Source organism: Brooklawnia sp. (genome assembly GCF_032229645.1).
Lineage (GTDB): Bacteria > Actinomycetota > Actinomycetes > Propionibacteriales > Propionibacteriaceae > Brooklawnia.
Map to the genome: position 1 here is coordinate 36295 of NZ_JAVTWX010000136.1, position 57474 is coordinate 93768.

General features: G+C 64.2%; 54 protein-coding genes, 1 tRNA gene and 2 pseudogenes. 16 read left to right on the forward strand and 41 right to left on the reverse strand.

The window, feature by feature from the left end; all coding sequences use genetic code 11:
• Both AAFP05_RS10905 and AAFP05_RS10910 read left to right on the forward strand, forming a co-directional pair.
• A partial coding sequence (locus AAFP05_RS10905; protein WP_341729890.1) for a hypothetical protein occupies nucleotides 1–195 on the forward strand: 195 nt, incomplete at its 5' end.
• A 12-nt stretch (nucleotides 196–207) separates the two neighbouring features.
• Complete coding sequence (locus AAFP05_RS10910) at nucleotides 208–1944, forward strand: alpha-glucosidase (RefSeq protein WP_341729891.1); 1737 nt, start codon at nucleotides 208–210, stop codon at nucleotides 1942–1944.
• A 72-nt stretch (nucleotides 1945–2016) separates the two neighbouring features.
• Here the strand turns inward: AAFP05_RS10910 and rlmN are convergent, their stop codons facing one another.
• From rlmN to rpsB, 6 genes are all read right to left on the reverse strand, one after another.
• Nucleotides 2017–3084, reverse strand: coding sequence for a 23S rRNA (adenine(2503)-C(2))-methyltransferase RlmN (gene rlmN / locus AAFP05_RS10915; protein WP_341729980.1), 1068 nt, complete (start codon nucleotides 3082–3084; stop codon nucleotides 2017–2019).
• A 165-nt stretch (nucleotides 3085–3249) separates the two neighbouring features.
• Complete coding sequence (locus tag AAFP05_RS10920; protein ID WP_341729892.1) at nucleotides 3250–4137, reverse strand: phosphatidate cytidylyltransferase; 888 nt, start codon at nucleotides 4135–4137, stop codon at nucleotides 3250–3252.
• Nucleotides 4138–4139: 2 nt separating this feature from the next.
• Entirely contained in the window at nucleotides 4140–4694 is a 555-nt protein-coding gene (gene frr / locus AAFP05_RS10925; RefSeq protein WP_341729981.1) for a ribosome recycling factor, read from the reverse strand.
• Between the two features lie 55 nt (nucleotides 4695–4749).
• Nucleotides 4750–5466, reverse strand: a complete 717-nt coding sequence (pyrH, locus tag AAFP05_RS10930; protein WP_341729982.1) for a UMP kinase — start codon at nucleotides 5464–5466, stop codon at nucleotides 4750–4752.
• 154 nt (nucleotides 5467–5620) lie between these two features.
• The gene (gene tsf, locus AAFP05_RS10935) at nucleotides 5621–6430 is read right to left on the reverse strand and encodes a translation elongation factor Ts (protein WP_341729893.1); all 810 of its coding nucleotides are present in this window, start codon (nucleotides 6428–6430) and stop codon (nucleotides 5621–5623) included.
• Between the two features lie 33 nt (nucleotides 6431–6463).
• Nucleotides 6464–7348, reverse strand: coding sequence for a 30S ribosomal protein S2 (rpsB, locus tag AAFP05_RS10940; RefSeq protein WP_341729894.1), 885 nt, complete (start codon nucleotides 7346–7348; stop codon nucleotides 6464–6466).
• A gap of 410 nt (nucleotides 7349–7758) precedes the next feature.
• On the opposite strand from rpsB, the gene AAFP05_RS10945 reads away from it, so the two are divergent.
• On the forward strand, nucleotides 7759–8733 hold the full coding sequence (locus tag AAFP05_RS10945) for a peptidoglycan DD-metalloendopeptidase family protein (RefSeq protein WP_341729895.1): 975 nt from the start codon (nucleotides 7759–7761) through the stop codon (nucleotides 8731–8733).
• A gap of 62 nt (nucleotides 8734–8795) precedes the next feature.
• Here AAFP05_RS10945 and AAFP05_RS10950 read toward each other — a convergent pair whose 3' ends face one another.
• The gene (locus AAFP05_RS10950) at nucleotides 8796–9740 is read right to left on the reverse strand and encodes a tyrosine recombinase XerC (RefSeq protein WP_341729896.1); all 945 of its coding nucleotides are present in this window, start codon (nucleotides 9738–9740) and stop codon (nucleotides 8796–8798) included.
• A gap of 144 nt (nucleotides 9741–9884) precedes the next feature.
• Between AAFP05_RS10950 and def the strand changes: the two genes are divergently transcribed.
• Nucleotides 9885–10478, forward strand: coding sequence for a peptide deformylase (gene def / locus AAFP05_RS10955; RefSeq protein ID WP_341729897.1), 594 nt, complete (start codon nucleotides 9885–9887; stop codon nucleotides 10476–10478).
• Nucleotides 10479–10677: 199 nt separating this feature from the next.
• Nucleotides 10678–12297, forward strand: coding sequence for an NAD-dependent malic enzyme (locus tag AAFP05_RS10960; RefSeq protein WP_341729983.1), 1620 nt, complete (start codon nucleotides 10678–10680; stop codon nucleotides 12295–12297).
• On the opposite strand, the gene AAFP05_RS10965 is transcribed toward AAFP05_RS10960, so the two are convergent.
• Nucleotides 12290–13129: an RNA methyltransferase gene (locus tag AAFP05_RS10965; RefSeq protein WP_341729898.1), complete on the reverse strand. Its 840-nt coding sequence runs from the start codon at nucleotides 13127–13129 to the stop codon at nucleotides 12290–12292. The genes AAFP05_RS10960 and AAFP05_RS10965 overlap by 8 nt on opposite strands.
• Nucleotides 13130–13198: 69 nt before the next feature.
• Between AAFP05_RS10965 and AAFP05_RS10970 the strand changes: the two genes are divergently transcribed.
• Nucleotides 13199–14203: a bile acid:sodium symporter family protein gene (locus tag AAFP05_RS10970; RefSeq protein WP_341729899.1), complete on the forward strand. Its 1005-nt coding sequence runs from the start codon at nucleotides 13199–13201 to the stop codon at nucleotides 14201–14203.
• Here AAFP05_RS10970 and AAFP05_RS10975 read toward each other — a convergent pair.
• From AAFP05_RS10975 to fabG, 4 genes are all read right to left on the reverse strand, one after another.
• On the reverse strand, nucleotides 14200–14982 hold the full coding sequence (locus tag AAFP05_RS10975; RefSeq protein ID WP_341729900.1) for an ABC transporter ATP-binding protein: 783 nt from the start codon (nucleotides 14980–14982) through the stop codon (nucleotides 14200–14202). The two genes, AAFP05_RS10970 and AAFP05_RS10975, sit on opposite strands and share 4 nt — an antisense overlap.
• 96 nt (nucleotides 14983–15078) lie before the next feature.
• Nucleotides 15079–15564 carry a DUF456 domain-containing protein gene (locus AAFP05_RS10980; RefSeq protein ID WP_341729901.1) on the reverse strand — a complete coding sequence of 162 codons (486 nt, stop codon included), beginning with the start codon at nucleotides 15562–15564 and terminating at the stop codon, nucleotides 15079–15081.
• 154 nt (nucleotides 15565–15718) lie between these two features.
• On the reverse strand, nucleotides 15719–16492 hold the full coding sequence (gene fabI, locus AAFP05_RS10985) for an enoyl-ACP reductase FabI (RefSeq protein WP_341729984.1): 774 nt from the start codon (nucleotides 16490–16492) through the stop codon (nucleotides 15719–15721).
• Between the two features lies 1 nt (nucleotide 16493).
• On the reverse strand, nucleotides 16494–17222 hold the full coding sequence (gene fabG / locus AAFP05_RS10990) for a 3-oxoacyl-ACP reductase FabG (protein ID WP_341729902.1): 729 nt from the start codon (nucleotides 17220–17222) through the stop codon (nucleotides 16494–16496).
• Between the two features lie 126 nt (nucleotides 17223–17348).
• Here fabG and AAFP05_RS10995 point away from each other — a divergent pair, with 126 nt between their 5' ends.
• A complete protein-coding gene (locus AAFP05_RS10995) occupies nucleotides 17349–18161 on the forward strand; it encodes a putative RNA methyltransferase (protein WP_341729903.1) in 813 nt (270 codons plus the stop codon).
• Nucleotides 18162–18246: 85 nt separating this feature from the next.
• Here AAFP05_RS10995 and AAFP05_RS11000 read toward each other — a convergent pair.
• Together AAFP05_RS11000 and AAFP05_RS11005 are read right to left on the reverse strand one after the other, a co-directional pair.
• Nucleotides 18247–18432 (reverse strand): annotated as a pseudogene (locus tag AAFP05_RS11000) (helix-turn-helix domain-containing protein); the annotation flags it as partial.
• Between the two features lie 130 nt (nucleotides 18433–18562).
• The gene (locus tag AAFP05_RS11005) at nucleotides 18563–20161 is read right to left on the reverse strand and encodes an ABC-F family ATP-binding cassette domain-containing protein (RefSeq protein WP_341729904.1); all 1599 of its coding nucleotides are present in this window, start codon (nucleotides 20159–20161) and stop codon (nucleotides 18563–18565) included.
• Between the two features lie 129 nt (nucleotides 20162–20290).
• On the opposite strand from AAFP05_RS11005, the gene thpR reads away from it, so the two are divergent.
• A complete protein-coding gene (gene thpR, locus AAFP05_RS11010; RefSeq protein ID WP_341729905.1) occupies nucleotides 20291–20890 on the forward strand; it encodes an RNA 2',3'-cyclic phosphodiesterase in 600 nt (199 codons plus the stop codon).
• A gap of 13 nt (nucleotides 20891–20903) precedes the next feature.
• Here thpR and AAFP05_RS11015 read toward each other — a convergent pair whose 3' ends face one another.
• Genes AAFP05_RS11015 through AAFP05_RS11050 form a run of 8 tightly spaced genes read right to left on the reverse strand, consistent with a single transcriptional unit; the run spans nucleotide 20904 to nucleotide 27528 of the window.
• Entirely contained in the window at nucleotides 20904–21293 is a 390-nt protein-coding gene (locus tag AAFP05_RS11015; protein WP_341729906.1) for a metal-sulfur cluster assembly factor, read from the reverse strand.
• 3 nt (nucleotides 21294–21296) lie between these two features.
• Entirely contained in the window at nucleotides 21297–21761 is a 465-nt protein-coding gene (gene sufU, locus AAFP05_RS11020; RefSeq protein ID WP_341729907.1) for a Fe-S cluster assembly sulfur transfer protein SufU, read from the reverse strand.
• A complete protein-coding gene (locus AAFP05_RS11025; protein WP_341729908.1) occupies nucleotides 21758–23005 on the reverse strand; it encodes a cysteine desulfurase in 1248 nt (415 codons plus the stop codon). The genes sufU and AAFP05_RS11025 overlap by 4 nt, the downstream gene beginning before the upstream one ends.
• Nucleotides 23005–23766, reverse strand: a complete 762-nt coding sequence (gene sufC, locus AAFP05_RS11030) for a Fe-S cluster assembly ATPase SufC (RefSeq protein ID WP_341729909.1) — start codon at nucleotides 23764–23766, stop codon at nucleotides 23005–23007. The genes AAFP05_RS11025 and sufC overlap by 1 nt, the downstream gene beginning before the upstream one ends.
• A 6-nt stretch (nucleotides 23767–23772) precedes the next feature.
• Nucleotides 23773–24117, reverse strand: coding sequence for a non-heme iron oxygenase ferredoxin subunit (locus tag AAFP05_RS11035; protein ID WP_341729910.1), 345 nt, complete (start codon nucleotides 24115–24117; stop codon nucleotides 23773–23775).
• The gene (sufD, locus tag AAFP05_RS11040) at nucleotides 24117–25304 is read right to left on the reverse strand and encodes a Fe-S cluster assembly protein SufD (RefSeq protein ID WP_341729911.1); all 1188 of its coding nucleotides are present in this window, start codon (nucleotides 25302–25304) and stop codon (nucleotides 24117–24119) included. The genes AAFP05_RS11035 and sufD overlap by 1 nt, the downstream gene beginning before the upstream one ends.
• A gap of 47 nt (nucleotides 25305–25351) precedes the next feature.
• Entirely contained in the window at nucleotides 25352–26812 is a 1461-nt protein-coding gene (sufB, locus tag AAFP05_RS11045) for a Fe-S cluster assembly protein SufB (RefSeq protein WP_341729912.1), read from the reverse strand.
• Entirely contained in the window at nucleotides 26809–27528 is a 720-nt protein-coding gene (locus AAFP05_RS11050; RefSeq protein WP_341729913.1) for a helix-turn-helix domain-containing protein, read from the reverse strand. The genes sufB and AAFP05_RS11050 overlap by 4 nt, the downstream gene beginning before the upstream one ends.
• Nucleotides 27529–27739: 211 nt before the next feature.
• On the opposite strand from AAFP05_RS11050, the gene zwf reads away from it, so the two are divergent.
• From zwf to pgl, 3 genes are read left to right on the forward strand one after another with little or no spacing between them, the layout of a single operon-like run.
• A complete protein-coding gene (zwf, locus tag AAFP05_RS11055; RefSeq protein ID WP_341729914.1) occupies nucleotides 27740–29266 on the forward strand; it encodes a glucose-6-phosphate dehydrogenase in 1527 nt (508 codons plus the stop codon).
• Nucleotides 29267–29274: 8 nt separating this feature from the next.
• The gene (locus AAFP05_RS11060; protein WP_341729915.1) at nucleotides 29275–30186 is read left to right on the forward strand and encodes a glucose-6-phosphate dehydrogenase assembly protein OpcA; all 912 of its coding nucleotides are present in this window, start codon (nucleotides 29275–29277) and stop codon (nucleotides 30184–30186) included.
• A gap of 3 nt (nucleotides 30187–30189) precedes the next feature.
• Nucleotides 30190–30930 (forward strand): 6-phosphogluconolactonase, encoded by a 741-nt coding sequence (gene pgl / locus AAFP05_RS11065; RefSeq protein WP_341729916.1) that lies wholly within the window; start codon nucleotides 30190–30192, stop codon nucleotides 30928–30930.
• A 1-nt stretch (nucleotide 30931) separates the two neighbouring features.
• On the opposite strand, the gene AAFP05_RS11070 is transcribed toward pgl, so the two are convergent.
• The 10 genes and pseudogenes from AAFP05_RS11070 to uvrA all read right to left on the reverse strand — a co-directional run bounded on the left by AAFP05_RS11070 (nucleotide 30932) and on the right by uvrA (nucleotide 42996).
• Nucleotides 30932–31288: an RNA polymerase-binding protein RbpA gene (locus tag AAFP05_RS11070; RefSeq protein ID WP_341729917.1), complete on the reverse strand. Its 357-nt coding sequence runs from the start codon at nucleotides 31286–31288 to the stop codon at nucleotides 30932–30934.
• Nucleotides 31289–31335: 47 nt separating this feature from the next.
• Nucleotides 31336–31587: a preprotein translocase subunit SecG gene (gene secG, locus AAFP05_RS11075; protein WP_341729985.1), complete on the reverse strand. Its 252-nt coding sequence runs from the start codon at nucleotides 31585–31587 to the stop codon at nucleotides 31336–31338.
• A 166-nt stretch (nucleotides 31588–31753) separates the two neighbouring features.
• Entirely contained in the window at nucleotides 31754–32536 is a 783-nt protein-coding gene (tpiA, locus tag AAFP05_RS11080) for a triose-phosphate isomerase (protein WP_341729918.1), read from the reverse strand.
• Between the two features lie 5 nt (nucleotides 32537–32541).
• Nucleotides 32542–33765, reverse strand: coding sequence for a phosphoglycerate kinase (locus AAFP05_RS11085; protein WP_341729919.1), 1224 nt, complete (start codon nucleotides 33763–33765; stop codon nucleotides 32542–32544).
• Between the two features lie 124 nt (nucleotides 33766–33889).
• Nucleotides 33890–34894, reverse strand: coding sequence for a type I glyceraldehyde-3-phosphate dehydrogenase (gap, locus tag AAFP05_RS11090; RefSeq protein WP_341729920.1), 1005 nt, complete (start codon nucleotides 34892–34894; stop codon nucleotides 33890–33892).
• Between the two features lie 128 nt (nucleotides 34895–35022).
• Nucleotides 35023–36006, reverse strand: a complete 984-nt coding sequence (whiA, locus tag AAFP05_RS11095; protein ID WP_341729921.1) for a DNA-binding protein WhiA — start codon at nucleotides 36004–36006, stop codon at nucleotides 35023–35025.
• A 69-nt stretch (nucleotides 36007–36075) separates the two neighbouring features.
• A complete protein-coding gene (gene yvcK / locus AAFP05_RS11100; RefSeq protein WP_341729922.1) occupies nucleotides 36076–37011 on the reverse strand; it encodes a uridine diphosphate-N-acetylglucosamine-binding protein YvcK in 936 nt (311 codons plus the stop codon).
• Nucleotides 37008–37898: an RNase adapter RapZ gene (rapZ, locus tag AAFP05_RS11105; RefSeq protein WP_341729923.1), complete on the reverse strand. Its 891-nt coding sequence runs from the start codon at nucleotides 37896–37898 to the stop codon at nucleotides 37008–37010. The genes yvcK and rapZ overlap by 4 nt, the downstream gene beginning before the upstream one ends.
• A 49-nt stretch (nucleotides 37899–37947) precedes the next feature.
• On the reverse strand, nucleotides 37948–39936 hold the full coding sequence (gene uvrC / locus AAFP05_RS11110) for an excinuclease ABC subunit UvrC (protein ID WP_341729924.1): 1989 nt from the start codon (nucleotides 39934–39936) through the stop codon (nucleotides 37948–37950).
• 1 nt (nucleotide 39937) lies between these two features.
• A pseudogene (uvrA, locus tag AAFP05_RS11115) lies at nucleotides 39938–42996 on the reverse strand (excinuclease ABC subunit UvrA).
• 148 nt (nucleotides 42997–43144) lie between these two features.
• Between uvrA and AAFP05_RS11120 the strand changes: the two are divergent.
• Together AAFP05_RS11120 and AAFP05_RS11125 are read left to right on the forward strand one after the other, a co-directional pair.
• Nucleotides 43145–43879 carry a maleylpyruvate isomerase family mycothiol-dependent enzyme gene (locus AAFP05_RS11120; RefSeq protein ID WP_341729925.1) on the forward strand — a complete coding sequence of 245 codons (735 nt, stop codon included), beginning with the start codon at nucleotides 43145–43147 and terminating at the stop codon, nucleotides 43877–43879.
• Between the two features lie 55 nt (nucleotides 43880–43934).
• Entirely contained in the window at nucleotides 43935–44597 is a 663-nt protein-coding gene (locus AAFP05_RS11125) for an MBL fold metallo-hydrolase (RefSeq protein WP_341729926.1), read from the forward strand.
• A gap of 81 nt (nucleotides 44598–44678) precedes the next feature.
• On the opposite strand, the gene AAFP05_RS11130 is transcribed toward AAFP05_RS11125, so the two are convergent.
• The 7 genes from AAFP05_RS11130 to rpsA all read right to left on the reverse strand — a co-directional run bounded on the left by AAFP05_RS11130 (nucleotide 44679) and on the right by rpsA (nucleotide 52091).
• Complete coding sequence (locus AAFP05_RS11130; protein ID WP_341729927.1) at nucleotides 44679–45683, reverse strand: TerC family protein; 1005 nt, start codon at nucleotides 45681–45683, stop codon at nucleotides 44679–44681.
• A 294-nt stretch (nucleotides 45684–45977) separates the two neighbouring features.
• Entirely contained in the window at nucleotides 45978–48068 is a 2091-nt protein-coding gene (uvrB, locus tag AAFP05_RS11135; RefSeq protein WP_341729928.1) for an excinuclease ABC subunit UvrB, read from the reverse strand.
• A gap of 71 nt (nucleotides 48069–48139) precedes the next feature.
• Nucleotides 48140–48745, reverse strand: coding sequence for a hypothetical protein (locus tag AAFP05_RS11140; protein ID WP_341729929.1), 606 nt, complete (start codon nucleotides 48743–48745; stop codon nucleotides 48140–48142).
• Nucleotides 48746–49144 carry a hypothetical protein gene (locus tag AAFP05_RS11145; RefSeq protein ID WP_341729930.1) on the reverse strand — a complete coding sequence of 133 codons (399 nt, stop codon included), beginning with the start codon at nucleotides 49142–49144 and terminating at the stop codon, nucleotides 48746–48748.
• Nucleotides 49141–49800: a hypothetical protein gene (locus AAFP05_RS11150; RefSeq protein ID WP_341729931.1), complete on the reverse strand. Its 660-nt coding sequence runs from the start codon at nucleotides 49798–49800 to the stop codon at nucleotides 49141–49143. Before AAFP05_RS11150 ends, AAFP05_RS11145 begins: the two co-directional genes overlap by 4 nt.
• A 34-nt stretch (nucleotides 49801–49834) precedes the next feature.
• A complete protein-coding gene (gene coaE / locus AAFP05_RS11155; RefSeq protein ID WP_341729932.1) occupies nucleotides 49835–50443 on the reverse strand; it encodes a dephospho-CoA kinase in 609 nt (202 codons plus the stop codon).
• Between the two features lie 196 nt (nucleotides 50444–50639).
• On the reverse strand, nucleotides 50640–52091 hold the full coding sequence (gene rpsA, locus AAFP05_RS11160) for a 30S ribosomal protein S1 (RefSeq protein WP_341729933.1): 1452 nt from the start codon (nucleotides 52089–52091) through the stop codon (nucleotides 50640–50642).
• Between the two features lie 270 nt (nucleotides 52092–52361).
• On the opposite strand from rpsA, the gene AAFP05_RS11165 reads away from it, so the two are divergent.
• Nucleotides 52362–53060 (forward strand): class F sortase, encoded by a 699-nt coding sequence (locus tag AAFP05_RS11165; RefSeq protein WP_341729934.1) that lies wholly within the window; start codon nucleotides 52362–52364, stop codon nucleotides 53058–53060.
• 13 nt (nucleotides 53061–53073) lie between these two features.
• On the opposite strand, the gene polA is transcribed toward AAFP05_RS11165, so the two are convergent.
• On the reverse strand, nucleotides 53074–55743 hold the full coding sequence (gene polA / locus AAFP05_RS11170) for a DNA polymerase I (protein ID WP_341729986.1): 2670 nt from the start codon (nucleotides 55741–55743) through the stop codon (nucleotides 53074–53076).
• 127 nt (nucleotides 55744–55870) lie between these two features.
• Between polA and AAFP05_RS11175 the strand changes: the two genes are divergently transcribed.
• Entirely contained in the window at nucleotides 55871–56269 is a 399-nt protein-coding gene (locus tag AAFP05_RS11175) for a PaaI family thioesterase (RefSeq protein WP_341729935.1), read from the forward strand.
• Between the two features lie 168 nt (nucleotides 56270–56437).
• On the opposite strand, the gene AAFP05_RS11180 is transcribed toward AAFP05_RS11175, so the two are convergent.
• Entirely contained in the window at nucleotides 56438–57049 is a 612-nt protein-coding gene (locus AAFP05_RS11180; protein ID WP_341729936.1) for a response regulator, read from the reverse strand.
• A gap of 230 nt (nucleotides 57050–57279) precedes the next feature.
• Here AAFP05_RS11180 and AAFP05_RS11185 point away from each other — a divergent pair.
• A tRNA-Leu gene (locus tag AAFP05_RS11185) sits at nucleotides 57280–57362 on the forward strand.
• The last annotated feature ends 112 nt before the right edge of the window (nucleotides 57363–57474 follow it).

The window sequence follows — 57474 nt, forward strand, 5'->3', positions numbered from 1 at the left end:
GTCTTCGAGACCCTTCGCGAAGTCAAAGGCGAGGGTGAGGCCGTACTGTTCGCACCGGCCGACTTCATCATCGAGCGCACCGACGGTACCGTCGCAGCAACCGGCCCCGATGACTTAACCTGGAGCCTGCTGCTGCACGGCCGCCAGGTGCGTGCCCTCGACGGCCACGCCGAATTGACCACCGATCACGATTGAAAGACGATCCTTGTGACCATCGAACCACAGTCCGCACCGTGGTGGACTTCCTCCGTTGTCTACCAGATCTATCCACGTTCCTTCGCCGACTCCGATGGCAACGGCATCGGAGACCTGCGTGGCGTGCTCACCCACGTCGATCACCTGGCCGAATTGGGCGTGGGAGCCGTCTGGCTGTCACCGATGTACCCCAGCCCGCAACAGGACAACGGCTACGACATCAGCGACTACACCGATATCGATCCGATGTTCGGCACCCTGGACGACTTCGATGCGGTACTCACAGCCCTGCACGACCGCGGGATCCGGGTGATCCTGGACCTGGTCGTGAACCACACCAGCGACGAGCATCCGTGGTTCGTCGAAGCCCGCTCCTCGCGCGACAATCCAAAACACGACTGGTACTGGTGGCGTCCGGCTCGCCCCGGCAAGCTGCCCGGCGAGCCCGGCGCCGAGCCGACGAACTGGCGCTCGTTCTTCGCCGGTCCTGCGTGGCAGTTCGATGAATCCACCGGTGAGTACTATCTGCACCTCTTCGGCACCAAACAGCCCGACCTGAACTGGGAGAATGCCGACCTGCGGCAGGCCATTTACCAGATGATGCGGTGGTGGCTGGAGCGCGGCGTCGACGGCTTCCGGCTGGACGTCATCAACCTGATCGCGAAGGACGTCGCCGCCGACGGATCTCTTCCCGACGGGGTACCGGGAGCCGACGGCCTGGGCGACGGCACACCTTTCTTCACCGGGCGTCCCCGCGTACACGACTACCTGCAAGAGATGCATCGCGAAGTCTTCGCCGCGTACGGCGACCGGCTGTTGCTCGTCGGCGAGGGTCTGGGGGCGACGCTCGAAGACGCGCAACTGACCACAGACCGGGCCCGTGCTGAACTCGACATGATCTTCACCTTCGAGCACATGGTGCTCGACCACGGCCCGGACGGCCCGTATGATCCCTTGCCACTACGGTTGACCGAGCTCAAGGCCACGATGAACCGCTGGCAGCAAGGACTGTCCGAGGTGGGCTGGAACTCCCTCTATTGGGAGAACCACGACCAGCCGCGGGTGGTCTCGCGATGGGGCGACGAGCATTTCCGCAGGGAATCGGCGACGGCCTGGGCAACGGTCTTGCACATGCATCGCGGCACCCCGTATGTCTTCCAGGGTGAGGAGCTCGGGATGACAAACGCCGGCTTCGTCCGACTCGACCAGTACCGGGATATCGAGGCGCTCAACCACGCCCACGCCGGTCTGGATGCCGGTGTCCCAGAGGCCGAAATACTGGCCGGGCTGGCACACCTGGGCCGGGACAATGCCCGCACGCCGATGCAGTGGAATGCCGGCCCGCACGCGGGCTTCACCACCGGCGAGCCTTGGATCGACATCAACCCCAACTATCTGATGGTCAACGCTGCGGCCGAGCGAGCTGATCGGCGTTCGGTCTTCCACCACTACCGAAGGCTCATCGCGTTGCGCGCCGCTGACCCGGTGATCCAATTCGGGGACTTCACGATGCTCCTCCCCGAGCACCCGAGCGTATATGCCCTGGCCCGACGGTTGGGATCAGCGGTGATCTTGATGGCAGCCAATCTGAGTAGCAGCGATCAAGAGGTCGACCTCAGCGGTCCATGGGGAAACAGCGCCGACCTAGTGCTCGGGAATTGTGACCGCGAACCCCGCTGTACCCTCAGCCTGTCACTGCGTCCCTGGGAGGCCGTCATCCTACGCCCGGTCGATTCTGCCGACCAGTAGACTCCTGGTCTGGCAGGATCAGCCGTTGGTTGCGGTGGCGTCTCGGAGCCCTCGGATTCAACGATTCCTCACTCAGTTTGATGTCCTGGCATCCAGGTTGGCCGCCAGCTGACCGCAGGCGCCGTCGATATCGCTGCCTCTGGTGTCGCGGACGGTCACCGGCACCCCAGCTCGCTCCAGATGCTCGACGAATGCCCGTTCGTCCTCGGGACGCGATGCCGTCCATCTGCTGCCCGGGGTCGGATTCAGCGGGATCAGGTTGACGTGGAACCAGCCCCAGTCGCCGCGGGCTTTCAGCCGCTTGGCCAGCAGATCGGCCCGCCAGGCCTGGTCGTTGATGTCCTTGATCAGGATGTATTCGATGCTCACCCGCCGCTTGCTGGCGGCCGCGTAGTCCCAGGCTGCGTCGAGCACCGCATCCACGTTGAAGTGCCGGTTGAGCGGGACGATCTCGTCGCGCAACTCGTCGTCCGGGGCATGTAGCGACAACGCCAGGGTGACGGGCAGGTCCTCGTCGATCAACTGGCGCATCCTGGGAACCATGCCGACCGTCGAGATGGTCAGGCCGCGCGCACCGATGCCCAGCCCGTCGGGGTTGGGCGCGTGAATCTGGCGGACGGCTGCGAGCACTGCCCGGTAGTTGGCCATCGGCTCGCCCATGCCCATGAAGACGATGTTGTTGATATGGCCGGGCCCACCTCGGAACTCCCCCGATCCCAGCCGCCGGGCCGCATCGTGCACCTGCCAGACGATCTCGGACGCGGTGAGGTTACGCTGCAGGCCGCCCTGGCCCGTCGCGCAGAAGGGGCAAGCCATGCCGCAGCCCGCCTCGGACGAGATACAGATCGTGGTGCGATCGCGATAGCGCATGATCACCGATTCGATGATCGCCCCGTCGAATGCCCGCCAGGCGGTCTTGATGGTGGTTCCGTGGTCGGCGGTCTGCTCGCTGACCGAGGTCAGCATGGTCGGGAACCAGGTCTGATGCACCTGCTCGCGCATCCCGGCCGGCAGATCGGTCCAACTCTGCGGGTCGGCGTCCAGCCTGGTGAACCACTGGTTGGAGATCTGCTTGGCTCTAAACGCCGGCAGCCCCGCCGAACGCACCGCTTCGATGCGCTGCTCGGGCGTCAGATCCATCCAGTGCACCGGAGGCTTGCGACGAGTCGGGATGAATTTCCCGGTGAGATCGATGGGCGCGGTAACAGTGGTCACATAGACGAGTGTGCCGCAGCCAGGCAAGATCTGGCGATTCCGCATTCATCTGATGGCAACGGCATTGCCTTGCGAATGGCCTCACAGGTGCTAGACCAGCACCAGCATCGACAGCCATGCGATCGGGGCTGCGACCAGCAGCGAATCCAGCCGGTCCATCGCACCCCCATGACCGGGGATGAGCTTGCTCATATCTTTGAGCCCGGCGTCGCGCTTGATCATCGACTCGATCAAATCACCGACGGTGGCCGCCAGCGACAGCACAACGCCGATGATCGCCCCCGCCCACCAGGACGCATCGATCATCACCGGGCCGAGCACAGCACCGATGATCATGGTCACCCCGATGGCCCCCGCCAGGCCCTCCCAGGTCTTGCCGGGACTGATGTGTGGGGCCATCTTGTGCTTGCCCAGCAATGAACCGACGGCATAGGCGCCGGTATCCGAGCAGGGCACCAGGATGAAGTAGTAGATCACCCGCAGGTTACCGTCCGGCTGGGCGAGCAACAGCGCCAGCGTGCTCAGCAGCAATGGGACATAGCCGATCGTGAAGACGCTCGCCGCGGCATCGCCGATGAAACCGCGTACCGGCCCGCGCAGCCGTCCGACCAGGGCGGTGATGACCATCAGTGCCAGGCCGGCCACCAGCGCACTGGCGCCGGCCACCTGGCCGCGGTCCTGCGCCAGATAGTGCACAGCGATCAGGGTCAGCGGGGTGCCGATGGCGATCGGGACGATGGCGACATGCATCCCGAGGCGGGTGAGTGCACGCCAGATCTCAAAGGAACCGGCGACTGCGGCGGCGATCAAGAAGAGGACGAATCCCCACTGCCACCACAGCAATGAGCTCAGGATCCAGGCGAAGAGCACGACCGCGGAAGCGATCGCAACCGGCAGGTTGCGTCCCGCGCTGTGCTTCTTGGCGGCAGGTGCCACTGCCGCAGACGATGTGACCTCGTCCGGATCCCGCCCGCTCACTGCTAGACCGCCATCAATTCAGCCTCTTTGGCCTTCAGCAGCTGATCAATCGCCTCGACGGACTTCTTGGTCTCGTCGTCCAGGCGCTTGTCGGCGCGCTTGGCTTCGTCCTCGCCGATCTGCTTGTCCTTCTCCGCCTTCTTGACCTGGTCGACCGCATGGCGCCGGATGTTGCGGACCGCGACCCGGCCCTCCTCGGCCTTCCCCCGGACGATCTTGATGTACTCCTTGCGGCGCTCCTCGGTCAGCTCCGGCAACACGACGCGGATCGACTTGCCGTCACTCGCGGGGTTGACACCCAGGTCGGAGTTGCGGATCGCCTTCTCGATCGCGTTGACCGCGCTGACATCGAACGGATTGATCAGCATCACCCGCGGCTCCGGCGACTGGAAGGTCGCGAGTTGCTGGAGCGGGGTCGGGACGCCGTAGTATTCGGCTTCCAGCTTGTTGAACATCGCCGGGTTGGCGCGGCCGGTCCGCACCGTCGCGAAGTCCTGGCGGGCGAAGTCGATGGCTCCCGCCATCTTCTTGGCTGTCTCCTTGATGATCTCGTCGATCACGGCTCATCCTTCCGAAAAGTATCTGATGTGAAAGTTGACGGCGCGCTCAGGGTCAGGGGTGGACCCAGGTGCCGATGCGTTCACCGGCGACTGCGCGTCCGATATTGGACTCGTCGTCGAGCCCGAAGAAAAGCATATCGAGGTTGTTGTCCCGAGCCAGGCTGATGGCGGTGGCATCGGCGACCTTCAGACCCTTCGCGAGGAATTCGTTGTAGGTGAGTTCGTCGTAGCGCTTGGCGTCCGGGTTGGTCTTGGGATCCGAATCGTAGACCGCATCGACACCGTTCTTGCCCATCAGCAAGATCTCAGCGCCGATCTCCAACGCCCGCTGAGCGGCCACGGTGTCGGTCGAGAAGTAGGGCATGCCCGAGCCGGCGCCGAAGATCACCACGCGGCCCTTCTCCATGTGACGCTCGGCACGGCGCGGAATATAGGACTCGGCCACCTGCCCCATGGCGATGGCCGATTGGACGCGGGTGGGTACCCCTTCCTTCTCGAGAAAGTCCTGCAGTGCGAGGGAGTTCATCACGGTTCCCAGCATGCCCATGTAGTCGGCACGATCGCGATCCATGCCGCCGCGCTGCAGCTCCGCCCCGCGGAAATAGTTGCCTCCACCGACCACCACCGAGATCTGGGTCCCCGCGTTTACCAGATGCGCGATCTGGCGGGCCACCGAACGCACGATCAGTGGGTCGACGCCGAGTTTGCCTCCCCCGAAGGCCTCCCCCGACAACTTGAGTAGCACGCGATGATAGGGCTCAGTCATCAGATTTCCTCCAGGTGCAGGCGAGTTCTCGTCCACTCTAGTGGTAACGCCCGCTCCGCGGCGACGTGACGCCGTTGAGGCCGATCAAAAACGAAACCGCAGGCGGCGACCCGGAAAGGGGCCACCGCCTGCGGCAGGGAGTTCTTCTAGCCCGACGTCAGGCGCCCACCACGAAACGTACGAAGCGTGTGATGGTCACACCGGCATCCTTGGCCTGCTTGCCGACGGTCTTCTTGTCGTCGGTGATCGACTGCTGCTCCAAGAGGCAAGCCTCCTTGAAGAAAGCAGCAACGCGACCCTCGACGATCTTCGGGATGATCTTCTCGGGCTTGCCCTCCTCGATGGCGGTCTCGGTCGCGATGCGCTTCTCGCGCTCCACGATCTCGGCCGGAACATCTTCACGAGAGACAAAGTCAGGGCGCATCGAGGCAATCTGCAACGCGACAGCGTGCACGAACTCCTCGTCGTCGCCCTGGTACTCGACCAGGACGCCGACCTGCGGGGGAAGGTCCTGGCTGCGGCGGTGCAGGTAGGTGTGCACCGAACCGTCGAAACGAGCGACGTTCGCCAACTCCAGCTTCTCGCCGATCTTCGCCTCAAGGGCGCTGATCGCCTCGTCGACCGTGCCATCGGCCAGCGGAAGAGCCCGCGCGGACTCCACATCGGCGGCCTCGCCGGCCTCGATGGCTGCCACGATCGCGTCGGCCAGCGAGACGAACTCCTGGTTCTTGGCGACGAAGTCGGTCTCTGACCCGAACTGGATCAGCGACGAGCCGGCGGCAGCGACCAGGCCGTTGTTGGCCGAGCGATCACTACGCTTGGCGACCTTGGCGGCGCCCGATACGCGCAGCAACTCGGTCGCCCGCTCGAAGTCGCCGTCGGCTTCGGTGAGGGCCTTCTTCGCGTCCATCATGCCCGCGCCGGTAAGGTCACGAAGCTTCTTCACGTCAGCGGCAGTAATAGCCATGAATGTGATCCTCTTTTTCTTCTGGAATGACTGTCAGTTGGCGGACTCGGCAGAAGCCTCGGCGGTGGCTTCGGCCGGCGCCTCGGTCTCCTCGGCCGTAACGGCAGCCTCGGGCTCCTCAGCCGGTGCAGCCTCGGGCTCCTTGGCCTCGGCCTCTCCGCCGGCGAGCAGCTCACGCTCCCAATCGGGCATCGGCTCGGTCTCGACGGTCTGCTCCGTGTCGGCATTCGACCGCTTCATCAGACCGTCGGCGACAGCGTCGGCGACGATGCGAGTCAGCAGCGAGACAGAACGGATGGCGTCATCGTTACCCGGGATCGGGTAGTCGACCTCGTCCGGATCACAGTTGGTGTCGAGGATGGCGACGACAGGGATGTGCAGCTTGCGTGCCTCATCGATGGCCAAGTGCTCCTTCTTGGTATCGACGATCCAGACTGCCTGCGGCACGCGCCCCATGTCGCGGATACCGCCGAGGGACTTGTCGAGCTTGCCCATCTCGCGGCGCAGACCCAGCAGTTCCTTCTTGGGGCGCCCGCCGGGAACGACGTTCTCGAGGTCCATCGATTCCAGTTCCTTCAGGCGGGTGATCCGCTTGTTGATGGTCTGGAAGTTGGTGAGCATGCCGCCCAGCCAGCGCTGGTTGACGTACGGCATACCGACGCGGGTGGCCTGCTCGGCGATGGTCTCCTGGGCCTGCTTCTTGGTGCCGACGAACAGCACCTGGCCCCCACGGGCGACGATCCCCGAAATGTAGTTGAAGGCCTTGTCGATATAGGTCAGCGACTGGCGCAGGTCGATGATGTAGATGCCGTTGCGCTCATTGAAGATGAAACGCTTCATCTTCGGGTTCCAGCGGCGAGTCTGGTGCCCGAAATGCACACCGCTCTCGAGCAGCTGGCGCGTGGTAACGACGGCCATAGTCGGTCCTTTCATCCGGACGCATGCGATGCGGAGATCGCGATCGGCGTCCTGTTGTGCGTGAGCCCACGATGTGCAGACCCACTTGGTTCTCCGGCAGCAAGAGGTTCCCGCCACCGCCTGATGCGCTTTCCTCACCCGCCCTCGCCAGCTGTACTGGTCTGGGACCTCGGGCTCAGATCCGGGGACCACCCGGTTCCGCGCATGCGTTGTCAACTCGCTGATGCGGGCTGCGGGGCCATTCTACGTTGTCACCCCTCGCGGTCGTCAATTTGAGCGATGCCCGCGGTCCCTGCCTGAGAACAGCACCGATTCGGCTCGCTCGCCGGCCTCATCTCAACTCGCCGAGATCATCCACAGCCAGACGCGAATTTGACCGATTCGGGGTGGCACTGACCAATCATTCCAGCATGTTTCTACGAATGTGCGGCCGATGGCCTGGACGAGGGCTCCGGCTGGGCACTGCATTGCTTGTCCTCGGCTGTGTCTTGTTAGGCCCCTGGCTGGGCGTCGCCTCGGCCGATTCGTCCGGACGGCTGGCCCCGCTGCCCGGTGACGTACTGCGCGGCTTCCAAGTTGGCGAGCAGAACTGGCTGCCTGGGCATCGCGGCGTCGATCTGGGTGGCACGGCAGGCGACCCGGTCAAGGCCGCTGGCACCGGGACGATCAGTTGGATCGGCGTCATCGACGGCGTACCGATGATCACCGTGCAGCATCCCGACGGGTTGCGCACGACCTATCAACCGGTGGAGGCCGTCGTGACGACCGGCCAACAGGTGGCTGCCGGTCAGACCATCGGCGTGCTCACCGCGGGGCACTGCCCGGAACAGGCCTGCCTGCACTGGGGCCTGCGCAACGGCGATAGCTACCTCGATCCCATGCTCTGGCTGGGCGGCTGGGACGATAGCGAAGTGCGGCTGCTCCCCCTTTCGGCCGTGCCACGCCAGCAGCCTTCGCCCGGTGTCGTCGAGGCCGCCGATGTACTGCCGCTGACCGGGGACCTTCCGGTGGCCGGGCCGCTGACCTCCGGCTTCGGATCCCGGATCAACCCGATCAGCGGCGCCAGCGAGTTCCATGACGGGATCGATATCGGGGCGCCCTGCGGCGCTGCGGTACAGGTGCTCTGGCCAGGCACGGTGACCTCGGCCGGAGTCGCCGGCGGCTATGGCAATCGTGTGGAGATCGATCATGGTGTGATCGGCGGGGTACACGTGCAGACGTCGTATTCGCACCTGTCGGGCTTCGATGTGTCGCCGGGTCAGCAGGTCGCGGCGGGAACGGTCATCGCTCAGGTCGGCACCACGGGATTCTCGACCGGCTGCCATTTGCACTATTCAGGAGTGCGCGACGCAACCTTGGTCGATCCGAGGACGATCGGTGGCTGATTCCCGGGCACTCGGGTACCGACCCGCTCACCCCCAAGGGCGCAAACCGGTCCAGCCGCAACTCAGGCCCGCGGATGGGCCTGCCGGAACGCCTGCTTGAGCCGCTCATCGCTGACATGGGTATAGATCTGGGTGGTCGCCAATGAGGCGTGCCCGAGCATCTCCTGGACGCTGCGCAGGTCGGCCCCGCCTTCGAGCAGATGAGTGGCCATCGCGTGGCGCAAGCCATGCGGGCCGATATCCGGCGCCTGTGGGATGGCGCGCATCGCATCGTGAACGACCCGCCGTGCCACCCGCGGATCCAAGCGACCGCCTTGACGGCCGAGAAAGACCGCCTGGCCTGACGACGCCGTCAGCCACTCGGACCTCCGCAGTACCCAGGCGTCCACCGACCGCCGCGAGGGATCGCTCAGCGGCACGGTGCGCTGCTTGTTGCCCTTACCCAGCACCCGGATGGCATTGCGGTCCCGATCGATATCGGGCAGATCCAGGCCGCACAGTTCCGAGACCCGGATACCCGAGCCGTAGAGCACCTCGAGAATCGCCAGGTTGCGCACCCCCGACGGCGACGAATCCTCGGCGGCGGCCGCCATCACCGCGTCCATCAACTCGGCTGCATCGGCCTGAGTGAGGGTCTCGGGCAGTCGCTTGGGCACCTTCGGCGACTTCAGGGCGGCCGCGGGGTCCTCGTCCACCAGCCCCTGGCGCTCGGCCCAGCGGAAGAAGACACGCACCGCACCACTGCGCCGCTGCAGGCTGGCGGCCGCCATTCCCGCGGCCTGCTGGGCGGCCAGCCAAGCACGCAGATCGGGCAACTGCACCTGATCGAGGCTCGTGATGCCGGCGTCGCCGAGCCAGCTCCCCAACTGTTCAAGGTCACCGCCATATGCCCGCACCGTGTTCTCGGATCGATTGACCTGCAGCCGCTGATAGTCGGCGAACGCATCGAAGGCGTGCCGGAGTGCTGCCGGAATCCCGGGCGTGTCCTGGTGGCCCGCCAGACTCATTCAGCGCCTCCTTCAATCAACGATCGGTATCCAGCATCGTGCACACTGGCCCGGCCACGTGGGAATCACTGCCGTGGTTCGTATAAGTTTGACTGGTTGAACGGGCGAAGGCCCAGCGAAAATCAGTAGCAAAGGACGGGCAGAATGCCGACTCCCCGGGAATGGGCCGCCAAGGGCACGGTTCTACGCATCACTCGATGGACCGAACCGGTGATGCGCAACCCGACCAGGCCGGTGACCGAATTCGGCGGAGAACTACATCAGCTGGTGGCCGACATGTTCGCCACCATGGCTGTCGCCGACGGAGTGGGCCTGGCTGCTCCGCAAGTCGATGTCGATCTCGCGCTGTTCGTCTTCCACTGCCCCGACAAGGACGATCGGCTGCGTTTCGGCATCGTGTGCAACCCGGTGGTCACGCTTCCCGAGGGGAAGAACCGCCGCCTGGATTCCACCGAGGAAGGCTGCCTGAGCTGGCCGGGCGCTTATCAGCCGCTGGCCCGGCCCGATTTCGCGATCTGCGAGGGCCAGGACGAGAACGGCACGCCGGTGCGCATCGAGGGCACCGGATTGCTGGCGCGCTGCCTGCAGCACGAGACCGATCACCTTGCCGGCACGGTCTTCGGTGATCGACTCTCGAAGCGTTCGCGCCGGTTGCTCAACGAGCAGCATGACACGATGACAGCGCTCTACCCGCAGGATTGGCCCATCAGCCGTAAGTTGGCTCCCGCCGACCTCTGACAATCCCGGCCGACGCTGCGGCACGGGCCTTCCGAGGCATTCGGGATTACCGCACGGCTACGCATCGTCGTACCCTGCTGACGGCCACCGCCGCGCACAGTAAGCTGCTGGAGTGCCGAAGGATTACGAAATCGTCCACCGCGATGGACGTGACATTGCCCGCATCGCCTGCCGCGGCCGCGACGTGCTCAACAACCCGATGATCAATCTGGGCACGGCCTTCACCACCGAGCAGCGCCAGGCCCTCGGTATCACCGGGCTACTGCCGAACGCCGTCATCAGCCTGGACGCCCAGGTGCGCCGCATCTACAAGCAGTACGCCCACGAGCCATCAGATCTGGCCAAATACAACTACCTGACCGCCATGCAGGACCGAAACGAGACGCTGTTCTACCGGGTGCTGACCGAGAACATCCAGGAGATGCTGCCGATTATCTACACCCCGACCATCGGCGTGGCCATTCAGGAGTACAGCCACTGGTTCCATAAGCCTCGTGGTGTCTACCTCGACATCGACAACCCCGACGGCATCCAGGAGGCGCTGCAGGCGTCGGGGAAGGGCCCCGACGACGTCGACCTGATCGTGGTCACCGACTCCGAGGGCATCTTGGGGATTGGCGATCAAGGTGTCGGCGGCGTCGCGATCACGATCGGCAAGCTGTCGGTCTATGTTGCGGCCGCAGGCATTCACCCGAACAGGGTGCTGCCTGTCGTCCTCGACACCGGCACCGACAATCTTGACCTGCTGAACGATCCTGCCTACTTGGGCGTGCGGCACGCCAGGGTGCGCGGCGAACGCTATGACGCCTTCGTCGAGCGATTCGTCAGCGGAGTGACCGAGCGCTTCCCGCAGGCGCTGCTGCACTGGGAGGATTTCGCGGCCGGAAACGCCCATCGCATTCTCAATCGATACCGCGACGAGATCTGCACCTTCAACGACGATATTCAAGGCACCGCCGGCGTGGTGGTGGCAGCCGTGCTGGCAGCGATCCGCATGTCACACACCAAGCTCGCCGATCAGCGCATCGTCGTGCATGGTGCCGGGACCGCAGGTGTGGGCATCGTCAGTCTGCTGCTCGACATCATGGTTTCGGAAGGCATCGACCGCGAGCAGGCCATTGGGCAGTTCTGGGGATTGTCGAGTCGGGGTCTTTTGATCGAGGGCGGCAAACTACGCGATTTCCAGGCCCCGTTCGCCCGGTCGGCGGCCGAGGTCAGCCACTGGGAGCTGGACACTCCCGGACGCTACGAATTGGCCGACGTGGTGCGCAACGTTCAGCCGACCATCCTGATCGGTACCTCGGCCCAACCGGGTACCTTCACCGAAGAGATCGTGCGCGAGATGGCCGCGCACACCGATCGTCCGATCATCATGCCGCTGTCGAACCCGACCATGAAGGCCGAGGCGTTGCCCACAGACCTCTTGGAGTGGACGAACGGTCGCGCGCTGATCGCCACCGGCTCCCCCTTCGAGCCGGTCGACTTCGACGGCACGACCTACGAGATCGCCCAGGCCAACAACGCCTTGATCTTCCCCGGCATCGGGTTGGGCGTGATCACCTGCCGGACCAGCCGCGTGACCGACACGATGATCGCTGCCGCCGCGCAGGCCGTGGCGTCCGCCGTGAGCAGCAACAGCAATGGTGCCTCGCTGTTGCCCGCGATGACGCAGCTGCGCAGCATCTCCGCACGCGTCGCCGTCGCGGTGGTGAAGCAGGCCCAGCGCGAGGGACTCGCCCAGCGCCAGCTGGACAGCCCCATTCAACAGGTCTACGACGCGATGTGGCAGCCGATCTATCCCGAGATCGAGGTCATCTGAACGACTGGCGCGCAGCAGGCCGGGAGCCGCCCAGGGCATAGCAGGCGACTGCTGCCGCTGCCGCCACATTGAGCGAGTCGACGCCGTGGTGCATCTCGATGCGCACCACGATGTCGGTCTGCGCGAGCCAGTGCGAGCTCAGCCCGTCACCCTCGGTGCCCAGCAGCAGCGCCACCTTCCGTGGTCGGGCCGCCAGTTCGGCCGCATAGTCGCCGAGGCTGACCGCATCGTCGCGCAGCGCCATCGCCACCAACTCGAAACCCGTCCGGCGCAACTCCAGCAGGCCGGACGCCCAGTTGGTCATCCGAGCCCATGGAATCTCGAAAACTGTACCCATCGACGTCTTGATTGCCCGCCGGTAGAGCGGATCGGCCGCCCGTGGCGCCAACACGACGCCATCCCAGCCCAGTCCCGCCGCACTTCGGATGATCGCGCCGACATTGGTGTGATCGACGATGTCCTCGCAGACCACCAGGCGGTCGGCGGTGAGCAGCTCGCTCAGCTGTGCCCCGGCCCTACGGTGCATGGACGCCAACGCGCCGCGGTGCACGTGGAATCCGGTCACGTGCTCGGCCAACTCTTCGCTCACCACGTAGACGGGCGCCTCACAGTCGTCCAGCAGATCGGCGAGGCCTGGCAGCCAGCGTTCGGCCAGCAGAAAGGATCGCGGCTTGAACCCCGCCTCGATGGCCCGGCGGATGATCTTGGCGCCTTCCGCGATGAACAGTCCGCCCTCGGTCTCCAGTTTGCGGCGCAGACTGGTCTCGCGCAGCCGGACGTAGTCGTCCAAGCGCGCATCGGCGGGATCTGTGATCGGGATGAGATTCGCCACGGGATCTGATCGTAGTCGCCGGATGACCGTGTTGATCGCCGGCGGTCGCGGCGTCGTATGGTGAAGCCCATGAGTCCGACCACCCAGACACGCAGGCCTTGGTGGCGGCGTATCGATCGCTTCATGCTCGCCATCATCGGGGCCGCTGTATTCGCCACCGTACTGCCCGCCCGTGGCACCGGCGTCGAGGTGGTCGACTGGGCGTCCAAGATCACGATCGCCGTTCTCTTCTTCCTCTACGGCGTGCGGTTGAAGCCCAGCGAGACCCTGGCCGGGCTGAAGCATTGGCGGTTGCACACCGTAATCTTGAGCTTCACTTTCATTGCCTTCCCGATCGTCGGGCTGGCCTTGAGGGTGGCGGTGCCCGGCCTGATCAGCGAGGAGATCTACCGCGGCCTGCTGTACATCTGCCTGCTGCCCTCCACGGTGCAGAGTTCGATCAACTTCACCTCGATAGCCAAGGGGAACGTGCCCGCGGCGATCATCAGCGCCTCGATGTCGAATCTGCTCGGGGTCTTCATCACGCCCCTGCTGGCAATCGCGCTGATGAGCACCACCGGCATGCATCTCGATCCGAGCTCCATCCTCGATATCGCTGTGCAGATTCTGCTGCCGTTCGTGCTCGGTCAGCTCTCGCGGCGCTGGACCGCCGAGTTCGTGCTGGCCCATCCCCGCCTCAGGCTCTTCGACCAGCTATCGATCGTCCTGGTCGTCTACCGGGCGTTCGGTCAAGGCGTGCGCGAGGGTCTATGGCAACGGACCGGGATCGGCGACATCGTGGTGATCTGCCTGGCGATTGCCCTCATCTTGCCGTTGATGCTCTGGCTCACCTGGACTGTGGCCGGCCGGCTGGGATTCGACCGCCGGGATCAGATCGCCATCCAGTTCTGTGGTACCAAGAAATCGCTGGCCACCGGCGTGCCGATGGCTGCGGTGATGTTCCCCGCGGCGCAGGTCGGCATGATCGTGCTGCCGTTGATGATCTTCCATCAGGCGCAGCTGATGGTCTGCAGTTGGCTGGCAGGCAAGTATCACCGCGAGCCCGACGAGTGGTTCGAGGAGAAGACCGGTTAGGCCGCGCGAGCAGTCCAGCGTCCATCGACTTTGGCGACGCGCAAGGCCATCTCGAAGGTCTGGGTGAGCTTCTCGTCGGTCAGCACCTCGTCGATCGGGCCTGCAGCCACCACCGAACCGTGTGCCATCAGCAGCGCATGAGTGATTCCTTCGGGAATCTCCTCGACGTGATGGGTGACCAATACGGTCGTCGGGGCGTCCGGATCGAGGCAGAGCCGGGAGAGAATCTGCACCAGAATCTCCCGCCCACGCAGATCGAGTCCGGCGCCCGGCTCATCGAGCAGCAGCAGTTCGGGATCGGTCATCAGCGCCCGCGCGATCTCCACCCGCTTGCGTTCGCCCTCCGACAAGGTGCCATAGGTGCGCCCGGTCAGGTCATCCACGTGCATCAGCTGCATGAGCTCGAGAGCCCGTGCGTAGTCCATGTCCTCGTAGGCCTCGCGCCAGCGTCCCATCACGCCGTAGGACGCCGACACAACCACATCGGAGACTCTCTCGCGGTTGGGGATGCGGTGAGCGATCGACGAGGACGCCACTCCGATGCGCGGACGCAATTCGAAGACATCGACGGCGCCCAGGTACTCGCCGAGGATTTCGACGACACCGTTGGTCGGATGCATCTGGGTGCTCAGCAGCGCCAGCATCGTGGTCTTGCCCGCACCGTTCGGCCCGATGACGACCCAACGCTGGCCTTCTTCGACTCTGAGATTCACATCTTGTAACAGAAGGGCGGTTCCGCGCCGCACGCTGACTCCGGCCAATTCTGCTACTGCAACCATGCCTCAGACACTACCGTTTCACGGCTTGCGATGCGCAGCCAGGCTCGCTCAGGGCGTGACGAAGAATTCTCGCAGCAGTGCTGCTTTGGAGCGTCCTTAGAAGTGCAAGAAGATCCCGATGATCCAGGCGGTGATCGCCAGGCCGGCGCAGCTGAATTCGACGATCATCCCCAGGCCAACTGACTTCATGGCCACCAACGACGCATCCCAGGCCAGCTTCGGGTCACGCAGCCGGTACCATTCGCTGCCGAACAGACCCACGACGAAGCCGACCAAGAGCCCCACAACCGGAATCACGAACGCGCCGATCACACCGAGCACCGCACCGATCAAGATCGAGCGATTGGGTATTTGGCGGGCCTTCAGCCGCGTCCCCGTCAGCAATGTGGACGATGCCATCCCCACTCCGCACAGCACCAACCCGATCCCGAAGACGATCCAGCCGACCGGCCCTCCGATCACGATGGCCCAGAGCAGCAGCCCGATGATGATCAAGATGCTGCCGGGCAGGATCGGGACGATGATGCCGAGGGCGCCGATCACCAGGAGCACACCGGTGATGACCGAAACGAGGATGTCCATGTCATGCAGGCTACCGACGCGGCCGGGCCAAACTCGACCTCGCCGGGGATGAGCCCGGGTACGAACCGGTTGGCGGCGAAGCAGATCCTGGTGAACAGACGAAGCCGGCGTCGCCTCCGGGAAGAGACGACGCCGGCTCAGATCAACTGATCGTTCAGGCTCCGGTGGAATGCAAGCCGCCGTCAACGTAGATCATGGTGCCGGTGGTGGCCGGGAACCAGTCGCTCAGCAGCGCGACCACGGCCTTGCCGACCGGGGTGGCGTCCGCAGCGTTCCAGCCCAGCGGGGCCCGACCGTCCCAGATGTCATTGAACGAGTTCGCACCGGGGATCGCCTTCTTCGCGATCGTGTCGACAGGTCCGGCAGAAACCAGATTCGCGCGGATCCCGTCGGGCCCGAGGTAACGGGCCAGGTAACGATTCGTCGACTCGAGGGCCGCCTTGGCGACGCCCATCCAGTCGTATGAGGGCCAGCTGATGGTGGCGTCGAAGGTCAGGCCGACGATCGAAGAGCCGCGCCCGAGCAAGTCGCGAACGGCCATGGTGAGACTCTGCAGCGAATATGCGGAGGTCTGCACCGCGGTCGCGACATCTTGCCACTCGGTGCTGAGGAATGCACCGCCGAGCGCCTTCTCCGGATGCGCGTAGGCGATGGAGTGCACGACACCGTCCAGATGGTCGAAGCCGAGGTCGCGCAGCTGGCCCGGCAGCGCGGCGAGCTGATCGGCGTCGGTCACGTTGAGGTCGAGCACCTCGGGAACCGGATCGAGCTTCTTCACCACGCGGCGGGTCAGGCTCATGCCGCGTCCAAAGTTCGACACCACGATCTCGGCGCCTTCTTGCTGGGCGATCTGGGCGACCGAATAGGCGATGGAAGTGTTGAGGGTGACGCCTGTGACCAGGATCTTCTTGCCTTCGAGGATGCCCATCTCAATGCCCCATTCCCAGGCCGCCATCAACCGGGATGACCGCCCCGGTGATGTAGCCGGTCTCGTCTTCGACAAGGAACTTCACCGCATGCGCAACATCGGCGATGGTGCCCATCCGGCCGACCGGGATGCGCTCGGCGTACGACTTCTGGGTCGCCTCGTCGAGCACATCGGTCATGGCGGTCTGGATGAATCCGGGAGCGACCACGTTGAAGGTGACGCCGCGGCTGCCGACCTCACGGGCAACGCTGCGGGCCATGCCGATCAGGCCCGCCTTGGTGGACGCGTAGTTGACCTGCCCGGCCGAACCGAGCAAGGCGACCACCGAGCTGGTGGCCACGATGCGCCCGAAGCGCTGCTTGACCATGCCACGCACGGCGCGGCGGACGACGCGGTAGGCGCCGGTCAGGTTCACATCGAGAACCTTCTCCCAGTCCTCATCGCTCATCCGCATCAGCAGCGTGTCGCGGGTGATACCGGCGTTGGCGATCAGGATCTCGACCGGGCCAAGTTCGGCCTCGACCGTCTTGAACGCCTGGTCGACCGAAGCCGTGTCGGTGACATTGCAGGCCACGCCCAGCACACCTTCCGGGGCAGCGTCCGAGATGTCGAAGCTCGCGACGCGATATCCGGCATCGCGCAAGGTCTCGGCGATCGCTGCGCCGATGCCTCGTCCGGCACCGGTGATGACGGCTACACGGCCGTTTGAAGTATTGGCAGTTTCGCTCACCCCAGTGAATCTATCCTCCGCTTCGCGCCGATGCTGGTGTGACAGACACAAAAACCATCGGCCATCGTTGTCTGATTCGTCCGGGTCGCCTGGTCTGAGCGTGACGCAGCGGCAAAGATAGGGCCCATGCCAGCCATTGATGCCGCGATCGGTTTGTTGACCTGCCCGGTCTGCGCTGCCGGACTGACACGCGACGACCGGCGGCTGTGCTGCCCTCAGCAGCACAGCTTCGACATCGCGCGGTACGGCTATGTGAACCTCTTGAACGGCCCTGCCCCGGCCAATGCCGATACCTGGGACATGGTGGCAGCCAGGGAGCGGTTCCTTGACGCCGGGTTCTATCGTCCGATCCTGGACGCATTGATCCAGGCGTGCGCCGGCGCCCGGCGAATCGCAGAGGCGGGCGCCGGGCCCGGCTACTATCTGGCGGGAGTCGTGGCGGCCTGCCGTCCCGAGCAGCATCTGGCGTTGGATGTCTCGGCCGTCGCCGCCCGACGCTCCGCAAGGCGAGGCCTGGCCAGCGCCGTCGCCGACAGTTGGACGGGCCTGCCGGTGCGCTCGGGCAGTCTGGACCGATTGCTGTGCGTTTTCGCACCGCGCAACCCAGCGGATTTCGCGCGGGTGCTCAGACCGGGAGGCGAACTGATCGTGGTCACCCCGACCCCGGCCCATCTCGCCGGGCTGCGCGACCAGTTGGGGTTGCTCGACGTGCCCGCCGATAAGACCTCCCGGCTGGACGAGACGATCTGCGCTACCGGGTTGGGGTTGACGGCACGAGACCAACTCGACTTCGGTCTGGACGCCGACCCCGCCGCCATCGGAGATCTGATCGCTATGGGCCCGAATGCCTTTCATCAACCGGTGCCGGTGCCCGATGATCCTGCGCCGGTGCGAGTTTCGGTGACGATCAGCTGCTATCGGAGGCCGCGGGTCACCTAGCGGCTACGTCTGCCGGCCCCTGATGCGGGCCAGTCAGGTCCTCTTGGTCTTCCGAGGTTTCCTTGGTGCGTGTGGCCCGATGAGACCCGCCCCGAGTTCGGAAGACGACTCCTGCGTCCTTCAGCAAAGCCTGGACGAAGCCGTATGAACGACCCGAATCGACAGCCAGCGAACGAATGGATTCCCCGGCCTGATACCGCTCGACGAACGACTGCTGTACCTCGTGCCGCTGCTCGCCACTCACCCGCTTACCCTTGCTGAGCTTGGTCATGACCTACTCCTTGTCACACCGGTGGAGATGAGCATAATCGCTAGCGAAGGCGCGGTGCGGCATTTCGGGAATCTTGCTGGCCGATGGCACCCCGGGGCGAGAGATACCCCTTCTCAGACGGCAGCAGACCTCAGGCGAGCGAGATCAGTTCGGCGTACCCCTCGCTCCACAAATCCTCAGTACCATCCGGCAGCACGATCACGCGGTCGGGCTCGAGTGCCGCAACGGCGCCCTCATCGTGGGTGACCAGAATAATGGCGCCCTCATAGCGGCGGATCGCGTTCAAGACCTCTTTGCGTGACGCCGGGTCCAGGTTGTTGGTTGGCTCGTCGAGCAGCAGCACATTGGCCGACGAGACGACCAGGGTCGCCAGGGCCAGCCGGGTCTTCTCCCCGCCGGAAAGCACACCCGCTGGCTTGTGGTCGTCGTCCCCGCTGAACAGGAAGCCGCCCAGCACCCGGCGCGCCTCGGTCTCGTTGAGATCCGGGGCGGCGTGCATCATGTTCTGCAGCACGCTGATCGCGGGATCGAGCAGATCGTGCTCCTGGGCGAAATAGCCGAGCTTCAGCCCATGCCCGGGAACAATCTCGCCGGTATCCGGGGTCTCGATACCGGTGAGCAGCCGCAGCAGCGTCGTCTTACCGGCGCCGTTGAGGCCCAGGATGACAACGCGTGATCCCTTGTCGACAGCGAGATCGACACCGGTGAACACCTCGAGGGACCCGTAGGTCTTGGTGAGGTCCTTGGCCATCAGGGGGGTCTTCCCGCAGGGCGCAGGACTCGGGAAATTGATCTTGGCCACCTTGTCGCCGGCCCGCTGCCCCTCGGTGCCGGCCAGCAGCTTCTCGGCCCGCCGCGCCATATTCTGGGCTGCGGTCGCCTTGGTCGCCTTCGCGCCGAGCTTGTCCGCCTGCAGCCGCAGCTGAGCCGCTTTGCGTTCGGCGTTGTGACGCTCGCGCTTGCGGCGCTTCTCGTCCAGTTGACGCTGCTGGAGATAGGTCGACCAGCCCATCGAATACTGATCGAGAGTGGTGCGGTTGGCGTCCAGATGGAAGACCTTGGTGACGGTCTGATCGAGCAGGCCGACATCGTGACTGATCATCATCACTCCGCCGTCATAGCCCTTGACGAAATCGCGTAGCCAGACGATGGAGTCCGCGTCCAAGTGGTTCGTCGGCTCGTCGAGCAGCAGGGTATCGGCCGCGCTGAACAGGATGCGCGCCAGTTCGATCCGGCGGCGCTGACCACCGGACAGTTCGTGCAGCGGCTGGGCCAGCGCCCGATCGGGGAGACCGAGATTGGCGGCGATCCGGGCCGCCTCGGCCTCGGTGCCATAGCCGCCCGCCGCCATCAGTTCGCCCTCGACGCGAGCGTAGGAACTCATCGCCTGCTGCTGCTCATCGCCTTCGGTGCTGGCCATCAGCTTCTCGGATTTGCGCAGCCGCTCCAAGATCGTGTCCAGGTTGCGTGCCGACAGAATCCGGTCGCGAGCGATCATCGCCACGTCAGTCTCGCGGGGATCCTGCGGAAGGTAGCCGATCTCACCGCGGCGCACCACCTGACCGCCGGACGGAAGCCCTTCGCCTGCCAGGATGCGCATCATGGTGGTCTTACCCGCGCCGTTACGACCCACCAGACCGATCTTGTCGCCGGGGTTCACCCGGAAAGTCGTGGGTTCGAGCAACAGCCGTGCACCTGCACGGACCTCAAGATCAGTAGCCTGCAACATAGTCGTCCTCTATTGTGTCTCGGACCGACGATCTGGACAAAAGCAGCGGCAACCAACCCGGCGACGGTTGGCGTGCTGCCAGGACTGCGCCTGCACATCGGTGATCGCGATGTCTATACTCAGGTCGCAATGGCATCTCACACCACTGCATCCGCTGATCCGGCTCGACGTCTCTTTGTCGCCGTCACTCCGCCGGCCACGGTCATTGCTCAGCTGACCGATCTGCTCGAGCCGGCCAAGACCCGCTGGCCGCAGATCCGCTGGACGATTCCGTCCGGCTGGCATTTCACCTGCGCATTCATGGGCCGTGTCGAGACCGTGCAATACGGGCGGCTCGCCGACCTGCTCACCGAACTCGCGTCACTGACAGCCCGCTTCGGGCTGGGCATCGCGGGCGCGGGTGCCTTCCCTGCCCCCGGGCTGGCCAAGACCCTATGGCTCGGCGCCGACGATCCGCCCGGCGATCTCGAGTCGGTGGCGAGAGGCTGCCGCAACGCCGCGCGGAGGGCAGGTATCCAGGTCGCCGATGAGAGGTTCATCGGTCATCTGTCCGTCGCCCGCTTCGCGCGCTCGACCGATGCGCGCCCGCAGATCGAGGCTCTGGCCGGCATTGCGCTCCAGCCATGGGCGGTCACCGAACTCGTCCTGGTCGAATCGCTGCTCGGGCAGGGTGAGGGCGGACGAGCGCGCTATCTGATCCGGGAGCGGTTCCCGCTGTCGGCCTACTGAGGGTCCTGAGGGCTCAGATCATGAAGCCGAGCGCCTGCAGCTGTTCGCGTCCATCGTCGGTGATCATCTCCAGCGACCACGGCGGCATCCATACCCAGTTGACGGTCACGCTGCGGGCGAGCTGGCCGAGCACTGCCTGCGTCTCCCACTCGATCTGATCGGTCAGCGGGCAAGCCGGGCTGGTCAGGGTCATGTTGAGGGTGACATTCAGGTCGTCGTCGATGAGCACGTCGTAGATGAGCCCGAGATCGACGACGTTGACCATCAACTCGGGGTCGACGACCTCTTTCAGCGCCTCCAAGATGACGAGTTTCCGCTGCTCGTCGGTGGCGGTCGCCCAGGTGGCAGGCACCGTGTCGGTACCGGGCAGCTCGTCCCTCACCAGATCAGACGGGTTGGTCATATGTCACTCCTTGTCATCGGGCGTCGCCGGAAGCTCGACACCAGCGCGGATGAGCGCGTCGCGTAGCGCCGACCAGCCGAGCATCGCGCACTTCACGCGGGCCGGGAACTGAGCGACACCGGCGAATGCGATGCCGTCCTCCAGCCGGTCCTCGTCGGGCACGACCTGTCCCTGCCCTTCCATCATGTGCCGGAACTCCTCGAAGAGCGCCATCGAATCGGCAATATCGCGTCCGATCACCAGATCGCACATCACCGAGGTCGAAGCCTGCGAGATCGAGCAGCCCTCGGCATCGTAGGAGACATCGCCGATGGCGTCGCCATCGACCGCGACCCGCAAGGTGAGCTCATCGCCGCAACTGGGGTTCACATGGTGAACCTCGGCGCCGAAGGGCGTGCGCAGCCCGGCATGATGCTTCTCACGGTAGTGGTCGAGGATGATGTCTTGGTACAGCTGCTCTACGGTCATGACCTTCTCCCGGTGCGCGAGTGGAAGAAGTCATAGCTCCAGGCCACGGCAGCTACCAGCGCATCCACTTCTTCCGGCGTGGTGTACAGATACCCGGACGCCCGCGACGAACTCTGCACGCACAGCCGTTGGTGCAGCGGCGCCGCACAATGGTGCCCACCGCGCACGGCCACGCCGCGACTGTCGAGCAGCTGCATCAGATCGTGCGGATGCACCCCGTCCACCGTGAACGAGACGGCCCCGCCGCGGTCCACCGCTTCGGTCGGCCCGAGAATGCGCACTCCGGTCAGCGAGCCGAGCCCGGCCAGCATCCGCGCGGTGATCTCGTTCTCGTGGGCAGCGATCGCGTCCATCCCGATGCGGTCCAGGTAGCCGATCGCCGCGCCCAGCCCGACGGCTTGGGCGATCGGTGGCGTGCCCGCCTCGAAACGGTGCGGAGGCGGCGCATAGGTCGAGCCCTCCATCCGCACGACCTCGATCATCTCGCCGCCGCCCATGAACGGCGGCAGTTCTTCGAGCAGCGAATAGCGTCCCCACAGCACGCCGATCCCGGTCGGGCCGCACAGCTTGTGACCGGTGAAGGCGAGCAGATCGACACCGAGCCGGTTCACATCGGTGGCAAGTTGCGGCACGCCCTGCGAACCGTCTGCCACCATGATCGCGCCCACCGACTTGGCCCAGTCGGCGATCTGACGGATCGGGTTGATGGTGCCCAGCATGTTGCTGACCCAAGCGACCGAAACGATCTTCGTCCGCTCGTTGATCAACCCATCGCGTTTGGCGCCCTCGAGATCGAGCCGGCCGTCCTCGGTGATGTCGAACCAACGCAGCGTGGCGCCGCTGGCTTGGCAGACCAGCTGCCAGGGCACCAGGTTCGAATGGTGTTCCATCACCGAGATGACGACCTCATCGCCTGGCTTCAGCCGGCTTCCCAGCGTGTAGGCAGCCAGGTTGAGGGCTTCGGAGGCGTTCTTGGTGAAGACTATCTCGTCGGCCGATCCTGCGTGAATGAAATCCGCCACCGTCGCCCGGGCCTTCTCGAAGGCCGAGGTCGCCTCGGCGCCCAGGGTGTGCATAGCACGAGCCACGTTGGCGTTATGACGCAGGTAATGCGCCTCCATTGCCTCGACGACCTCGCGGGGCTTCTGGGACGTATTCGCCGAGTCGAGATAGACCAACCGGTGACCGTTGATCTCCCGATCCAGGATCGGGAAATCGGCCCGGATAGCAGCGGAATCCCACATCAGGCCTGCACGGCCTTCAGATACTTGTCGTAGCCGCTCACCTCGAGCTCGGTGGCGAGTTCCTTGCCACCTTCGGCAACGATCCGGCCGTCCACGAAGACGTGCACGTGGGTCGGCTCGACGTAGCGCAGGATCCGCTGGTAGTGGGTGATCAGCATCACCCCACGGTCGCCGTGCGCCGCGAAGCGGTTGATGCCCTCGGCGACGGTTCGCACCGCGTCGATGTCAAGACCGGAGTCGATCTCATCGAGGATCGCGACCTTCGGGTCGAGCAGGTCGAGCTGGACGATCTCGCCGCGCTTCTTCTCGCCGCCGGAGAACCCCTCGTTGATCGAACGCGCGGCGAAAGTCGGGTCCATATCCATCCGCTGCAGTGCCGCGCTGACTTCCTTCGGCCAGGTGCGTACCTTCGGGGCGATTCCGTCGAGCGCCGCCTTGGCGGTGCGCAGGAAGTTCGTGGTCGACACTCCGGGCACCTCGATCGGGTACTGCATGGCCAGGAAGAGCCCGGCCTTGGCACGCTTGTCCACGCTCAGCTCGGTCAGCTCGACGCCGTCGAGGGTGGCCGAGCCGGAGGTGATGGTGTACTTCGGATGGCCGGCCAGCGAGTAAGCCAGGGTCGACTTGCCGGATCCGTTCGGGCCCATGATCGCGTGGATCTCGCCGGAACCGATCGTCAGATTGACTCCCTTGAGAATCTCCTTGGGACCGGACTCTGTTTCGACTTCTGCGTACAGGTCCTTGATGACTAGCTCTGCCATTGGTTCTTAGTCCTCCGCGTGAGGTTGGATCGGATTGTCGATATCGACGACGATCTGATCGCCCTCGATTGAACATGGATAAACGGGCACCGGCACGGTCGCCGGCAGATTCAGGGCAGCCCCGGTACGAAGACTGAACATCGACCCGTGAAGGTAGCACTCGATGCTGCAGTCGTCCGCGTCCACATCGCCCTCTGACAAGCGGACGCGTCCGTGGCTGCATTCGTCTTGGATGGCGAACACCTCGTCGCCGATGCGCACCAGCGCGAGCTCGAGGTCGGCCTCGGGGACCTCGACGCCGAGCGGGAGATCGCCGAGTTCGTCGACTTGCGCGACGGCGACGAAGGTCATCACTCAGCCTCGGCCTTGGCCAGCACCGACGTGGACGACATGCCCTCGATCGCCGACAGCTGGACGCTCAGCGCAGCGGCCAGCCGCTCCTCGACGTCCGGGATGCCGATGCGTCGGATGATGTCCAGGAAGAAACCCTCCACCACCAAGCGGCGGGCGTCCGCTTCGGGAATGCCGCGGCTGCGCAGGTAGAAGAGTTGTTCCTCGTCGAACCGGCCCGTCGAACTCGCATGGCCGGCGCCACGGATCTCACCGGTCTCGATCTCGAGGTTCGGCACGGAGTCGGCCTGGCAGCCTTCGGTGAGCATCAGGTTCTTGTTGGTCTCGTAGGTCTCGATGTCGAGCGCATTCGCCCTGATCAGCACATCGCCGATCCACACCGAATGCGCGCCCTTGCCCTGCAGAGCGCCGCGGTAGTCGACATGACTCTCAGTATGGGGCGCGTTGTGATCGACGAACAGCCGGTGCTCGACATGCTGCCCGGCCTGCGAGAAGTAGAGGCCCAGCTGCACCAGGTTCCCGCCGATCCCGGAGAATTCGGCGCGCTCGTTCAGCCGCACATCGCCCTTGCCGATGCTCGCCTGAATGGTGCGTACCTGGGCATCTCGTCCGATCAGCGTCGAGATCTGGCCTCCGTGCACCGATCCCTCGCTCCAGTCCTGCACGCTGACGAAGTCGACATGCGAGCCCTCGCCGGTGTGTATCTCGATCTTGCCTGCGAACCGTGCCTGCCCGGTGTGGCGCAGCAAGATGGTCGCCTTGGCATGGTGCCCGACATCGACCAGCAGGTGGCCGGCGACGTCGGCGCCGTGGGCTTCGAGATCGATCACAACGGGCTCGTCGATCTCCGCTTCCGGCGGCACCGAGACGAGGGTCACATCGTCGCCCGAGCCGGCCGCCGCCATGGCGGTGACCAGATCAATCGGAGGATCGAACGAGAACGCCTTGGCCTCGTCGAGGGTCACCGTCTTCGCACTAACCTGCTCGGGAAGTGTCAGCTGCCATCGTGCGTGCTCAGCCGCGCTCGCCCGCATCAGCGGAATGAAACGCTTGACGGGAGTGAACCGCCAGGTCTCTTCGCGTCCGGTGGGCAGCGCGTGATCTGCCGTATTCCAGGACGGAGTGGGATGCAGGTGAGATTTGATGGTGGGCCGCGCTGGCGTTGGCGCGCTGATTGTCGTTGTCACGGGTGTGTCTTCTCCTGTCAGAAGGTGGGGGGATCGTGGCGTTGAACTCAGCCCACAGATCCTTCCATCTGAAGCTCGATCAGCCGATTGAGCTCGAGTGCATACTCCATCGGCAGTTCGCGGGCGATCGGCTCGACGAAGCCACGCACCACCATGGCTGCGGACTCATCCTCGCTCAGTCCACGCTGCATCAGGTAGAAGAGCTGATCCTGGCTGATCTTGGAAACCGTCGCCTCATGGGCCATCGAGACGTCTTCCTCCCGCACATCCACATACGGGTAGGTGTCGGTGCGCGAGATGCTGTCGACCAGCAGCGCATCACATTTCACCGTGGACGCCGAGTGCCGCGCGCCGGGCTGCACTTCGACCAGGCCACGGTAGGACGAACGCCCACCGTCGCGGCTGATCGACTTCGAGATGATCGTGCTGGAGGTGCTCGGTGCGCAGTGCACCATCTTCGCGCCGGTGTCTTGATGTTGCCCGTTGCCCGCGAACGCGATCGACAGAGCCTCACCCTTGGCGTTCGGGCCCATCAGGTAGCAAGCCGGGTACTTCATATTGGTCTTGGATCCGATGTTGCCGTCGATCCACTCCATCTGACCGCCCTCGTCGACCGTGGCGCGCTGAGTGACCAGGTTGTACACGTTGTTCGACCAGTTCTGGATGGTCGTGTAGCGCACCCGGGCGTTCTTCTTCACGATGATCTCGACGATCGCTGAGTGCAGAGAATCCGTCTTGTAGATCGGTGCCGTGCAGCCCTCGACGTAGTGCACGTACGAGCCTTCGTCGGCGATGATCAGCGTCCGCTCGAACTGCCCGAGGTTCTCGGTGTTCATCCGGAAGTAGGCCTGCAGCGGGATCGCCACGTTCACGCCCTTCGGCACGTAGATGAACGAGCCTCCCGACCAGACCGCGGTGTTCAGCGCGGCGAACTTGTTGTCGCCGGCCGGGATCACCGAGCCGAAGTACTCCTGGAAGAGTTCCGGGTGTTCCCTCAGGCCGGTGTCGGTGTCGAGGAAGATGACGCCCTGCTTGGCGAGCTCCTCATTGATCTTGTGGTAGACGACCTCCGACTCATACTGAGCGGCGACACCCGCTACCAGGCGTGCCTTCTCGGCCTCGGGAATGCCGAGACGATCGTAAGTCGTCTTGATGTCGTCGGGCAGGTCCTCCCAGCTTTGGGCCTGACGATCGGTCGGACGCACGTAGTACTTGATCGAATCGAAATCGATGGTCGACAGATCGGCGCCCCAGGTGGGCATCGGCTTCTTCTCGAAGAGGCTCAGCGCCTTCAGCCGGCGCTTGAGCATCCATTCCGGCTCGTTCTTGATGGTCGAGATGCCACGCACGACTCCTTCGTTCAGACCACGCTGAGCGATAGCGCCCGCGGCATCGGAGTCGTGCCAGCCATACTTGTAGTTGGCCAATGAGTTGAACTGCTCAACTTCTTGCTCGGCTACTTCTGCCTTGGTTGCCACGCGTTCGCGCGGCTGAGTATCTGTCGTCATGCGTTCACCTTTCGATCCGCTGCTGCAGAAACGGGATTGGGAAGGGGCGTCGGGGCGCCCATGTGGAGTCGGCAGGCCTGAGCGCCATGGGCGATCGTGGACGATCGGGAGACATCGGAGCCGAGCAACCGGGCGAAGACGCTCGTCTCGGCGTCGCAGAGCTGCGGGTACTCGGTCGCCACATCGACCACCGGACAGTGGTGTTGGCAAAGCTCGCCGTCGGCCGCGGTTTCGGCGAAATAGCCGGCGGCGCTGAGCGCTTCGGCCAGTATCTCCATCGGGTCTTTTTCGGGCTCCGCACCACGGCGACGGCGATAGTCGTCCTCAAGATCTGCGAGCCGCCGTTCGGCGAAGCGGTCGATGGCATCGGGCCCTGCGATGGCGACAAGCTCGGCCAGCGCGCTCAGCGCCAGATCGTCGTAGGCCTGGCCGAAACCCTTTCGCCCGTCAGCCGTCAGCTGATAGACACTTGCGGGGCGACCGCGACCGCGAGGCCCGGTCTGTTCAATGGTCGTGATCTGACCACCGTCAACCAACGCGATCAGATGGCGGCGTACTCCAGCGGCGGTCAGCGACAGCGCATCTGCGAACTCAGCGGCCGTCATCGTGCCACGCTCGAGCAGCAAGTCAAGCACCCGCTGGCGGGTGGAGGCATCAGTGGCCGCAGCCTGGCTGCCAGGCTGGCTGGTCATCTCGGCACGGATTGCGATTTCCACGCGTTCCATGTTGTCTAAATGTCACCCGAAAACCAAGCCAACTTGAGATCCCTTAGGGTTACCTAACCAAACCTTAAGCGGTGTTTTCACCGTCAGCGAACTGCCTGCGTTCTCGACCCGGCCCGCGGCATGGTCGCTGGACTGGCAGCGCACCAGGTGCCATTCATGGTTTCATGGGATCGGTTGGAAACGGGTTAGCCCTGGAGGTTCTGTGGACGCAACGTGGACGAATCCGCTGGTGGATCCTGCGGACAGACGACTGCCGCGGCTGGCGGGCCCTAGCGTGCTGGTGCTCTTCGGAGTGACCGGCGATCTGGCGCGCAAGAAGCTCATCCCGGCAATCTATGATCTGGCCAACCATGGCGCACTGCCACCGGGCTTCGGGCTGATCGGTTTCGCACGCCGCGACTGGACCAAAGAGCAGTTCGTCGAACAGTTGGCGGCCAGCGTCCGCCAGTATTCCCGCACTCCGTTCCGCGCCGAAGTCTGGCGACAGCTGGTCGCCGGTATCGACTTCGTCCAGGGCACCTTCGATGACGCGGACGCCTTCGAGCGGCTGAAGAAGACGCTGGATCGTTTTGACCGCGATCACGGCACGGACGGCAATCACGCGTTCTATCTGTCGATCCCGCCGAAGAACTTCGAGCAGGTCATCGAGCAACTCAACGCGCACGGCATGACCGATCAGACCCACGGCTGGAAGCGGGCCATCATCGAGAAGCCGTTCGGACACGACCTCGGGAGCTCAATTGAGCTGAGCCGGGTGGTTTCGGCCGCTTTCCCCGCCGAGTCGGTATTCCGCATCGACCACTATCTAGGCAAGGAGACCGTCCAGAACCTGCTGGCCTTCCGTTTCGCCAACATGATGTACGAGCCGGTCTGGAATCGGAACTTCGTCTCCCACGTTCAGATCACCATGGCCGAGGACGTCGGCATCGGCGGCCGCGCGGGATACTACGACGGCGTGGGGGCGGCACGCGACGTGATTCAGAACCACCTCATCCAGCTGATGGCCCTGACCGCGATGGAAGAACCCAATACCTTCGACCCGAACGACCTGCGTCGCGAAAAGGAGAAGGTGCTGGAGGCCGCGACGGTTCCCGAACGCATTGAAATACACAGCGCCAATGGCCAGTACGCCGCGGGCTGGCAGGGTGGACGTCAGGTCTGCGGCTTCCTTGAGGAGGACGGCATCAGTCCCGAGTCGCACACCGAGACCTATGCGGCGCTGCGGGTCGACATCGATTCCAGGCGTTGGGCCGGTGTCCCGTTCTACCTGCGCACCGTCAAGCGGGCGCCGCGCCGGATCACCGAGATCGCCTTGAACTTCAAACGCACCCCGCACATGCCGTTCAGCCAGCCCGATATCGAGGCGCTCGGCGTGAACTCGCTGGTGCTGCGAATCCAGCCCAACGAGGGCATCGAGATGAATTTCGGCGCCAAGGTGCCCGGTACCCAGATGGAGATTCGGCAGGTCAGCATGGACTTCTCCTACACCGGGTCGTTCACCGAATCGAGCCCAGAGGCCTACGAGCGGCTGATCCTTGACGTGCTGCTCGGAGACCCGCCACTGTTCCCCCGCCAGCGAGAGGTCGAGCTCTCCTGGCGAATTCTCGATCCGGTATTGGCGGCATGGGCACTAGCAGGGCAGCCCGAACAGTATCCGTCCGGCACCTGGGGCCCGCGTCGCGCCCAGGAGATGCTGGCCCGCGATGGATTCGCCTGGCGGCGTCCCTAGGAGTGCAGATGAGTATCAGACTTGACAACACCGACGCCCACGAGATCAACGAAACTCTCTTCCGGCTACGGAAGGAGGGTCGCTCTCCGGGTAAGTCGGGACAGGTGCTGACCCTGGTCATCAATACCTCGGCCGATGGCTACGAGCAGGCGATGGACGGGGCGCAGGCGGCCGGTGAGATGCATCCGTCGCGGATCCTGGTCGCGGTGCGCGGCATGAACAATGATGCCGGGCTCAACGCGGAATTCATGACCGAGCGTTCCGCAGCCGAGGTCATCAAACTGGAGTTCTCCGGTGAGGTCAACGAGCACGCCGATTCGGTATTGCTCCCGTTGCTGCTTTCCGAGCTGCCGGTCGTGATCTGGTCACGCGATCTGGCGCCCGACGATCCCGGCTACTGCGACATTTCTTCTCTTGGGCGTCGGCTGATCGTCGACTCGATGACCACCGACGATCCGGTCGCCACCGTGCGAACGCTGGCCCGCAACCACCGGCCCGGCACCACGGACCTCGCCTGGACCAGGCTGACCCGCTGGCGCGCCCTACTGGTCGCAGCCCTCAACCAGGTGCGCTCGCAGGTGATCTCGGCCGAGGTTGTGGGCCCACCGCAGTCGGCTCCCAGTGAGCTGCTCGCGGCCTGGCTGAAGATGCGCCTGGGGGTTCCGGTGACCCGTACTGATCCGGTGAGCAGCTATCCCGGTCTACACATGGTCAAGTTGACCACCGCTATCGGCGATGTGGGGCTGCAACGCTTCTCCCCCATCGAGGCCTCCCTGTCGCTGCCCGGCCAGCCCGACCGGCAGGTGGCCCTCGCCCGCCGTGTCGCCTCTCAGCTGCTCTCCGAGGAGCTCACCCGGCTAAGCGGGGACGAAGCCTTCGATGAAGTGATGGCATTCCTTGCCGCCGAAGAGCAGAGTTGAACCGTGAGCCTGCAGCGCGTGTACCGCTACCGCAGCCTGGACGAGCTGACCGTCAGCATGGCCGGGCGGCTGGCCAGGCGACTCACCGAGTTGCAACAAGAGAAGGAACGGGTCCATCTGGCGCTGACCGGCGGACTCACAGCACTGGCCCTCTACGAGTCGCTGGCAACGCTGACGCAGGCCACTGTGCTCGATCCGAGCAGGCTGGAGCTGTGGTGGACCAGCGAACGCTATGTACCCACCACCGATCAGCTGCGCAACGCCACCACGGCGCTCACGGTGCTCGCCAGAACGATGCCGTTCGTCCCATCGCAGGTGCATCCGATGCCGAGCAGCACCGGGACGACGGACTCCGACGAGGCGGCCTACGCCTACTCGAAAGAGCTCGGGGATGTCACCTTTGACATCTGTCTGCTGGGATTGGGCACCGACGGCCATGTCGCTTCGATCTATCCGAACCACCCCAGCCTGCAACTACAGTCCGATACCACCTTGAGCGTCGTCGGCGTGACCGATGCCCCCACCGCACCGGGTGATCGGATTACGCTCACGCTCAAGAGTCTCAACAAGGCGAATGAGATCTGGCTGCTGGCAGCGGGAACCGAGAAGGCCGATGCCGTGGCCCGCGCGGTGCAGCACGATCCGCTGCTGCCCGCCGGGCTTGTGCACGGCGCATCGGCAACCTACTGGTTCGTCGACAGGGGTGCTGCCGCGAAGCTGCCGTACTACCGCTGCGTGCTGTGAATCAGTAGATGACTTCGCCGCGCGCGCGGCGGCTGCGTAGACCGTCCAGCGCCTCGGCCAGAATCGCCACCGCTTCCTCGTCGCTACGGCGCTCTTTCACATAGGCCAGATGCGTCTTGTAGGGCAGGTTCTTCGGCGGGGGCGGCGGATTCTGCTGATCGGTGCTGGCCGGCAGGCCGCAACGAATGCACTCCCACTCCGCGGGGATCTCGGCGCCCATAGCGAAGGCAGGACGCGTTTCATGGCCGTTTGCGCAGAAGAAACTCACTCGAGTACGCGGTGCTGAATCGCCCCGTTCTGCCTCACCCATCGGACCGGCACCAATACGGCTGCCCTTAATGGCGTTGCCACCACTCACAGTTTTGTTCCCCTAACCAATGAGTAAATCGAGCAGAATCGTCCGGATCAGGCACCGGCGCCCATGCTGTACAGAATCAGCAATCCGACGATGCACACGACCCACAGACCACCGACGACGATCGTCAGCCGGTCGAGATTGCGTTCGGCCACCGAAGTGCCGCTCATGCCGGTGGTCATGCCACCGCCGAAAAGATCGGACATTCCGCCACCGCGCCCCTTGTGCAGCAGGATGAAGCCGGTCAGGATCACACTCAATACGATCAGCACGATCGACAGAGTCGTCACCGGCCAGGTCATCAGCGGTACAAGAGTCACGGGGGAGATTGTATCTCACCACAACCGTGACCCCGAATCCGGACCGTACCCGGTGGTCCGGCACCGAACCGGACATAATACGGCGGTGGCCGCGCCCCGGTTGTTCGCCGGGACGAGGCCACCGCCGCTGTTCGGTCGATCCGAGCGATCAGGCCTGCTGGTAGAAGAGCACGATCTTCGCGAACTCCTCGGCCTTCAGGCTCGCGCCGCCCACCAGAGCGCCGTCCACATCGGGCTGAGACATGATGTCAACGACATTGGACGACTTCACCGAGCCACCGTACTGAATACGAACGGCGTCAGCGGTCGGCTGATCGTAGAGTTCGGCGACGGCCTCGCGGATCGCTCCACAGACCTCCTGCGCGTCGGCAGGGGTGGCCACCTCGCCGGTGCCGATCGCCCAGATGGGCTCGTAAGCGATCACCAGCGATGCCACCTCGGCGGCGGAGAACCCGGCCAGCGCACCCTTCACCTGAGCCACGGTGTGAGCGACCTGATTGCCCTGCTTGCGGATATCCAGACCCTCTCCCACGCAGATGATCGGGATGAGGCCCTTGGACAACGCCTTGGCCGCCTTGGCATTGACGACCTCGTCGGTCTCCCCGTGGTATTCGCGACGCTCGCTGTGCCCCACGACCACATAGCTGCAGTCGAGCTTCACCAGCATGTCGGCCGAGATGTCGCCGGTGAAGGCACCGTCGTCGTTGGGCGACAGGTCTTGGGCACCGTGCTTGAGGGGCAGCTTGTCGCCCTCGATCAGCGTCTGCACGCTGCGGATATCGGTGAAGGGTGGGATCACCACGGCCTCGCACTTGGCGGCGTCGTAGCGCTCATCGGCAAGGGTCCACGCCAGCTTCTGAACAAGCCCAACCGCATCGATATGGTTGAGATTCATCTTCCAGTTGCCGGCCATGATCGGCGTGCGTGTCATGACGGTCACTCCCCCTTCGCAGATGCTTCGAGAACGGCCAGACCCGGCAGTTCCTTGCCTTCGAGATACTCCAGCGAGGCGCCGCCACCGGTGGAGATCCAGCCGAACTGATCATCGGCGTAGCCCAGATCGCGGACGACGGCGGCGGAGTCGCCACCACCGATCACGGTCAGGCCGTCCACCTCGGTCAACGCCTTCGCAATCGCCGCGGTGCCCTCGGCGAAAGCCGGGATCTCCGCGACACCTGCCGGACCATTCCAGAAGACGGTGTGAGACGAACGCACGGTATCGACGAACAGCTTCTCGGATTCCGGACCGATGTCCAGGCCTTCCTTACCGGCCGGGATCTGATCGGCCGCGACGATCTCGACGTCGCCGATCACCTTGCGGGCGGCGAAGTCCATGCCGTCGGATACTCGCACGTCGACCGGCAGCACGATTTTCTTGCCGGTGGCCTCGGCCTGCTTCAGGTACTCGGTGCACACGTCGACCTTCTCGGCATCCAGGATCGAGTTGCCGACCCCGTAGCCCTGGGCTGCCAGGAAGGTGTAGGCCATGCCGCCGCCGATCACCAGCGCATCGGCGACCTTCAGCAGGTTGTCGATGACGGCGAGCTTGTCGGCGACCTTGGCGCCACCCAGCACGACCGTGAAGGGACGTTCGGGGTTGGTGGTGAGCTTGCTCAACACCTCGACCTCCTTGGCCACCAGCTCGCCGGCGTAGGCCGGCAACAGCTTGGCGATGTCGTAGACCGAGGCCTGCTTTCGGTGCACGACACCGAAGCCGTCGGAGACATAGACATCGCCGAGCTTCGCGTATTGGGCGGCCAGCGCAGCGCGCTCGGTCTCGTCCTTGGACTCTTCGCCCGGCTCGTAACGGACGTTCTCGGCTAGGCAGATCTGGCCGTCGGCCAGCGAGGCCGACAGTTCCTGAGCCGAGGGTCCGACCACATCTGCGGCCAACTTGACATCGGCACCGATGAGTTCGCCAAGCCGCGCAGCCACCGGGGCCAGCGAGTACTTGGGGTTGACCTGCCCCTTCGGGCGTCCGAGGTGAGCGAGCACGGTGATCCGGGCGCCGGCATCGCGAAGCTTGGTAAGGGTCGGCAGTGCGGCCTTGATGCGGCCATCATCGGTGATGACGTCACCATCGAGCGGCACGTTGAAATCACAGCGGATCACAACACGCTTGCCGCGGACATCGTCCAGCAGTTCATTCACTGATCGCACAGTGGGTCCTCTTCTTTGTGGGTAATAGCGGGTGGGTTACGACTGGTGAGAGAAACAGGGGGTGTGCCAGCAGACTGCCGACACACCCCCCGCGAATTCACGACCTAGAGCTTGCAGAGCCCGATCAGAGCTTGTCGGCAACCAGTTCGGTGAGGTCAACCAAGCGGTTGGAGTAGCCCCACTCGTTGTCGTACCAAGACAGCACCTTGACCAGCTTGCCGATGACCTTCGTCTCGGAGGAGTCGAACACGCTGGAAGCCGGGTCGCCTTGGATATCGGTCGAAACGATCGGATCCTCGGTGTAGACCAGGATGCCCTTCATCGGACCCTCGGCCGCCTTCTTGATGGCCGCGTTGACGGCCTCAACGGTGACCTCCTTGGAAGCCTCGAAGGTGAGGTCGGTCAGCGAGCCGGTGGGAGTCGGCACGCGCACGGCCAGACCGTCGAACTTGCCCTTGAGTTCCGGGATCACCAGAGCAACAGCCTGGGCGGCACCGGTCTTGGTGGGGATCATGTTGAGGGCAGCTGCGCGGGCGCGACGCAGATCGCTATGCGGGGCGTCGAGCAGGCGCTGGTCACCGGTGTAGGAGTGGATGGTGGTCATGATGCCGCGCTCGATGCCGAACTCGTCGTTGAGCACCTTGGCCATCGGGGCCAGGCAGTTGGTGGTGCAGGACGCGTTCGAGATGATGTTGTGCTTGGCGCTGTCATAGTCGCCGTCATTGACGCCGATGACGAAGGTGGCGTCAACATTCTTGGCGGGAGCGGAGATGACGACCTTCTTGGCGCCGCCATCGATGTGGGCCTTGGCCTTGGTGCCATCGGTGAAGAAACCGGTGGACTCGACGACGATCTCGACACCCAAGTCACCCCAGGGCAGGTTCGCGGGGTCGCGCTCGGCGAGGACCTTGATGTGCTTGCCGTCGACAACGATGCCTTCGTCGTCGTACGAGACCTTGCCGGGGAAGCGTCCGAGCAGCGAGTCGTACTTCAGCAGGTGGGCGAGGGTCTTGTTGTCGGTCAGGTCATTGACGGCCACGACATCCAGATCCGCCTCCTGCTCGAGAAGCGCACGGAAGAAATTGCGGCCGATTCGGCCAAAGCCATTGATGCCAACCTTGACGGTCATAGATGTGATCTCCTTTAGAGATACTGTGCCGGGGCACTATTTCAGACTGAATGGTCGCCACTATCGTACCCAACGTCAGCCCCTGGCGTAACCGCTGGAGGCAAGCTGCTTCAACGATAATGCGAGGATCACTCGTCCTCGAGCATCTCGGGGGTCAGCGCCGCATGGGTCGATGGGATGTCCTGTTCGACGGCCGTCTTGTCGGCCATCGCGAGCAACCGCCGGATGCGCCCGGCGATGGCGTCCTTGGTCAGTGGCGGATCGTGCAGCTGGCCGAGTTCTTCGAGGCTCGCCTGCTTGTGTGACAGGCGCAGCAGACCGGCCTGGCGCAGATGATCGGGCACGTCGTCTCCGAGGATTTCCAGTGCCCGCTCCACGCGCACGCCCGCCGCCACCGCAGCCCGTGCCGAGCGACGCAGGTTGGCGTCGTCAAAGTTCGCCAGTCGGGTGGCCGAGGCTCGGACCTCGCGACGAACCCGGCTCTCCTCCCAGGCCAGCACCGAGGCGTGGGCTCCCATCCGGGTGAGCAGCGCGGCGATAGCGTCCCCGTCGCGGACGACAACCCGATCGACCTGACGCACCTCGCGTGCCTTGGCCACGATGTCGAGCCTCCTGGCCGAACCGACCAGTGCCAGCGCTGCCTCAGAGCTGGGACAGGTGATCTCAAGAGCCATCGAACGCCCGGGCTCGGTCAGCGAACCGCGCGCCAAGAAGGCACCGCGCCAGATCGCGACCTGCTCGTTGATCCCAGCACCCACCAGCTGAGCGGGCAATCCGCGAGCGGGGTGTCCACGGGCATCGATCAGGCCGGTCTGGCGTGCCAGTGCTTCGCCGTGGCGGGTCAACCGGAGCACGTAGCGGGTACTGCGGTGGATGCCGGAACTGTTGAGGACCAACACCTCGCAGTCGTAACCGAAGAGGTCTGTGATGGTCTGTCGCAGGCGACGCGCGGCGGCGCCGCTGTCAAGTTCGGCCTCGATGACGATGTGCCCGCTCACCACATGCAGGCCGCCCGAGAATCGCAGCATGGTGGCCAGTTCGGCGGCGCGGGTTTCCGGCTTCTGCGCACGCACGGTCGCCAACTCCGATTTCACCTGCTGCGTCAACGCCACTCTGGCATCCTTCCACAATCGCCTGATCAAAATTGGTGAGCCGGACGAACCCGACCGCGAGCAGACATGTCAGCTATTCATCACCTGACGAAAGGCGCGTGCCAGCCGCTGCGGGTCATGCCTGGCCGAGCCATCCCGGCAACGCAGATCGGCCACCACCAGCTCGGCACCGAGAACCCTAGCGAAGGTCCTCAAATTTCGGTCATCTGCGCCGAAGCTGACATCGACCAGCACAGTGTCGAACCGCAGCCGCGGAGCATGCTCGGCCAGAACCTCCAGGTGCTGGGCGGGATCGATTCCCTTCGTCTCGTCGTCCCGTTCGATGTTCAGGGTGAGCACCCGACGAGCCGGCGAGTCGACCAGTGCGTCGGCCAACTCGGGCACCAGCAGATGCGGCAGCACCGACGTGAACCACGATCCAGGTCCCAGCACGATGAAATCGGCCTCCCGCATCGAGGTGATCGCCTCCGGGCAGGCCGTCGGGTTCATAGGCACCAGGCGAACCGCCACGACATCGCCGCGAGTGACTGCCACCTCGTGCTGGCCGGTGACCACCGACGGCTCGTCGGGATGCTGCGGATCGGCGCCGATCACATCGGCTTCGATGGTCAGAGGTTCCAACGACATCGGCAGCACCCGCCCGCACACGTTGAGCAGTCCGGCGACCATGTCGAGGCCCTGTACTGCGTCCAGCTGCTGCCAGATGCCTTCGATCAGCAGATTGCCGATCGCATGGCCGTTCAAGGGACCCGCGCTGTGAAAGCGCGACTGCAGCACCTTGGCCCATTGCCGTCCGAGCGGATCATCTCCGCACAACGCGGCCAGGGCCATCCGCAGATCGCCAGGTGGCAGCCCACCCAATTCACGACGTAACCGGCCTGAGGATCCGCCGTTGTCGGCGACCGTCACCACGGCCACCAGCTGATCGGTGATCTGCCGCAAGGCCTGTAGCGACGTCGACAGCCCGTGTCCGCCACCCAGGGCGATCACCTTGGGCGACGTCATTCCCGCCCCAAATCACGGTGAAGGACGCTGACCTGCACCCCCTTGGCTCGCAACCGCGCCGCGAAAGCCTCGCTCATGGCGGTGCTGCGGTGCTTGCCACCGGTGCAGCCGATAGCAATGGTCGCCTGACGTTTACCTTCGCGGAAGTAGCCGGGACCGATGATATCGATCAGGCTCACCAGCTGATCGAGGAACTCGGCTGCGCCCGGCTGCGACAGCACGTAGTCGCTGACTTCACGCGCGAGCCCGGTCTGCGGACGAAGATGCGGCACCCAATGCGGATTGGGCAGGAAGCGCACATCAAAGACCATGTCCGCGTCGACGGGCAACCCGTTCTTGAAGCCGAAGCTCATGATCTGGAATCGGGTGGCCTGATCGTCGCCGGTGCCATAGATGTGCCCGACGCGGTGAGCAAGCTGATGCACATTGAGAGTCGAGGTATCGATCACCACGTCGGCATCGGCACGCAGGTTGCGCAGCATCCGCCGTTCCTTCGCTACGGCCTGGATGATGCTGCCGCCGCCCTGCAGCGGCAGTGGCCTGCGTGAGGACTCCTGACGGCGCACGATCGCCTCGTCGCTGGCTTCGAGATAGCAGATCTCGCAACGAATGCCCTGAACCTCAAGCTGAGCCAGGCTGCGCGGAAGTTGATCGAACATCTCGCGGGAGCGGACATCCAGGCCCACCGCGACCCGGTTCTGGCCGCCGCGGCGCGCCGTTTCGACCAGTTGGGAGAGCAGACCCGGCGGCAGGTTATCGACCACGAACCAGCCCAGGTCTTCCATTGCGTGGGAGGCGGTGCGCCGGCCCGCCCCTGACATCCCGGTAATGATGACGACGCGCGGGGACACGGATTCCGGATGGTTGGATGTCTGCGGCTCGCTCACGAGTCCCATTATTGCTTGTCTGAGCACCCCCCGGAGCGGACGCGAGCGATCAGCCGAGCTCGGTGACCTCGCCGGTCGCGGTGTTGATGGCCTCGCCGGCGTCGTCGTGGGCCAGCGCTTCGCGTACTGCCTGAGCGGTCGAGGCGCCGAACCCGGGCAGCGCCAGCAGGTCGTCCAGGCTTGCCGCGCGCAGTTTTTTCAGACTGCTGAAATGAGTGAGCAACGTCTTGCGCCGGACCTCCCCCAGCCCGGGAACCGCGTCCAGAACCGATTCGACCATCGCCTTCGACCGTCGATCGCGGTGGTGGGTGATCGCGAACCGGTGCGATTCGTCACGCACCCGCTGCAGCAGGTATAGGCCTTCGGAGGCACGCGGCAGGATCAGCGGGAAATCCTCCCCGGGGATCCAGACCTCCTCCAGCCGCTTGGCCAGACCGATCAGCATGATCTCGTCGTTCAGACCAAGATCGTCGAGTACCTGCTGCGCGGCGTTCACCTGAGGTAGGCCGCCATCGACCACCACCAACCCGGGCGCATAGGCGAATCTGCGCGGCGCGCCCGTGGTGGGATCGATCAGGCTGGGACCCTCGTCGCCGCCCACGGTGGCCTCGGCCATCTCGGCGCGGTCTGCGAGCAGCCGATTGAACCGGCGGCGCAGCACCTCGTCCATTGCGGCGATGTCGTTGGAGCCGTCGAAGCTCTTGATGACGAACCGGCGGTACTGCGACTTGCGGGCCATGCCGTCTTCGAAGACGACCATCGACCCGACGACTTCGGTGCCTTGCAGATGGCTGATGTCGAAGCCCTCGATGCGCAACGGCGGCGCCGTCATACCGAGCGCGGCCTGGACTTCAGCCATCGCCTCGCTGCGAGTTGCGAGGTCGGACGCACGCTTGGTCTTGTGCAGAGCCAGTGCCTGCTCGGCGTTGCGGGTGACCGTCTCAAGCAGCGTCTTCTTCGCTCCGCGCTGAGGCACATGAACGCTCACCTTCGCACCGCGTTGCTCGCCCAGCAGATCGGCCAGCACCCCGCCAGAAGACGGCGCCACCGGGACGATGATCTCGGACGGGATGGTGCCTCCCGAGCGGGTCTCCAAACCCTGGTTATCGGCGTAGAAGCCGAAGCAGAAGCCCTCGATGAGCTCGGGAAGGTCTGTCTCGTCGGCCCGGTCGGCGACCCAGCAGCGCTCACCACGCACCCGGCCGGAGCGGATGTGAAAGATCTGCACCGCGACTTCGAGCGGGTCCGCGGCGACCGCGAAGACATCTGCATCGGTGCCATCCGGAAGCACGATGGCGCTCTTCTCGGTTGCCTGGCGCAGAGCCTCACGGGCATCGCGCAGCACGGCGGCCCGTTCATACTCCATCGAACCCGCCGCGTCGTCCATCTGCTTGGTGAGTTTGCGATCGAGCCCGCGGCTTTGGCCCGACCAGAACGCGCAGAAGTCGTCGGCGATCTCTCGGTGCTCTTCGGCGCTCACGCGTCCCACGCAGGGCGCCGCGCATTTGCCGATGTGCCCGAGCAGGCAGGGCCGCCCGGACGCCCGGGCGTTGCGGAAGACTCCGTTGGTGCACGAGCGCATCGGGAAGACGCGCAGCAGCAGGTCGACCGATTCGCGCACTGCCCACGCCTGCCCGAACGGACCGAAGTAACGGTAGCCCTTGCGTTTGGGCCCGCGGCCGACGAAAACCCTCGGGAATTCGTCGCTCCACGTGACGCACAGCCACGGGTAGGTCTTGTCATCGCGGTACTTGATGTTGAAGCGGGGGTCGTATTGCTTGATCCAGGTGTATTCGAGTTGCAGTGCCTCGACCTCGTTCTGCACGACCGTCCACTCGACCTTGGTGGCGGTGCGCACCATGGTCTGGGTGCGAAAGTGCAGACTCGCTGGGTCAGCGAAGTAGGAGTTCAACCGGTTGCGCAGGTTGATCGCCTTGCCGACGTAGATGACCTGCCCATTCGGGTCGCTGAAACGATAGACCCCTGGTTCGGTGGGAATCGATCCAGGTGCCGGACGATAACTCGCTGGATCGGCCATCTCAGGCGGCCGGCGTGCGGTTGGTCGTGGGCTGCTTGGCCTTGGTGGCCTTGCCCGCGCTGGCAGCGTTTGCCCTCGTACCCGCAGGCTTCGCCGGCGACCGGCCGCCGGCGGTGCCTGCTGCGTCCTTGGGCCTGCGGGTCCGCTTCGCCTTGGCCGGCGGTTCGGCCGCCAGCAGCGGCTCCGGCTCGGGCTGCGCCACGGGCACCTCGCGCCCGCGCAGGATTTCGGCGAGGAAACGGCCGGTATGCGACTCGGGAATCTTGACGACCTCCTCCGGGGTGCCGGTGGCCACCACCTCACCACCACGGAAACCCCCTTCGGGGCCCATGTCGATCACCCAGTCGGCGGTCTTGATGACATCAAGATTGTGTTCGATGACCACCACGGTGTTGCCGCCATCGACGAGTCGATTGAGCACATCGAGCAGCTTGCGAATGTCCTCGAAGTGGAGGCCTGTGGTCGGCTCGTCGAGCACGTAGACGGTGCTGCCGGTGGAGCGTCGCTGAAGTTCGGAGGCCAGCTTCACCCGCTGCGCCTCGCCACCCGACAGCGTGGTCGCGGCTGCCCGAGCCGTACGTAGCCGAGGCCCACCTCGACCAGCGTCTTCAGATGCCGCGAGATGGCCGAGATCGGAGCGAAGAACTCTGCGGCCTCCTCGATCGGCATGTCGAGCACCTCGGCGATCGTCTTACCCTTGTATCGGACCTCGAGGGTCTCCCGGTTGTATCGGGCACCGTGACAGACCTCGCAGGGCACGTAGACATCCGGCAGGAAGTTCATCTCGATACGGATGGTGCCATCGCCCATGCAGTTGTCGCAGCGTCCACCCTTGACGTTGAAGCTGAACCGGCCGGGCTGATATCCGCGCGCCTTGGATTCGGGAGTCTGACTGAACAGTGTGCGGATCTTGTCGAAAACCCCGGTGTAGGTGGCCGGATTGGAACGCGGCGACCGTCCGATCGGCGACTGGTCGACATGCACCACCTTGTTGATCGAGGCGACGCCAGTGATGCCCTTGTGTCGGCCCGGCACGTCCTTCGCGCCGTAGAGCTGCTTGGCCAATGAGCGATAGAGGATCGCATTCACCAGGGACGACTTGCCGGAACCGGAGACACCGGTGACCGCGATGAAACGGCCCAACGGAAAACCAACGGTGACGTTCTTCAGATTGTTCTCCACCGCACCGTGCACGACGAGGTCCTGGCCGTTGCCCAGCCGACGGACCGGGGGCAAAGAGATGGCGCGCCGGCCAGCCAGATATGCACCGGTCAAGGATTCGCGGCTGTCGAGCAGGTCGTTAAGGGAGCCGCTGACCACGACCTTGCCGCCGTGCTCGCCGGCGCCCGGACCGATGTCTACCACATGATCGGCCGCCCGAATGGTGTCCTCGTCGTGTTCGACAACGATCAACGTGTTGCCCAGATCGCGCAGCTTCAGCAGGGTTTCGATGAGCCGCCGGTTATCACGCTGATGCAACCCGATGGACGGCTCGTCGAGCACGTAGAGCACGCCGGTCAGCCCGGACCCGATCTGAGTAGCGAGCCGGATGCGTTGCGCCTCTCCGCCGGACAGTGACCCGGCGGCGCGCGACAGAGTGAGGTAATCGAGGCCGACATCGAGCAGGAACCGCAGCCGCTGGCTGATCTCCTTCAGCACCTGGCCGGCGATCGCCTGCTCGCGTTCGCTGAGCGTCAGACCTGCGAGGAAATCGGCCAGCTGATCGATCGACAGCCGGGAGACCTGGTCGATGTTCTTGCCTGCGACGGTGACCGCGAGCGTGGATGGCTTGAGTCGCGCGCCCCGGCAGGCCGCGCAGGGGATCTCACGCAGGTAGGCGCCCCAGCGATCGCGGGCCGCATCGGTTTCGGCCTCGTCGTAGCGGCGGCGGACCTGCGGCAGCACACCCTCATATTTCTGGCTGTAGCTGCGGACCCGCCCGAAGCGGTTGCGATAGCGCACCAGCACCGGATCCTCGGCGCCCATCAGGATGTACTTACGTACCGAAGCCTCGAGGTCGTCCCAAGGTGTGTCGACCGAAAATCCGTACTTCTCGGCCATCGATTCGAAGACATGCGAATAATGCGCGGCGACCATCGGGCTGGCCCACGGCGCGATGGCGCCCTGCGCCAGGCTCTTCAGCTGATCCGGCACCACAAGGTCGGGATCGACTTCCAAGGTGGTGCCCAGACCGGTGCATTCGGGGCAGGCACCCCACGGGCTGTTGAAGGAGAACTGACGCGGTTCCATCTCGTCGAGCGAAATGTCGTGTCCATTGGGACAGGCCAGGTTCTCGGAGTAGCTACGCCGGCGAGCCGGGTCGTCCTCATCGAGATCGACGAAGTCAAGGATGACCAGACCGCCCGCGAGCCCGAGCGCGGTCTCGACCGAGTCGGTGATGCGTTGCTTGGCCGATGGCTTGACCGCGACACGGTCGATCACGACATCGATATCGTGCTTGCGCTGCTTGTCGAGGGCCGGCACCTCGGTCAGCCGGTGGATCTCGCCGTCCACCCGCACTCGGGCATAGCCCTGGGTACTCAGGTTGCGGAAGAGCTCTCCGTATTCTCCCTTGCGACCGCGCACCATCGGGGCCAGCACCTGGAAGCGGGTGTCCTCTGGCTGGGCGAGCACCTGATCGACGATCTGCTGGGGTGTCTGCTTGTCGATCGGGGCGCCGCAGACCAGACAGTGCGGATGCCCAACGCGCGCGAAGAGCAGCCGCAGGTAATCGTAGATCTCGGTGACCGTACCGACGGTCGACCGCGGATTGCGGCTCGTCGATTTTTGATCGATGGCGACCGCGGGCGACAGGCCTTCGATGAAGTCGACCCGCGGCTTGTCCATCTGGCCGAGGAACTGCCTGGCATAGGCTGACAAGGACTCGACATAGCGGCGTTGACCTTCGGCGAAGATCGTGTCGAAGGCCAGTGATGACTTGCCAGAGCCCGACAGCCCGGTGAACACGATCATCGCGTCGCGCGGTAGATTCAGCGAGACATTGCGCAGGTTGTGCTCACGGGCGCCCGAGATGACGAGTCGATCTTTCACGCAGTTCATCGTATGCGTCGGGTCCGACATTTTTCGCACGCCGCAATCGTCGCAAGCTCAAGATCCCCCAGGCCCTTGCATCCGGCCTAGCTGGACAACGACGCTGAAAGATGATCGACTTGCTCACGAAAACCAGGGGACGAATCGGGGTGATGGCGTGGCTTGGGACCTTGCACAGCAGGAATCGTTGAGCGCCTTTGCTCCGAGGTCCGTGGTACGCAAGGTGAAACTGGAGGCAACTCAGCGCTTGCTCGGCGACACGATCGCGTTGAGCGAACGGGCCTGGCAGGAACCCTCCCGGCTGCCGGGTTGGACGCGGGCACACGTTGCCGCGCACCTGTCGCGCAATGCGGAGGCCTTCGTCCGTACCGTCGACTCGGTATTGACCGGCCGCCGTGGTCTCATGTACGACTCAGATGAGGACCGCGATCTGGCCATCGAGCGGGGGTCCGAGCGCAGCGGACTCGAACTACAGATCGACCTGGATACCAGCGCTGGCAACCTCAACGGACGTTTCGACGCCGTGGAGTCGGTGCCCGGACAGCTGACAATCGAATTCAGTCCCGGATGCTTCCTGCGCTCGGATCTACTGCCGCTTGCCCGTCTCTACGAGGTGATCATCCACCACGTCGACCTGGATTGCGGCTTCGATGTCACCCAGATCAACCCGACCACTGCCCGCTGGCTGCTCGAGTGGACCGTGCTGGCCTATCAAGCGCCCTATGGCATGGCCGTCCGGCTGGTTTCCGATTCCGGCTTCACCGCTGCGCTGGGGGCCAGCAACTCCGAGACCGTGATAAGCGGTCCCGATGCAGTGCTGCTGGGCTGGCTGACCGGACGCCTGAATGCCGCCGAAGCACTCGATCTTCCCGCCCAGCCGAAACTCGCCTGATAGACCTAGGTCATCGCCGGAACCGGCACAGCGGTTCGGATCACAAGGAGCAATGATGACTGGGCTATTCCATGTCTCCCCCGAAGCGACCCCCGTCGGCTTCGATGCCGCAGGCATCAGGTGCACGAAGGTCAGCGTAGGCACCATGGACAACAACGCCTACCTGCTCGATACAGGCAGCTCACTGGTCCTCATCGATGCCGCGGACGAGGCTCCCCGGCTGATCGAGTTGATCGGCGGCCGCAAGCTTGCAGCAGTGATCACCACACATCGGCATCACGACCATGTGCGCGCCCTGGCCGACGTGGTACGCCACACCGGCGCTCAGGCGTGGGCAGGGGCACCTGATGAGGGCGCCATCGCGCATCAGACCGCGGTTCATTCGGCAGCTGTATGGAGCGGTGATCAGATCGTGGCGGGTGATATCGGTCTCGATGTGATCGGCCTGGTCGGGCACACTCCCGGATCGATCGCGTTGGTGCTGCGCTCCGACGATCCCGGGGTTGCTTCGCATATCTTCACCGGCGATTCGCTCTTCCCCGGCGGCATCGGTGCGACCGCTTCTGCCTCCCAATTCACCTCGTTGCTGGACGGTGTGATTGCGGAGATCTTCGACCGCTTCGACGACGACACGCTCATCCATCCCGGCCACGGCGATTCGACCACGGTCGGCACGCAGCGTCCGCATCTTGCCGACTGGCGTGCTCGCGGGTGGTGAGCCGAGCTGAAGAAGCGGGCTGCTGACGGCGCCGCCGAAAGGTGGCGACCGGCAACAGTCCGACCGGATCGCGACTGGGAATCAGGCTTCGATCGGCGCGTCGTCTTCGTCGTTCTTGGTCTTGATCAGCGACAGCACGGCGGTGATGGCGATCGTCACGACGATAACCAGGAGCGAGAGCAAGGTCGGAACCTCGAAGCTGACCCAGTGGTAATGGTGCATGGCATGCAGCACCAGCTTGACGGCGATGAAGCAGAGAATGAATGCCAGGCCCAGCGAGAGGTATACCAGACGCTCCAGCAGATTGCCGAGCAGGAAGTAGAGCTGGCGCAGGCCCATCAGCGCGAAGAAGTTCGCGGTGAAGACAAGATATGGCTCCTGGGTCAGGCCGAAGATGGCCGGGATTGAGTCCAGCGCGAACATGACATCGACGCTGCCCAACGTGGCCACCACGAAGAAGAGCGGGGTGAACAGGCGCTTGCCGTCGATTTTCACCGACAAGTGCGTCTCGTGGTACTCCGGAGTGGACGGAACAACCCGCTTGACGAAGCGCATCAGCGCGGTGTCGCCCTCGTTGTGTGTGTCTTCCTCGTCGCCCTGTTTGCGGTAGTCGATCACGAGCTTGATGCCGGTGTACAGCAGGAACGCGCCGAAGATGAAGAAGATCCAGGCGAACCTCTCGATGAGCGCAGCACCAGCGAGAATGAAGATGCCGCGGAATACGAGTGCCAAGATGATGCCACACATGAGCGCGAACTGCTGATACTTGCGGGGCACCCCCATGCTGCCCAGAATGATGATGAAAACGAAGAGATTGTCGATCGACAGCGAATACTCAGTCAGATAACCCGAGAAGAACTCGATCGCGTATTGCCAACTGGTCTTGCCCGATTCGGGCAGCGGATGCGCGAAGAGGCCGATTCCGATACCAAAGAGAACCGCCGCCGAGACAAAGCCCGTGATGGCCAGCGCGCATTCCTTCATCGACGGCTCATGCGGATTCTTCATCATGTGCCGCACATCGAAGGCCAGTACCGCGGTCAGGACAGTCAAGGTGACAATCCATACCACCGGTGTTACGTGCATCGGGTTACCTTCCGATTAGAGGGACATCTGGAGGTCTCACCACTGATCGACCAGATCATACGAACGACGACATTCGATGGTGGGGCTGAGGCGTCGGAGATTCCCTGCAGGGCGGGTATCAACCTCCATGTGGACTTATAAAATGCTCAACAACACCTAGGTGTCGCCCAAATGACTATAGCATCTAGGTCCCCGGGAGACCTCCGAATGCCGGCATTGCCACTCGTTGCCCACAGTTCGCATTCTCTCGGCGATCACCATCGTGATAGTCGGCCCCGACACTGCCAGCGAGGCTCAACGACCGGCCTCCACCATCTGACGGAGTTCCTTCTTGAGATCGGCAACTTCGTCGCGCAGCCGCGCGGCGAGTTCGAACTGAAGCTCCGTAGCGGCCTGGTGCATCTGCTCGGTCAGTTCCTGAATCAGGTTGGCCAGTTCGGCGGCTGGCAGGTTCGCGGTGTCGAGCCCGCGCAGCTGATCGCCCACTACCGGTGCGCCACCGCCGCGCTTCGATCTGGCTGGCCCATTGGACATCCAGTATTCGGTGTCGGCATCCTCGCGGGCCATCAGGTCGGTGATATCGGCGATGCGCTTGCGCAGCGGCTGCGGGTCAATGCCGTGCTCGGTGTTGAAGGCAACCTGCTTGGCCCGGCGGCGGTTGGTCTCGTCGATCGCGTTCCTCATCGACGGCGTCATCTGATCGGCGTACATGTGCACCTGACCGGATACATTGCGGGCGGCTCGTCCGATGGTCTGGATCAACGAACGTGCGGAACGCAGGAATCCCTCCTTGTCTGCATCGAGAATTGCGACCAGCGAGACCTCCGGAAGGTCGAGGCCTTCGCGCAGCAGGTTGATGCCGACGAGCACGTCGTACTCCCCCAGCCGCAGCTCGCGCAGCAACTCGACTCTACGCAGCGTGTCGACCTCCGAGTGTAGATAGCGGGTGCGGACGCCGCGTTCCATCAGATAGTCGGTGAGGTCTTCGGCCATCTTCTTGGTCAATGTGGTGACCAGCACGCGCTCATTGCGTTCGGCGCGAAGCCGGATCTCACCCAGCAGATCGTCGATCTGCCCCTTCGTTGGTTTGACGATCACCTCCGGGTCCACCAATCCGGTCGGACGAATGATCTGCTCGACCACACCTTCGCTCCGGGCCATCTCATAGGGGCCGGGGGTAGCGGACGAGTAGACGGTCTGACCGATGCGCTCGGTGAACTCCTCGAAGCGTAGCGGCCGGTTGTCCATCGCACTGGGCAACCGGAATCCATGCTCGACCAGGGTGCGCTTGCGACTCATATCGCCCTCATACATACCCCCGATCTGCGGGACGGTGACATGCGATTCATCGACAACCAGCACGAAGTCTTCCGGGAAGTAGTCGAGCAGGCAGTTTGGGGCGCTCCCCGGTTCGCGTCCATCGATATGCCGCGAGTAATTCTCGATGCCCGAGCAGGTGCCGATCTGACGCATCATCTCGATGTCGTAGCCCGTGCGCATCTGCAGCCGTTGCGCTTCCAGCAACTTGTTCTGCGATTCCAGTTCTTTGAGACGAACCTCCAGTTCTCGCTCAATACTGCCGATGGCACGTTCCATCCGCTCCGGACCGGCGACATAATGCGAGGCCGGGAAGACATACATCTCATCGTCGGTGCTCAGCAGTTCACCGGTGACCGGATGCATCGTCGACAGCGCATCGATCTCGTCGCCGAACAACTCCACCCGCACGGCATTCGACTCATACATCGGGAAGATCTCGAGCGTGTCGCCGCGCACCCGGAAGGTGCCTCGGGTACCCGCAAGATCGTTGCGCACATACTGCATTTCGACCAGCTTGTGCAGCAGCGAGTTGCGATCGATCTCGTCGCCGACATGCAGGCTGAGCATGGAGTCGACATACTCCTGCGGCGTGCCCAGGCCGTAGATCGCCGAGACGGTCGCAACGACGATTACATCGCGCCTGGTCAGCAATGAATTAGTGGCCGAATAGCGGAGCCTCTCGACCTCCTCGTTGAGACTGGAATCCTTCTCGATGAAGGTATCGGTCTGCGGCACGTAGGCCTCAGGTTGGTAGTAGTCGTAATAGCTGACGAAGTACTCGACCGCGTTCTCCGGGAAGAACTGTCGAAGTTCGGCGGTATATTGCGCGGCCAATGTCTTGTTCGGCTGCATCACCAGCATCGGACGCTGCAAGCGCTCGGCCAGCCAGGCGATCGTAGCGGTCTTGCCGGTGCCCGTTGCACCCAGCAGAATGACTTCCTGCTCGCCGGCCTGCAGCCGGCGCTCAAGCTCGTCTATTGCGGCCGGCTGATCACCGGCAGGCTGGAAGTCGGAGTGCACCTTGAACGGTGCCAGCCGACGGGTGATCTGTTCTACCGGGCGCATGTCATCAAGGCTAGGCGGCGGTACTGACATTTCCGGAGCCGTCGCTGCCCGAGCCGCTCAGCTGGTGGCGATCAGTCCCGAAACAGGCCCCGTAGTTCGGCCGCAATGTTGGCCTCCGCCTTCTCCTGCCACAACGCACGTCCGCCGGGACTGAGATAGAGCAGCCCTCGGCGCTGCAGGCCGCGCAACTGCCTGACCCTCCTCAGCCGCCATTGATCATCGGACAGATCCGCGTTCTCGCTGCGCAGGTCGGCCACCGAGGCGCGATAGCGATCGGCATCTGCAGCCAAGATCGCCAGGTCTGCATCTGAAACGCGTTGCGCACGCAGATCGCCCGGAGGAGGACGATGCTGTTCGGTCACCCGGACCAATCTGGCTACTTCGTCAACCAGTCCAGCGCGTTCGCCTTCATCTCCCAGCAGTTGGCGAGCCAGCCGGGCAGACGCACGCTCGTCGCTGCGAGGCCGCCCCTGATACACGGCGTCGTGGAACCACAGTGCCAACTCCTCGATGGGACCACCGTTCAGTTGATCCAGCGCATGCAGACACTCGGCCAGATGACGAGGGTCATGATAGCTGCGATGCGGCTCCTGCCAGCGCACCAGCAGCTCGGCACCCAGCCCGCCCAACTGCGGGAACCTCTCGTCCCATCGGCTCGCCAAATGATCGACCTGCACTCAAATCACCTGGAGCCCCCAGCGACTCACTCCACCGAATCCGGCTGCGACCATCAGACTGACGAAGGTCCCGATGATGAAGCGCTCGGAAGCAGCCTTGCTACCGGTCTTCAGCTCAGGGTAACGCCCGATCCCCTTGATGGCCAGCGCTATCGCGATGCCTTCAGGAAAGCCTGCTAGGACGCTGGCGAAGACCGCGAGCCGCTCCACCCGGCCGATCCACTGTCCTCCCCTCAAGACATCGTCCCCGATCTGAGGTGTGGCCAAATCCGTTGTCGTGTTGACTGGTGTCAGCTTCCCGAAGAGCCAGGTCACCGCACGCCCGCCGAGCCAGACGGCCGCAGCTGCTGCGGCGAGCACGACGACCACCTGCGCGATCAGATGCACGGCCGGACTCATCGCGACCACTCCATCGCCGCTGCCACAGTGATGATTGCCAGTTCCCGAAGGCGATCAACTTCGTCGACAGCGGCCGCGGTCAACCGCTGCGAGACGGCAGCCTGCGTGATACCCAACTGCTGCGCAACTTCGCGTTGCGTGCCTGTTCTCGTCGCCAACTCGATCACCTCCCAGCCCTCGGATGTACGGCGCCCGGCCAATGCCCGCAACGCGATCAGCGCCGATTCGGAGTACCAGGCCGCCTCCTGCAAACCACCATAGGTGGCAGCACTGACATCTCCGTGGCCCTCGCCCTGCAAAGCGCTGATCAGCCGCAACGACTGCGCTGTCCGCCTCGTCTCGATGGCTTCCCGCGCCACCAGGTACGCCGCACCACGGGCTTGCCGCGTCGACGTCGGCAGCGGCATCTCGACCGGCCCGATCCCGATACCGATCCGCCAGCCGCCCAACCGGGTCAGCCGTAGCACCAGATCAACCACCGCCGAAGGCGTGCCGCAGACTCCCTGAACCTCATCGCCCGCGGTCCGCTCGAACCCCAACAACAATCCATCCACCCGGCTGAGCTCGGCCAACGCGGTCGGCACCAGGTCCGGACTCCGGCGCGAGGCCTGCTGGTCCACATTGACCACGGCAACCGGAACTCCGTCGTAAACCATGACCCTAGTTTAGGGCACATCCTTATATTTGTAACTATAAGGCTATAACCTTAGTTGTTAGAGCGTCCCATACCATCTCAACCTGGGCTCGCAGTTGGTCGTACGATCCAGAGTTCTCGATTACCCAATCTGCCGCTGCAAGCCGTTCATCGCCGCTCGCCTGTGCCGTCACCCGGGCCCGCGCCTGGTCATCGTTCAAGCCGTTGCGAGCTTTCAAACGATCGACCTGGGTGCTGATGGGCAGGTCGACGACGATGACACCATCGAAGTCGTCTTGCAGGCCGCTCTCGACCAACAGCGGGATGACCGAAACAACGATCGACCCGTCCGGCGCCGAGGCGATCATCTCGGCACGGCGGCGGCGCACCTCGGGGTGGACGATGTCGTTGAGATCGGCGCGAGCCTGGCCGTCGGCAAAAATGATCTCGCCGAGCACCTGCCGGTCAAGGCTACCGTCGGCCGCCACCACCGACCGACCGAAACGATCGACGATGGCCGCCAACCCCGGTGTGCCCGGCTCCACGACTTGTCTGGATAGCAGATCCGAGTCGACGATGATTGCACCGCGCTCGGCCAGCATCCGCGCGACAGCGGTCTTTCCGGACGCGATTCCGCCGGTCAGTGCGACGCTGAGCACGCTCACCGGGCCGTCACCCGGATCACACCGTCAGGAGTGCAAAGACCACCGACACAAACAAGGACAATCCCGTCGTCGGCACCAGCAGCGATCATGCAGCCGAGCCTAACGCGTCACCACGTCAACGGCACAACAACAGAAACGGCCCCGGACCATCACAGTCCGGGGCCGCACCATTCACTCAATGATCAGCAGTGCACGATCACTCGTTGCCGCTGGTCAGCTTATTGCGCAGCGCCTGCAGCGCCTCGTCGGAGGCCAGCGAGCCTTCGGCCGGAGCACTCGTCTCGGACGAGTACTCGGTGGCCTCCGCGCGGGCTGCCGCCACGGCCGACTCCTCCGCCTCGGCAGCCTGCTTCTTCAAGGCCAGCCAACGGGCCTGAGCCTCGGCGTACTGGGCCTCCCAAGCAGCCTGCTGCTCTTCGAAGCCCGGCTTCCACTCGTTGGTCTCCGGATCGAAGCCCTCGGGGTAGATGTAGTTGCCGGCGTCGTCGTAGCTGGCGGTCATGCCGTACAGCGACGGATCGAAGTCCTCGGCCTGGATGTCGACACCCTGGTTGGCCTGCTTGAGCGACAGCGAGATGCGGCGGCGCTCCAGGTCGATATCGATGATCTTGACCATGACCTCGTCGCCCACAGCGACGACCTGCTCCGGGATCTCCACATGACGCTCCGCCAGTTCGGAGACGTGCACCAGACCCTCAATGCCGTCCTCGACGCGCACGAAGGCGCCGAACGGAACAAGCTTGGTGACCTTGCCGGGCACGATCTCACCGATCTGGTGGGTGCGGGCGAAGGTCTGCCACGGATCTTCCTGGGTGGCGCGCAGCGACAGCGAGACACGCTCGCGGTCGAGCTCGACGTCCTTGACCTCGACGGTGACCTGCTGGCCAACCTCGACGACCTCGCTCGGGTGATCGATGTGCTTCCAGCTCAGCTCGGAAACGTGTACCAGACCGTCCACACCACCAAGATCGACGAACGCACCGAAGTTGACGATGGACGAGACAACACCCTTGCGGATCTGGCCCTTCTGCAGCTGATGCAGGAACGACTGACGGACCTCCGACTGCGTCTGCTCCAGCCATGCGCGACGGCTCAGCACAACGTTGTTGCGGTTCTTGTCCAGCTCAATGATCTTGGCCTCAAGCTCCTGACCCACATAGGGCTGCAGGTCGCGGACACGGCGCATCTCGACCAGAGAAGCCGGTAGGAAGCCACGCAGGCCGATATCGACGATCAGGCCGCCCTTGACAACCTCGATGACGGAGCCGGTGACGACACCATCGGATTCCTTGATCTTCTCGATGGTGCCCCAGGCGCGCTCGTACTGGGCGCGCTTCTTGGACAGGATCAGGCGCCCTTCCTTGTCCTCCTTCTGCTGGACGAGGGCTTCGACCTCGTCACCCACCTTGACGACATCGAAAGGATCGACGTCGTGCTTGATGGACAGCTCCTTGGAAGGAATAACGCCTTCAGTCTTGTAGCCGATGTCGAGGAGGACCTCGTCGCGATCGACTTTGACGACGGTGCCAGTGACAATGTCTCCGTCGTTGAAGTATTTGATAGTGGAATCGACCGCGGCCTCGAAGGCTTCTGGCGTGCCGATGTCGTCGATTGCGACCTTGTTCGAGGCCTCAGTGGAGGAGGTCATGTAGTAGGGCTCCGATTGCTGGGTTATATGTTCGATTGGATGCACCACGGCCACGCAGCTTCGCTGCACGCGCCACCTACTCGGTCCGAGACGGCACAGACCGCAATGCACCTTAATAGTAATCGCGCGCAACAAGGGGGGTCAATCTGGGTCAGTCACCGGTCTCGGCCGCTCGACTGACCATGACGACTATGGTCACTCGGCTTGTGACAGGAGGTTTGATAGCTTCAAAGAAGGCAGCTCCAGTTCGACTCAGGAAAGCGTCCCCAGATGCGTCATCGCAACACCCGGATCCCAGCGATCATCGCTGTGCTCTTCGTCGTCGCCGTCTTCGCGATCGTGGCGATCCGGTTCATCGAGCAGGGCGGGACGTCCCAGTCGCTGCTGCCGGGACTCTCCCAGACCGGTGAGGCCGGCGGCAACGGAACCCACGGCGACCAGACCACGGATGCCGACGGCACAACGACGGATGCACTGGCCGAGGGTTGCCCGGCCGAGCCTGTGCAGATCGCCGATCCTGTCCGGGTGAAGCTCATCGGTCACGGCATGGAGCTTCCAATGATCAGCCTGGGGCTGGACGCCTCCGGTGCCGCGCCCGCGACACCGCCCGACAACGCGGGGTATACGGTCGCCTGGTTCAACCAGGGCCCCCTGATCGGTTCCACGGTAGGCAAGGCCGTGCTCAGTAGCCATACCTTCCGATACGGCGGCGCGCTGGGCAATCAGCTCAACAACGGGCTGCTGAATCCCGGAGATGTCGTCATGATCAGCGGTTCGGACGGTTCGTCCGCGTGCTATCGCTATTCCGGCAGCACCCACGTGATGGTGGCCGACTACGACAACACCTCCGACATCCTCTACGACCAGATCGGCGATCCGAAGTTCGCGCTGATCGTCTGCTCGGACTACGACTCCAGCGGCGAAGCGCTGGGGCGGATGATCTACTACGGCGATCTGATCCGGGGTTAGACCGACCATTGTCTCAATGTGCGGCGTCCAGCCAGGTCGCGCCGTAGCCGATCGACACGTCGAGCGGCACCATCAGGCTTGCTGCTCCGGCCATCTTCTCGCGCACCAGGTCGGTGACCGCGTCGCGTTCGCCAGGACCGATCTCCAGCACCAGTTCGTCGTGGATCTGCAACAGCACCCTCGACTTCAGCCCGCTGGTCATCAGCGCTTGGTCCAAACCGATCATGGCGATCTTGATGATGTCGGCGGCCGATCCCTGGATGGGCGCGTTGAGCGCCATCCGCTCGGCCATCTCTCTGCGCTGCCGATTGGACGAGATCAGGTCGGGCAGGTAGCGCCGACGACCGGCCAAGGTCTCGGTGAATCCGGTGCGGCGAGCCTGGGCGACGAGGTCGTTGAGGTAGTCGCGCACTCCCCCGAAGGTCGTGAAGTAGTCGTCCATCAGCTCGCGCGCCTCCGGGACCGAGACTCCCAGCCGGGTCGACAGACCGTAGGCCGACAACCCATAGGCCAGCCCGTAGTTCATCTGCTTGACGCTGGCCCGCTGGGTGGGCGTCACCAAGCCGGCGGGCACTCCGAAGACCTTCGAAGCGGTCACGGTGTGGAAGTCCACGCCGCTGCGGAAGGCCTCGATGAGGTCTTCGTCACCCGAAGCATCGGCCATCACCCGCATCTCGATCTGCGAATAGTCCGCGCTCATCAAGGCTTCAAATCCATCGCCGACGCAGAAGGCGGAGCGAATCCGGCGGCCCTCCTCGGTCCGGATCGGGATGTTTTGCAGGTTGGGGTCGGCCGAGCTGAGGCGTCCGGTGGCAGCGATGGTCTGCAAATAGGTGGTGTGCACACGGCCGTCGTCGGTCACCGACTTGCGCAGCCCCTCGGTCGCCTGGCGCAGCCTGATGGCATCGCGGTGTGCAAGCAGGTGTTCGAGGAACGGATGTCCGGTGCGTGCATACAACCCCTCGAGCGCCTCGGCGTCGGTCGTAAAACCGGACTTGATCTTCTTGGTGCGCGGCAGGTCGAGCTGGTCGAACAAGACGGCCTGCAATTGCTTCGGGGAACCCAGGTTCACCTGCTGATCCACCGAGTCCCAGGCGGCCTGTTCGGCCGCGCGCACACGCGCATCGAATTGCGAGTACAGCTGGTCGAGCACATCGCAGTCCAGCGCAATGCCGGTGCGCTCCATACGCGCCAGGATCCGCTGCAGCGGCAGCTCGAGATCATCAAGGAGGCGCAGCTGACCGAGCCCGTCGAGTTCGGCGGTCATTGTCGCCGTCAGATCGATGACTGCTCGTGCACGCAGCATCGCGGCCTCGGACTCGTCGTCGCCAACCTCGTCGCCGAAGTCGAGCATCTGTTGATCGGTGGCGCCTTCGCCCGAAGGATCGACCCGCAGTTCGCGTTTGAGATATCTGATCGACAGATCGGCCAGGTCGTAGCTCCGCTGGTCGGGACGCAGCAGATAGGCAGCCAACTCGGTGTCGCAGACCAGCCCGTTCAGCTGCCAACCCTGTTCCCAGGCGGCTAGCATCGGCCCCTTGGCCGCATGCATCGACTTGCCGAACGCAGGATCGGCGAGCCAGTGCGCGAGCGCCTGCTCGTCGGGAGCCTCCAGATCGGCGGTATCGAACCAGCAGGCTGCCCCGTCCGCGCTCGCCAGCGCCAGTGCGGTGAGCTCGCCGCGGCCAGAGCCCCAGTGCCCGGAAGCGTCCAGCCCGGTCAGCTCGCCTTGTGCGTGCTCGGCCAGCCAGGCCGCGAGTTGCCCGGCGGCCAGCCGCTGACCTGCCAGCGCGAACCCGGACTGTTCCTCGGCGTTCTGGTCATCGGGAAAGGCCTCGAGCAGGCGATCTCGCAGCACCCGGAACTCCAGAGCGTCGAAGAGCTGGTGAACGGCGTCTCTGTCCCAGCCGTGCAGTTCGAGATCAGGTAACCCAAGGACGAGCTCCAGATCGTTGACCAGGCGGTTCAGCCGACGATTGCGACGCACATCGTCGATGTGTTCCCTGAAGGACGCGCCTGCCTTGCCTGGCACCTGCTCGGCGCGCGCCAGCAGGTTCTCCAAGCCGTCGAAGTTGGCCAGCCATTTCGCGGCCGTCTTGACCCCCACTCCGGGCACTCCGGGAAGGTTGTCGCTGGTCTCTCCCACCAGCGCCGCCAGCTCGGGATAGCGCTGGGGCGCGACGCCGTACTTGGCCTCGATCGCCTCCGGGGTCATCCGCGCGAGTTCGCTGACCCCGCGCACCGGATACAACACGGTGGTGTTGGCGTCGACCAACTGGAAGGAATCGCGATCCCCGGTGACGACGATGTTCTCCCAACCCTGTTCGTCCGCCCGCGCACTCAGGGTCGCTATGAGGTCGTCGGCCTCATAGCCGTCCAGCGATAGGTGCGGGATCTTGAGCGCATCCAGCACCTCGGTGATCAGCGCCACCTGGCCGGCGAACTCGTCCGGGCTCTTGGAACGGGTGGCCTTGTAGTCGGGGTATTCAGCGGTGCGGAAGGTGGTGCGTGAAACGTCGAGGGCCACCGCTACGTGAGTCGGGCGCTCATCGCGAAGGATGTTGATGAGCATCGAAGTGAACCCGAATACCGCATTGGTGTGCTGCCCGGACGCCGTAACAAAGTTTTCCACCGGCAGAGCGTAGTAGGCGCGATAGGCCATCGAATGGCCATCGATGAGCATCACCTTGGGCTGAGCGCTGGTCACTGGAGAGTTCACCTGTCCGACTGTAGCCGCCACGACCGACGTTTCAGCGTCCAGCGCCGGGCAGCGCCCGCAGGCGTGGGACGCGATGTGTCACAGTGAGGCCATGAGCGATTCCGAGACTGACCTGGGCCCCAATTCGAAAAGCGCGTTCGACACCAAGGTCGGCATCGTGATCACCGAGCGCAGCGCTGAGCGAGTCTGCGGACGCGCCCCGGTCGACGGGAATACCCAGCCCTACGGCATCTGGCATGGCGGAGCCACCGCAGCGCTCGTGGAGACACTCGGATCGGTCGGCGCGGTCGAACACGCGGGACCCGCTCGGCGGGCTGTCGGCACCGAGCTGAATGTCAGCCATCTGCGCAGCGTGCGGTCGGGTTGGGTGCACGGCGTGGCGACCGCACTTCATCTGGGCGCGAGCAGCGCGATCTACCGGGTGGATCTCACCGACGATGACAGGCGCCTGATCGCGTCGGGCAGGCTGAGCTGCCGCATTCTCGGGTGAGGACCAGAGATCGTCACCCCGATCAAAGAACCGCTCGATCCCTGGCCGAAGCGAACTCGAAGCTTTGTCATGGTTGCCGGGCAAGCGAGCCTATTCTTTCGGCGAGCGGCGGCAACCATGACCAAGCTGGCCCATCAACGCGATGCTGCGTCCGGACGAAGCACCTTCTTAGGAGCGGTTTGCCTTCGCGTGATCGATGACACCTTCGGCAACCTCACGCATCGACTTACGCAGGTCCATGGCAGTCTTCTGAATCCAGCGGAACGCCTCCGGCTCGGTCAGCCCCAGGCTCTCCTGAAGCAAACCCTTCGCCTGATCGACGATCTTGCGGGAGGCGAGACGCTCTTCGAGATCGTCGATCTCATCGTCCAGGGCCCGAATCTCCGCAAATCGGGCGATCGCGATCTCGATCGCCGGCACCACGTCGGACGCGTCGAAGGGCTTGACCACATAAGCCATTGCCCCGGCCTCGCGGGCCTGCTCAACCAGATCGCGTTGGCTGAAGGCAGTCAGCATGACAACCGGCGCAATCCGCTCGGACGCGATGATCTCGGCCGCGGCAATGCCGTTCATCTTGGGCATCTTGACATCCATCACGACGAGATCTGGCTCAAGCTCACGAGCCAGTTGGACCGCCGTCTCGCCATCTCCGGCCTGTCCGACGACCTCGTACCCCTCATCATTGAGCAGTTCGACAAGATCGAAACGGATCAGTGCCTCATCTTCGGCGACCAGCACGCGCGGAGCCTTCGCCGCACCTGACTTCTTGCTGTCACTCACAGTGATCCCTCAAATCCGCAGGTCCGGGATGAGCCGGACAATCCATCGTGTGTTTGCCTGAGCAGCCGAGGTCGGCGCCATCGCCCAGCGCGCTACAGAGCCTATCGCACTAGGGAGGATCTCCGAGAGGTCCATGATCAGAACTTGCTGCAACCAGCCCCTACGAGACCTTTCGCGGACCCGAATGGCGCCCTCGCCCAGGATGTGCCAGAATGGTCCGGTTGAAATCAGCCCGGGTGGCGGAATGGTATACGCGGACGGCTCAAACCCGTCTGGCCGAAAGGCTGTAGGGGTTCGACTCCCCTCCCGGGCACCGAGAGGACATCACAGCGCCCGCAACAGCGGCTACCCGAAATCGCGCCGACTACCGATCATTCGGCAGCGTCTGCGGTTTCCGGTAGCCGCTGACGGCAAGCCCGATCAAT

Excerpts from the sequence above, each read along its gene's own strand:
- AAFP05_RS11005 (WP_341729904.1), bottom strand. The coding sequence starts at position 20,161 with ATGTTGCAGGCTACTGATCTTGAGGTCCGTGCAGGTGCACGGCTGTTG.
- thpR (WP_341729905.1), top strand. The coding sequence starts at position 20,291 with ATGGCATCTCACACCACTGCATCCGCTGATCCGGCTCGACGTCTCTTT.
- def (WP_341729897.1), top strand. The coding sequence starts at position 9,885 with ATGCCGACTCCCCGGGAATGGGCCGCCAAGGGCACGGTTCTACGCATC.
- tpiA (WP_341729918.1), bottom strand. The coding sequence starts at position 32,536 with ATGACACGCACGCCGATCATGGCCGGCAACTGGAAGATGAATCTCAAC.
- rpsA (WP_341729933.1), bottom strand. The coding sequence starts at position 52,091 with ATGACCTCCTCCACTGAGGCCTCGAACAAGGTCGCAATCGACGACATC.
- AAFP05_RS10995 (WP_341729903.1), top strand. The coding sequence starts at position 17,349 with ATGCCAGCCATTGATGCCGCGATCGGTTTGTTGACCTGCCCGGTCTGC.
- AAFP05_RS11035 (WP_341729910.1), bottom strand. The coding sequence starts at position 24,117 with ATGACCTTCGTCGCCGTCGCGCAAGTCGACGAACTCGGCGATCTCCCG.
- AAFP05_RS10945 (WP_341729895.1), top strand. The coding sequence starts at position 7,759 with ATGTTTCTACGAATGTGCGGCCGATGGCCTGGACGAGGGCTCCGGCTG.
- uvrC (WP_341729924.1), bottom strand. The coding sequence starts at position 39,936 with ATGGCCGATCCAGCGAGTTATCGTCCGGCACCTGGATCGATTCCCACC.
- AAFP05_RS10970 (WP_341729899.1), top strand. The coding sequence starts at position 13,199 with ATGAGTCCGACCACCCAGACACGCAGGCCTTGGTGGCGGCGTATCGAT.
- sufB (WP_341729912.1), bottom strand. The coding sequence starts at position 26,812 with ATGACGACAGATACTCAGCCGCGCGAACGCGTGGCAACCAAGGCAGAA.
- secG (WP_341729985.1), bottom strand. The coding sequence starts at position 31,587 with ATGACCTGGCCGGTGACGACTCTGTCGATCGTGCTGATCGTATTGAGT.
- AAFP05_RS10950 (WP_341729896.1), bottom strand. The coding sequence starts at position 9,740 with ATGAGTCTGGCGGGCCACCAGGACACGCCCGGGATTCCGGCAGCACTC.
- yvcK (WP_341729922.1), bottom strand. The coding sequence starts at position 37,011 with ATGACGTCGCCCAAGGTGATCGCCCTGGGTGGCGGACACGGGCTGTCG.
- AAFP05_RS11025 (WP_341729908.1), bottom strand. The coding sequence starts at position 23,005 with ATGTGGGATTCCGCTGCTATCCGGGCCGATTTCCCGATCCTGGATCGG.
- AAFP05_RS11015 (WP_341729906.1), bottom strand. The coding sequence starts at position 21,293 with ATGACCAACCCGTCTGATCTGGTGAGGGACGAGCTGCCCGGTACCGAC.
- sufC (WP_341729909.1), bottom strand. The coding sequence starts at position 23,766 with ATGGCAGAGCTAGTCATCAAGGACCTGTACGCAGAAGTCGAAACAGAG.
- AAFP05_RS10980 (WP_341729901.1), bottom strand. The coding sequence starts at position 15,564 with ATGGACATCCTCGTTTCGGTCATCACCGGTGTGCTCCTGGTGATCGGC.
- AAFP05_RS10960 (WP_341729983.1), top strand. The coding sequence starts at position 10,678 with ATGATCAATCTGGGCACGGCCTTCACCACCGAGCAGCGCCAGGCCCTC.
- AAFP05_RS11150 (WP_341729931.1), bottom strand. The coding sequence starts at position 49,800 with ATGGTTTACGACGGAGTTCCGGTTGCCGTGGTCAATGTGGACCAGCAG.
- rpsB (WP_341729894.1), bottom strand. The coding sequence starts at position 7,348 with ATGGCCGTCGTTACCACGCGCCAGCTGCTCGAGAGCGGTGTGCATTTC.
- AAFP05_RS11145 (WP_341729930.1), bottom strand. The coding sequence starts at position 49,144 with ATGAGTCCGGCCGTGCATCTGATCGCGCAGGTGGTCGTCGTGCTCGCC.
- polA (WP_341729986.1), bottom strand. The coding sequence starts at position 55,743 with ATGCTCATCGATGGCCATTCGATGGCCTATCGCGCCTACTACGCTCTG.
- AAFP05_RS11130 (WP_341729927.1), bottom strand. The coding sequence starts at position 45,683 with ATGCACGTAACACCGGTGGTATGGATTGTCACCTTGACTGTCCTGACC.
- AAFP05_RS11175 (WP_341729935.1), top strand. The coding sequence starts at position 55,871 with ATGAGCGATTCCGAGACTGACCTGGGCCCCAATTCGAAAAGCGCGTTC.
- AAFP05_RS11125 (WP_341729926.1), top strand. The coding sequence starts at position 43,935 with ATGACTGGGCTATTCCATGTCTCCCCCGAAGCGACCCCCGTCGGCTTC.
- fabI (WP_341729984.1), bottom strand. The coding sequence starts at position 16,492 with ATGGGCATCCTCGAAGGCAAGAAGATCCTGGTCACAGGCGTCACCCTC.
- AAFP05_RS11165 (WP_341729934.1), top strand. The coding sequence starts at position 52,362 with ATGCGTCATCGCAACACCCGGATCCCAGCGATCATCGCTGTGCTCTTC.
- tsf (WP_341729893.1), bottom strand. The coding sequence starts at position 6,430 with ATGGCTATTACTGCCGCTGACGTGAAGAAGCTTCGTGACCTTACCGGC.
- uvrB (WP_341729928.1), bottom strand. The coding sequence starts at position 48,068 with ATGCGCCCGGTAGAACAGATCACCCGTCGGCTGGCACCGTTCAAGGTG.
- AAFP05_RS10975 (WP_341729900.1), bottom strand. The coding sequence starts at position 14,982 with ATGGTTGCAGTAGCAGAATTGGCCGGAGTCAGCGTGCGGCGCGGAACC.
- sufU (WP_341729907.1), bottom strand. The coding sequence starts at position 21,761 with ATGACCGTAGAGCAGCTGTACCAAGACATCATCCTCGACCACTACCGT.
- gap (WP_341729920.1), bottom strand. The coding sequence starts at position 34,894 with ATGACCGTCAAGGTTGGCATCAATGGCTTTGGCCGAATCGGCCGCAAT.
- rlmN (WP_341729980.1), bottom strand. The coding sequence starts at position 3,084 with ATGGATCTGACGCCCGAGCAGCGCATCGAAGCGGTGCGTTCGGCGGGG.
- AAFP05_RS11060 (WP_341729915.1), top strand. The coding sequence starts at position 29,275 with ATGAGTATCAGACTTGACAACACCGACGCCCACGAGATCAACGAAACT.